The organism is Thiospirillum jenense (genome assembly GCF_014145225.1).
Taxonomy (GTDB): Bacteria; Pseudomonadota; Gammaproteobacteria; order Chromatiales; family Chromatiaceae; genus Thiospirillum; species Thiospirillum jenense.
The window spans coordinates 1-57,671 of record NZ_JABVCQ010000022.1; the positions used below are offsets into that span (position 1 = coordinate 1).

The 57,671-nt window shown below is 49.5% G+C and carries 46 protein-coding genes, 1 tRNA gene and 1 pseudogene (1 of these 48 running past the window's edge); 24 read left to right on the top strand and 24 right to left on the bottom strand.

The genetic code is table 11. From position 1 onward, the window contains the following. Positions 1-101: 101 nt before the first annotated feature. Positions 102-461: pseudogene (locus HUK38_RS10215) on the top strand (type I restriction enzyme endonuclease domain-containing protein); the annotation flags it as partial. 155 nt (positions 462-616) lie between these two features. Here the strand turns inward: HUK38_RS10215 and HUK38_RS10220 are convergent. Then, positions 617-2,791: a diguanylate cyclase domain-containing protein gene (locus HUK38_RS10220; protein ID WP_182584232.1), complete on the bottom strand. Its 2,175-nt coding sequence runs from the start codon at positions 2,789-2,791 to the stop codon at positions 617-619. 56 nt (positions 2,792-2,847) lie between these two features. Here HUK38_RS10220 and HUK38_RS10225 point away from each other — a divergent pair, with 56 nt between their 5' ends. Next, positions 2,848-3,438 carry an IS607 family transposase gene (locus HUK38_RS10225; RefSeq protein ID WP_182584233.1) on the top strand — a complete coding sequence of 197 codons (591 nt, stop codon included), beginning with the start codon at positions 2,848-2,850 and terminating at the stop codon, positions 3,436-3,438. 7 nt (positions 3,439-3,445) lie between these two features. Then, positions 3,446-4,483, top strand: coding sequence for an RNA-guided endonuclease InsQ/TnpB family protein (locus tag HUK38_RS10230; RefSeq protein ID WP_338065401.1), 1,038 nt, complete (start codon positions 3,446-3,448; stop codon positions 4,481-4,483). 44 nt (positions 4,484-4,527) lie between these two features. Here the strand turns inward: HUK38_RS10230 and HUK38_RS10235 are convergent, their stop codons facing one another. Next, a complete protein-coding gene (locus tag HUK38_RS10235) occupies positions 4,528-4,671 on the bottom strand; it encodes a hypothetical protein (RefSeq protein ID WP_182584234.1) in 144 nt (47 codons plus the stop codon). Between the two features lie 363 nt (positions 4,672-5,034). Between HUK38_RS10235 and HUK38_RS10240 the strand changes: the two genes are divergently transcribed. The 7 genes from HUK38_RS10240 to alr all read left to right on the top strand — a co-directional run bounded on the left by HUK38_RS10240 (position 5,035) and on the right by alr (position 12,388). After that, entirely contained in the window at positions 5,035-5,601 is a 567-nt protein-coding gene (locus HUK38_RS10240) for a YqgE/AlgH family protein (RefSeq protein ID WP_182584235.1), read from the top strand. A gap of 2 nt (positions 5,602-5,603) precedes the next feature. Then, the gene (gene ruvX, locus HUK38_RS10245) at positions 5,604-6,008 is read left to right on the top strand and encodes a Holliday junction resolvase RuvX (protein WP_182584236.1); all 405 of its coding nucleotides are present in this window, start codon (positions 5,604-5,606) and stop codon (positions 6,006-6,008) included. Then, a complete protein-coding gene (gene pyrR, locus HUK38_RS10250) occupies positions 6,001-6,534 on the top strand; it encodes a bifunctional pyr operon transcriptional regulator/uracil phosphoribosyltransferase PyrR (protein WP_182584272.1) in 534 nt (177 codons plus the stop codon). Before ruvX ends, pyrR begins: the two co-directional genes overlap by 8 nt. A 30-nt stretch (positions 6,535-6,564) precedes the next feature. Then, the gene (locus tag HUK38_RS10255) at positions 6,565-7,581 is read left to right on the top strand and encodes an aspartate carbamoyltransferase catalytic subunit (RefSeq protein WP_182584237.1); all 1,017 of its coding nucleotides are present in this window, start codon (positions 6,565-6,567) and stop codon (positions 7,579-7,581) included. After that, on the top strand, positions 7,565-8,884 hold the full coding sequence (locus tag HUK38_RS10260; RefSeq protein WP_420825169.1) for a dihydroorotase: 1,320 nt from the start codon (positions 7,565-7,567) through the stop codon (positions 8,882-8,884). Before HUK38_RS10255 ends, HUK38_RS10260 begins: the two co-directional genes overlap by 17 nt. Positions 8,885-8,973: 89 nt before the next feature. Continuing rightward, the gene (dnaB, locus tag HUK38_RS10265) at positions 8,974-11,259 is read left to right on the top strand and encodes a replicative DNA helicase (protein WP_338065402.1); all 2,286 of its coding nucleotides are present in this window, start codon (positions 8,974-8,976) and stop codon (positions 11,257-11,259) included. Further along, positions 11,255-12,388 (top strand): alanine racemase, encoded by a 1,134-nt coding sequence (gene alr, locus HUK38_RS10270; RefSeq protein WP_338065403.1) that lies wholly within the window; start codon positions 11,255-11,257, stop codon positions 12,386-12,388. The genes dnaB and alr overlap by 5 nt, the downstream gene beginning before the upstream one ends. 45 nt (positions 12,389-12,433) lie before the next feature. Here alr and rpoH read toward each other — a convergent pair whose 3' ends face one another. The 3 genes from rpoH to HUK38_RS10285 form a co-directional block, all read right to left on the bottom strand. Continuing rightward, positions 12,434-13,279, bottom strand: a complete 846-nt coding sequence (gene rpoH, locus HUK38_RS10275) for an RNA polymerase sigma factor RpoH (protein ID WP_182584240.1) — start codon at positions 13,277-13,279, stop codon at positions 12,434-12,436. 379 nt (positions 13,280-13,658) lie between these two features. Next, on the bottom strand, positions 13,659-15,122 hold the full coding sequence (gene ubiD, locus HUK38_RS10280) for a 4-hydroxy-3-polyprenylbenzoate decarboxylase (RefSeq protein ID WP_182584241.1): 1,464 nt from the start codon (positions 15,120-15,122) through the stop codon (positions 13,659-13,661). 52 nt (positions 15,123-15,174) lie between these two features. Next, positions 15,175-15,585 carry a helix-turn-helix domain-containing protein gene (locus HUK38_RS10285; RefSeq protein ID WP_182584242.1) on the bottom strand — a complete coding sequence of 137 codons (411 nt, stop codon included), beginning with the start codon at positions 15,583-15,585 and terminating at the stop codon, positions 15,175-15,177. A gap of 216 nt (positions 15,586-15,801) precedes the next feature. Here HUK38_RS10285 and HUK38_RS10290 point away from each other — a divergent pair, with 216 nt between their 5' ends. The 4 genes from HUK38_RS10290 to HUK38_RS10305 all read left to right on the top strand — a co-directional run bounded on the left by HUK38_RS10290 (position 15,802) and on the right by HUK38_RS10305 (position 17,798). Beyond that, positions 15,802-16,668, top strand: coding sequence for a hypothetical protein (locus HUK38_RS10290; protein ID WP_182584243.1), 867 nt, complete (start codon positions 15,802-15,804; stop codon positions 16,666-16,668). A gap of 55 nt (positions 16,669-16,723) precedes the next feature. After that, entirely contained in the window at positions 16,724-16,933 is a 210-nt protein-coding gene (locus tag HUK38_RS10295; RefSeq protein ID WP_182584244.1) for a SadB/YajI family lipoprotein, read from the top strand. A 135-nt stretch (positions 16,934-17,068) separates the two neighbouring features. Further along, on the top strand, positions 17,069-17,356 hold the full coding sequence (locus HUK38_RS10300) for a PASTA domain-containing protein (RefSeq protein WP_182584245.1): 288 nt from the start codon (positions 17,069-17,071) through the stop codon (positions 17,354-17,356). 76 nt (positions 17,357-17,432) lie between these two features. Further along, positions 17,433-17,798, top strand: a complete 366-nt coding sequence (locus tag HUK38_RS10305; protein ID WP_182584246.1) for a hypothetical protein — start codon at positions 17,433-17,435, stop codon at positions 17,796-17,798. 278 nt (positions 17,799-18,076) lie between these two features. On the opposite strand, the gene HUK38_RS10310 is transcribed toward HUK38_RS10305, so the two are convergent. From HUK38_RS10310 to carA, 8 genes are all read right to left on the bottom strand, one after another. Beyond that, positions 18,077-19,231: a tetratricopeptide repeat protein gene (locus HUK38_RS10310; RefSeq protein ID WP_182584247.1), complete on the bottom strand. Its 1,155-nt coding sequence runs from the start codon at positions 19,229-19,231 to the stop codon at positions 18,077-18,079. 201 nt (positions 19,232-19,432) lie between these two features. Next, positions 19,433-21,199, bottom strand: a complete 1,767-nt coding sequence (locus HUK38_RS10315; protein ID WP_238787585.1) for a class I SAM-dependent methyltransferase — start codon at positions 21,197-21,199, stop codon at positions 19,433-19,435. A gap of 2 nt (positions 21,200-21,201) precedes the next feature. Then, a complete protein-coding gene (locus HUK38_RS10320; protein ID WP_182584249.1) occupies positions 21,202-22,488 on the bottom strand; it encodes an ABC transporter ATP-binding protein in 1,287 nt (428 codons plus the stop codon). Positions 22,489-22,657: 169 nt separating this feature from the next. Continuing rightward, entirely contained in the window at positions 22,658-23,431 is a 774-nt protein-coding gene (locus HUK38_RS10325; protein ID WP_182584250.1) for an ABC transporter permease, read from the bottom strand. 501 nt (positions 23,432-23,932) lie between these two features. After that, the gene (locus tag HUK38_RS10330; protein WP_182584251.1) at positions 23,933-24,265 is read right to left on the bottom strand and encodes a DUF2845 domain-containing protein; all 333 of its coding nucleotides are present in this window, start codon (positions 24,263-24,265) and stop codon (positions 23,933-23,935) included. Positions 24,266-24,305: 40 nt separating this feature from the next. Beyond that, positions 24,306-24,782 carry a transcription elongation factor GreA gene (gene greA, locus HUK38_RS10335; protein WP_182584252.1) on the bottom strand — a complete coding sequence of 159 codons (477 nt, stop codon included), beginning with the start codon at positions 24,780-24,782 and terminating at the stop codon, positions 24,306-24,308. A 123-nt stretch (positions 24,783-24,905) separates the two neighbouring features. After that, entirely contained in the window at positions 24,906-28,112 is a 3,207-nt protein-coding gene (gene carB / locus HUK38_RS10340) for a carbamoyl-phosphate synthase large subunit (RefSeq protein WP_182584253.1), read from the bottom strand. Between the two features lie 2 nt (positions 28,113-28,114). Continuing rightward, positions 28,115-29,275 carry a glutamine-hydrolyzing carbamoyl-phosphate synthase small subunit gene (carA, locus tag HUK38_RS10345; protein WP_182584254.1) on the bottom strand — a complete coding sequence of 387 codons (1,161 nt, stop codon included), beginning with the start codon at positions 29,273-29,275 and terminating at the stop codon, positions 28,115-28,117. A gap of 374 nt (positions 29,276-29,649) precedes the next feature. On the opposite strand from carA, the gene HUK38_RS10350 reads away from it, so the two are divergent. Further along, positions 29,650-30,531 carry a polyprenyl synthetase family protein gene (locus HUK38_RS10350; RefSeq protein WP_182584274.1) on the top strand — a complete coding sequence of 294 codons (882 nt, stop codon included), beginning with the start codon at positions 29,650-29,652 and terminating at the stop codon, positions 30,529-30,531. Positions 30,532-30,611: 80 nt separating this feature from the next. Here HUK38_RS10350 and purU read toward each other — a convergent pair whose 3' ends face one another. The 3 genes from purU to HUK38_RS10365 all read right to left on the bottom strand — a co-directional run bounded on the left by purU (position 30,612) and on the right by HUK38_RS10365 (position 33,570). After that, a complete protein-coding gene (gene purU / locus HUK38_RS10355) occupies positions 30,612-31,466 on the bottom strand; it encodes a formyltetrahydrofolate deformylase (protein ID WP_182584275.1) in 855 nt (284 codons plus the stop codon). Between the two features lie 82 nt (positions 31,467-31,548). Then, positions 31,549-32,685, bottom strand: coding sequence for an EAL domain-containing protein (locus HUK38_RS10360; RefSeq protein ID WP_182584255.1), 1,137 nt, complete (start codon positions 32,683-32,685; stop codon positions 31,549-31,551). A 153-nt stretch (positions 32,686-32,838) separates the two neighbouring features. Continuing rightward, on the bottom strand, positions 32,839-33,570 hold the full coding sequence (locus HUK38_RS10365) for a flagellar brake protein (protein WP_182584256.1): 732 nt from the start codon (positions 33,568-33,570) through the stop codon (positions 32,839-32,841). A 372-nt stretch (positions 33,571-33,942) separates the two neighbouring features. Between HUK38_RS10365 and HUK38_RS10370 the strand changes: the two genes are divergently transcribed. From HUK38_RS10370 to yiaA, 6 genes are all read left to right on the top strand, one after another. Next, positions 33,943-35,559: a methyl-accepting chemotaxis protein gene (locus HUK38_RS10370; RefSeq protein WP_182584257.1), complete on the top strand. Its 1,617-nt coding sequence runs from the start codon at positions 33,943-33,945 to the stop codon at positions 35,557-35,559. A gap of 73 nt (positions 35,560-35,632) precedes the next feature. Continuing rightward, positions 35,633-39,325, top strand: coding sequence for an exodeoxyribonuclease V subunit gamma (gene recC, locus HUK38_RS10375; protein ID WP_202985545.1), 3,693 nt, complete (start codon positions 35,633-35,635; stop codon positions 39,323-39,325). Between the two features lie 110 nt (positions 39,326-39,435). Next, entirely contained in the window at positions 39,436-40,713 is a 1,278-nt protein-coding gene (gene hemA / locus HUK38_RS10380; RefSeq protein WP_182584277.1) for a glutamyl-tRNA reductase, read from the top strand. Then, on the top strand, positions 40,710-41,798 hold the full coding sequence (gene prfA / locus HUK38_RS10385) for a peptide chain release factor 1 (RefSeq protein ID WP_182584258.1): 1,089 nt from the start codon (positions 40,710-40,712) through the stop codon (positions 41,796-41,798). Before hemA ends, prfA begins: the two co-directional genes overlap by 4 nt. Further along, positions 41,799-43,001 (top strand): class I SAM-dependent rRNA methyltransferase, encoded by a 1,203-nt coding sequence (locus HUK38_RS10390; RefSeq protein WP_182584259.1) that lies wholly within the window; start codon positions 41,799-41,801, stop codon positions 42,999-43,001. It abuts the gene before it with no gap. A 27-nt stretch (positions 43,002-43,028) separates the two neighbouring features. Further along, entirely contained in the window at positions 43,029-43,466 is a 438-nt protein-coding gene (gene yiaA / locus HUK38_RS10395; protein WP_182584260.1) for an inner membrane protein YiaA, read from the top strand. A gap of 104 nt (positions 43,467-43,570) precedes the next feature. Here the strand turns inward: yiaA and HUK38_RS15680 are convergent, their stop codons facing one another. From HUK38_RS15680 to HUK38_RS10430, 7 genes are all read right to left on the bottom strand, one after another. Beyond that, complete coding sequence (locus HUK38_RS15680; protein WP_182584261.1) at positions 43,571-46,285, bottom strand: ATP-binding domain-containing protein; 2,715 nt, start codon at positions 46,283-46,285, stop codon at positions 43,571-43,573. 159 nt (positions 46,286-46,444) lie between these two features. Further along, positions 46,445-47,002, bottom strand: a complete 558-nt coding sequence (hslV, locus tag HUK38_RS10405) for an ATP-dependent protease subunit HslV (RefSeq protein ID WP_238787586.1) — start codon at positions 47,000-47,002, stop codon at positions 46,445-46,447. An 11-nt stretch (positions 47,003-47,013) separates the two neighbouring features. Next, positions 47,014-47,580, bottom strand: a complete 567-nt coding sequence (locus HUK38_RS10410) for a hypothetical protein (protein WP_182584263.1) — start codon at positions 47,578-47,580, stop codon at positions 47,014-47,016. A gap of 54 nt (positions 47,581-47,634) precedes the next feature. Then, on the bottom strand, positions 47,635-48,975 hold the full coding sequence (locus HUK38_RS10415; protein WP_182584264.1) for an HlyD family type I secretion periplasmic adaptor subunit: 1,341 nt from the start codon (positions 48,973-48,975) through the stop codon (positions 47,635-47,637). A 17-nt stretch (positions 48,976-48,992) separates the two neighbouring features. Next, positions 48,993-50,735 carry a type I secretion system permease/ATPase gene (locus HUK38_RS10420; protein WP_182584265.1) on the bottom strand — a complete coding sequence of 581 codons (1,743 nt, stop codon included), beginning with the start codon at positions 50,733-50,735 and terminating at the stop codon, positions 48,993-48,995. Between the two features lie 77 nt (positions 50,736-50,812). Next, positions 50,813-51,595 carry a SapC family protein gene (locus HUK38_RS10425; protein WP_182584266.1) on the bottom strand — a complete coding sequence of 261 codons (783 nt, stop codon included), beginning with the start codon at positions 51,593-51,595 and terminating at the stop codon, positions 50,813-50,815. Positions 51,596-51,800: 205 nt separating this feature from the next. Continuing rightward, a tRNA-Met gene (locus HUK38_RS10430) sits at positions 51,801-51,877 on the bottom strand. An 82-nt stretch (positions 51,878-51,959) separates the two neighbouring features. Between HUK38_RS10430 and HUK38_RS10435 the strand changes: the two genes are divergently transcribed. Together HUK38_RS10435 and HUK38_RS10440 are read left to right on the top strand one after the other, a co-directional pair. After that, the gene (locus HUK38_RS10435) at positions 51,960-52,616 is read left to right on the top strand and encodes a YceI family protein (protein WP_238787587.1); all 657 of its coding nucleotides are present in this window, start codon (positions 51,960-51,962) and stop codon (positions 52,614-52,616) included. A 5-nt stretch (positions 52,617-52,621) separates the two neighbouring features. Then, positions 52,622-53,437 (top strand): glycosyltransferase family 2 protein, encoded by an 816-nt coding sequence (locus HUK38_RS10440; protein WP_182584268.1) that lies wholly within the window; start codon positions 52,622-52,624, stop codon positions 53,435-53,437. 76 nt (positions 53,438-53,513) lie between these two features. Here HUK38_RS10440 and rpmE read toward each other — a convergent pair whose 3' ends face one another. After that, entirely contained in the window at positions 53,514-53,720 is a 207-nt protein-coding gene (rpmE, locus tag HUK38_RS10445; RefSeq protein WP_182584269.1) for a 50S ribosomal protein L31, read from the bottom strand. 361 nt (positions 53,721-54,081) lie between these two features. Between rpmE and prsT the strand changes: the two genes are divergently transcribed. Beyond that, positions 54,082-57,671: the 5' portion of an XrtA/PEP-CTERM system TPR-repeat protein PrsT gene (gene prsT, locus HUK38_RS10450; protein WP_182584270.1), read on the top strand. Its footprint extends 193 nt past the window's final position; the window shows 3,590 of its 3,783 coding nt (coding positions 1-3,590); it begins with the start codon at positions 54,082-54,084; the stop codon falls past the right edge of the window.

Here is a 57,671-nt window from a genome sequence, read left to right on the forward strand (position 1 = left end):
CATAACTTTGATTTGTATGACAAAATTCTCGGTGTTTGTGCTGGATTGTGGAATTTCAACCTAGCTAACTAGCTGATTTTGCTAGTTAGAACAACTCTAATAATGCATTGACGGCAATGCAAGTGATACAAGAATTGATTGCGCTCGCTAAAGACATTCGGGCAGCACGGCAACGTGGTCAAGAATACGGGTTGTCACACACTGAAATCGCTTTTTATGATGCTTTGGCCGAAAATAACAGTGCTTTACAGGCATTGGGAGATGCAAATTTGCGCGTGATTGCGTGTGAGTTATTAGCAGAATTGCAGAATAACATGAGTGTGGACTGGACGCAGCGGGAATCCATCCGCGCTCGCTTGCGTGTGTCAATTAGACGTATTTTACGCAAATATGGTTATCCGCCAGATTTACAAAATACAGCAATTAAAACTGTATTAGAACAGGCAGAAGCGATGTTTTAAGAAAAGCAACGATTAATTTGCTCGTTTCCATGCCATTAGAACAATTAAGCATTTAACAATTGAATGAACTGCGCAAATGAAATGCGCACCGCCAGTCATTTAACCGATTGATTCATCAAATAAAAGTGTATTCCAACGCTAGAGCATAAGACCGCTCAATCAAACTCCCCCGTCGGCTGAATCCGCCTTTGCACAATGCGGTCGGCGGGGTAGCGGTCATCCGGCGCATCGGCTGAACTGGCATTGACCACGACGCGATTACGCCCCCCTTCTTTCGCCGCATACATCGCCGTATCGGCACGGCGCAGCACATCCTCCGCGTCGGCGGCGTCATCAAACAGCGCCACGCCGATACTTGCCGAGCAGCGATGCTCGACCACTTCAGCAGCGGCGCGGGTGAGGTGATAAGTTTCCGCCAGCCGTGCCAGAATTTTGTGCGCGACGCAGTGAGCCTGATCGAGCGCCAGCGCCAAATCATCATCTAAATCAATGAGTAACACTACGAATTCGTCGCCACCAAAGCGGGCAACGGTGTCAGTACTGCGGACACATTTGCTGATCCGCTGGGCAACTTCAATCAGCAATAAGTCGCCAACATCGTGACCGTAGGTGTCATTTAACGGCTTGAATTTGTCAAGATCGAGGAACATCAACGCCCCATGTCCGCCATTGCGCCGCAGTGACGCGAACGTGTGGCGCAGGCGATCTTGCAGCAGACGGCGGTTGGGCAATTGGGTGAGCGGGTCAAAAAAGGCCAGTTGGCGGATTTCCTGTTCCAACCGCTGCCGTTCGCTGATGTCGTTGGCCAGTGACACGACTTCGGGCGGTTCACCCGGGCGCTCAGGCAGCCAGGCGTTAAACCATTCGCAGGTAATCACCCGCCCGTCGCGGGTCAAATTATCGTTGATACTACTTGGCAGGACGTTTTCATGGATCAGGCGGGCAAATTGTGCCGGGAGTCGCTGGCGATCCACCGGCGTCAGGATGAAATCAACAAACCGTTTGCCGAGTATCTCCTCTCGCGTCCAGCCAAACAGCGCCTCGGCTTGACGATTCCAGTCGGTGACAATGAACCCTTCGCGCCAGACAACGCCGGCGGAGGCGGAAGTTTGGAAAATGATGCGGTGGCGTTCTTCGCTGCGCGATGTTTCAACCAGGGCGAGGGCGAGACGGCGGTTGACGCGGTGAATGTAGAGGGCGACGCTGCCGATCACCAGTGACAGTCCCAAAATGGCGGCGAGGGTCGAGTACAGCCAGGTCAAATCAAGCGGGCGGTCGGGTTGATAAAAAAACTCGTCGAGTGAGCGGTCAAACTGCACCAGTCCAAAGCGCTCGTAGGTTTTGGCGATGTGCAGCCAGCGCCCGGGGTTGCTGTGACCAATGGCGATTAATTCGGGATTGACCAGCAAGCACAGGGCGTCCGCTTCGTAAATCAAATGCTCACGGCTCTTGTGTTGCGTGTTGTACCGCTCGCGGATCAGGTCAACAATTTCATGCGGATGTTCAAACGCATATTGCCAGCCGCGCATCGAGGCGGTGCGAAACGCGGCGGCGATCTCGGGGCGCTCGTCCACCAGCGCCCGGCGGGTGAATAGCACGTCACCGTAAAAATCCATGCCATACGTCAGCGGTTTAAGAACGGTGTAGGGGATGCCGCGCTGTTCTAAAACGAACGGTTCATTGGAAATATAGGCGTTGAGGGCAACGATGCGGTGGTTGAGAAAATCGTCCAGATGGCGCTTGTTTGAAACAATATGCAGTTTGTCGAGCGCGATGCCTTCATCAACAAACATCGCCTTGAGTTCGACATCCTGATCGCCACCCATCAGCGCGATCCGCCCGGCACCGTCACCTGCCAGATCAACCAGCCGTCGGTCGCGCCCATGCACGATCAGCACGTTGGGCGAATGTTGAAACACCGGCCCCAGCACCAACACCGGCTTGCCCTTGAGGTAGTCAATCACCAAACTGGAAACGCCGATGCCAAAATCGGCTTGCCCCGCCAGGACTGCCGCGAGCGGATCCGCACCCGGCCCGCCTTCTTTGAGCGTGACCTCTAAACCCGCCTCGCGGTAATACCCCTGATGCAGCGCGGCGTAGTAGCCGGCGAATTGGAATTGGTGCAACCAGCGCAGTTGCAGTGTCACTGGCGCCAGCGCCCAGGCGGGTTGACTGGTGTAGAGCAGCGCCCCGGCCAGCATGAACGCTAGAAAAAAGCGATGTTGTAGGCGTGTGGATTGCACCGGAACGTGGTGTGCGTCGTGCGCAGCAGGGCGTTGTGGTGTCATGGCAAAGCGTGATGATTTGGACGAGTGCGGCGGTTGAATCATAGTATCTAATAATCTATACTTTGCTCAACATTAGCCAGGAATATTTGTAACATGCGATGTCAACCTACGTTACCACGAGAGAAGCCGCCAAACGACTTGGATGTCACCCAGAAACGCTTAGAAGATGGGCAGATGCCGGCAAAATCCCGCACATTCGCACCAGTAGTGGACAACGGCGCTACGACGTTGACGCCTACCTTGGACAGCGAACAGAGCGCGTTGTCATTATCTATTGCCGCGTCTCTTCATTCAAACAGCGCGATGATCTCGACCGCCAAGTTCAATTCATGCGCGAGCGTTATCCCCACGCTGAAATCATTAAAGACATCGGCAGTGGACTCAATTTCAAAAGAAAAGGACTTAAAACCATTTTGGAACGCGCAATGCGCGGCGATTGCATCCAGCTTGTGGTTGCCCACCGTGACCGACTGGCAAGATTTGGCTATGAACTCATTCAACAAGTTATTGAGCACAACGGTGGAGAACTCGTGGTTCTCGACCAGTCTGCTCACTCGCCAGAGCATGAACTTACTAAAGACTTGCTCAATATCCTTCACGTCTTCTCATGTCGAATGCACGGACTTAGAAATTACAAAAAGCAAGTTAATCAGGCTCTCACCGACACGCAGTCAAAAAAAGATATTTAAGTATTGGATAACTGTTTCCCGTTATGTGTTTAATTGGACGATTGATTTTATTCGCTCGTGTCAAAACTGGACGCCCAATTGGATGGAGATTAAAAAATACGCTACGCAGTTATTGCCCAGTTGGACAAAAGAGTGTCCATTCCAAATTAAAGGAATTGCAATAAAGGATGCAACCACTGCGTTTTTTAAGGCAAAAGGCAAACCACAATTTCGTAGTCGGAAATCACCACAACAATCGTGCTTTATTCCCAAAACGGCAATTAAAATGTCGGGGATTTATCCTAAGATTTCTGGTAAAGGCTTGAAATTCAACGAGTCTTTACCAGAATCTTATTTAGATTCACGTTTGATTTGGAAAGCTGGCAAGTATTATCTTGCAATGCCATCGAAACCACCGCGTGTACCCAATGGCGATAACCAAGCCCGCGTGGTGGCGATTGACCCTGGCGTTCGCAATTTTGTCGCTTTCTATTCAGATGACACTTGTGGCTTTATTGGATCAGGTGATTTTTCGCGTATTCAGCGGTTGGCGTATCATTTAGATGACTTGATTTCCCGAATGACTAAAGCATCTAAACAGCGTCAACATAAAATGCGGATTGCTGCTGCACGAATGCGGGAAAAAATCAAACATCTCATTGACGAATTGCACCACAAAACTGCGCTTTTTTTAGTGAAAAACTTTGAATTGATTTTATTGCCAACGTTTGAAACGCAAGCAATGGTGAGTAAAGCGGGGCGTAGAATTCAATCAAAGTCAGTGCGCGCAATGCTCACTTTCGCGCATTATCGTTTTAAGCAATTTATTAAACATAAAGCGTTTGAATACGGTAAGCGGGTTGTGGATGTTAATGAAGCCTATACCAGTAAAACGCATCCAGAAACGGGTGAAGTTAAAAACATTGGTGGAGCAAAGTTGATTCGGCTCTTATCCGGTGCATGGGTTAAGCGTGATTTAGTTGGTGCGCGTAATATTTTATTGCGCGCTTTGGTAGATACACCCCAGTCTGCGGATTGGCAGTTAAACGTCTTTCAGCATTGTTGAGCGATGTTTAAGAAAAAAGTATCGGTTTTGATCGCACAAGACTGTTAGTCAGTGCGAAAATAGGATGATATTTGATGGCGGTTGACGCGGTGAATGTAGAGGGCGGCGCTGCCGATCACCAGTGACAGTCCCAAAATGGCGGCGAGGGTTGCCACATAGTATTCAATAAACTGTGCTTTGCTTAACATAGTTGAGGAATTCTCATCTACAGAGAACCACTTTGACAGTGCAGAAATCCGTCGTTATCCTAAGACTGGGTAGCATGTATTTTATGGCGATAATCAAGCGCGTGCTACTCAATCACGCTCTTTAACAAGTTCGAGTATGCGGTTGCCAGCACGAGTTGCTGGCGTAAAACTTGAAACGCATCAAAGAGTGACGCGCTGCAACTGCTGTTGCAGACTTGGTAGATACACCCCAGTCTTCGGACTGGCAGTTAAGCGTCTTTCAGCATTGTTGAGCGATGTTTAAAAAAAAGTATCGGTAGTTTGCACAGGTCAGCCGCCCGCCCCGGCGCCTCAGTCAGCCCGTCCCTTTTTGGAACTCATCAAATGCGCGTTGCGACCTCTCTCACCAACCAATTCCTCATCGCCATGCCCCGCTTGGAAGACCCGAATTTTTCGCGCACCGTCACCTACATTTGTGAACATAACGACCAGGGGGCGATGGGCATCATCATCAACCGCCCGATGGAAATCCGTTTAAGCGATGTTTTCGAGCAACTCGACATCGTCGCCACCTCGCCGGAACTGAACAATTCAGCCGTCTATTTGGGCGGGCCGGTGCAGACGGATCGCGGCTTCGTGCTGCATCCGACCAGCGCGCTGAGTTTCGATTCCACCTTGCACGTCACCCCCGAGTTATGCGTCACCACCTCCCGCGACGTGCTGGAAGCCATCGCCAGTGGCCGCGGGCCGCAGCAGTGTTTAGTGGCGCTGGGCTATGCCGGCTGGGCAAGCGGTCAATTGGAAGCCGAATTAACCACCGATGCGTGGCTGACGGGGCCGGCGAATGCCGAAACCCTGTTTGACCTCCCCGCCGAGCAGCGCTGGCAAGCCGCCGCGCAGTTACTCGGCGTTGATTTAAATCTTGTTGTCGGCCAAGTCGGCCACGCCTAAGCATGGCAACCGTGCTGGGATTTGATTTTGGCACCCGCAAAATCGGCGTCGCAGTTGGGCAAACGGTAACGCGCACCGCCACGCCGCTGACGACGGTGCATCACCAGCGCCAGCAGCCGCATTGGGTGGCACTGGAACGCCTGGTGCGCGAGTGGCAGCCGAGCGCCGCCGTGCTGGGATTGCCGTACAACATGGACGACACGGTCGCCGATTGGGCGGAACAGGTACACCGCTTCGCCCGCCAATTGCACGGGCGGTTTGGATTAACCGTGCATTTAATTGATGAACGCTTGACCACCCGTGAGGCGCGGGGGCAACTTGGGGCGGCGGCCGCTGATCCTGATGCAGTGGACGCCTTCGCGGCCAAACTCATTGTGGAGACGTGGCTCAATGACCAACATGACTGACGCGGTGAATCATTCCGTTTGGCAGGATGCGGCGGCCGTGACGGCGGCGCTGGCGACAATGGCGAGTGATTTGAAACAGCTCTGCGCCACTCGCGGCATTAATACGCCGTTAATGGTTGGTATTCACACCGGCGGCGTTTTAGTGGCCGAGCGATTACATCAGGCGCTGGCGCTGGCCGAGCCGCTCGGGCATTTGGATATTTCATTTTATCGTGATGATTTCACCCGCATTGGTTTACACCCGCAAGTGCGCCCGTCTTATTTACCGGTGCCAATTGATGATCGCGCCATTATTTTGGTGGATGATGTGTTGCAAACCGGCCGCACCTTGCGCGCCGCATTAAATGTTTTATTTGATTACGGCCGCCCCGCGTCGGTGTTATTAGCCATTCTCGTGGAACGCGACGGGCGGGAATTACCAATTGAACCCAACGTCGTCGGAATCCGTGCGCGGTTAGCGACGGGTGAACAAATTAAACTCACCGGCGCTGATCCGTTGGTGTTGACGAAACTCGTTGCTGAATAATAAAAACGTTTTAATACTGTCTAATGAACAATGACCTGCGCACCGCCCAATAATCCTAATACTGCTTTGCAATTAGATGCTCACGGCCGTTTACGGCATTTTTTAACCTTGGACGGTTTAAGCCGGGCGCATTTAATTGACATCCTCGACCGCGCCGAAGGGTTTTTAGGCATTGCCCGCCAAGCAATTAAAAAAGTCCCGCTGTGTCGCGGCAAGATCATTGCCAATTTATTTTTTGAAAATAGCACCCGCACCCGCACCACCTTTGAATTAGCCGCCAAACGTTTATCGGCGGACGTGTTGAATTTGAACGTCAACACCTCGGCGACGGCGAAAGGTGAAACGCTGCTCGACACGCTGCGCAATTTGGAAGCGATGCACGTTGACATGTTTGTCGTGCGTCATGCCGACAGCGGCGCGGCGCACTTCATCGCTCGTCACACCGCCGCGCACGTCAGCGTCATCAACGCCGGTGACGGGCGGCACTCGCATCCGACGCAAGGAATGCTCGACATGTTCACCATTCGGCAGCATAAAGGCGACTTTACGCGGTTAAAAGTCGCCATCGTCGGCGATGTGCTGCACTCGCGGGTGGCGCGCTCACAAATCACCGCGTTAACCACCCTCGGCGTCGAGGACGTGCGCATCATCGCCCCGCGCACCCTGATCCCCGCCCATGCCGAAGCCACCTTTGGCGTTACTGTTTATCACGACCTGCGCGCCGGGGTGCGCGACGTGGACGTGGTTATCATGTTACGGCTGCAACGCGAGCGCATGGACGGCGGCTTCATTCCCAGCGAGCAGGAATATTTTCGCCTGTTTGGCTTGACCGAAAAACGCCTCGCCACCGCTAAACCTGATGCCATCGTGATGCACCCGGGGCCGATCAATCGCGGCGTCGAAATGGACTCGCGAGTGGCCGACGGGCCGCGCTCGGTGATTTTGGAACAGGTCAGCAACGGCTTGGCCGTGCGCATGGCGATCATGTCGCTGTGCATCGGCGCGCATAATTTCAATATGAATCAACAGGATGCGGCAGATGAGTAAACCCGCCCCGCCGCGTTTGAGCATTCGTCACGGGCGTCTGATTGACCCACTGCACGCGGTGGACACGCACGCCGATGTGCATCTGGCCGACGGGCGGGTGGTGGCAATTGGTGCCGCCCCCGACGGTTTCCAGCCCGAGCGCGAATTGGACGCCAGCGGCTGTTTAGTCGTGCCGGGGTTAATTGATTTATGCGCTCGGCTGCGCGAACCCGGCTTGGAACGCAAAGCCACCATCCGCAGTGAAACCCAAGCGGCCGCGGCGAGCGGGATTACCAGTTTATGTTGCCCGCCCGACACCGATCCGGTGATTGACACGCCCGCCGTCGCGCAATTAATCCGCCAAACCGCGCAGCGTTACGGCTACGCCCGCGTGTTGCCGGCCGGCAGCTTGACGCACGGGTTGGCGGGAACGCAGTTGAGCGAAATGGCCGCGTTAAAACACGCCGGCTGCCCGGTACTCAGTCACGCCGACCGCCCGATTCGCAACACCCGCGTCCAGCGCCGCGCACTCGAATACGCCGCCACCTTCGGCATGACCTGCTTTTTGCACCCGTGCGATGCCGATTTAAGCGACGGCGGACTGGTACACGAGGGGCGGGTCAGCACTCGTTTAGGTTTGCCCGGCATTCCCGAAGCGGCGGAAACCGTCGCCGTCGCCCGTGATCTGGCATTGGCCGAACAGACCGGCGCACGGATTCATTTTCGCGGTTTGTCCACCGCCAGAGCGACGGCGATGTTGGCCGAAGCCCGCGCTCGCGGCGTGGCGGTCACGGCGGATGTCAGCGCGCATCAATTGTTTTTAACCGAAAATGACGTGGATCATTTCGCCGCCAATGCCTATGTTTTACCGCCGCTGCGCACTGAATCAGATCGTCAAGCATTACGCGCCGCCGTTGCACGAGGTGAAATCACCGCGATTTGTTCCGATCATCAACCGCATGAAGATGATGCCAAACAAGCGCCCTTCCCGCGTATTCAACCCGGCATTTCCGCATTAGAAACGCTCTTGCCATTAACCCTGCAATTAGTCACCGACGGCGTGTTATCATTAAATCAAGCCATTGCCATGTTGACCTGTCAACCCGCGGCCATTTTGAATAGCAAACGCGGTCATCTTGCGATTAACGCCCGCGCCGATGTGTGCGTGATTGATCCAAATAAAATCTGGATATTAAATGAACACACCATGCGCAGTCGTGGATTAAACACGCCGTTTTTAAATCAAGAATTGCGCGGTCAAGTGCAATGGACAATTCTCAATGGGCGGGTGGTGTTTGAGCAATCACCCGTTCAGTATTGTTGATTGCCACCGCCGCCACTCATTCACCCACCGCCATTCATTATTCACCCGCGCCTGTGCAATCGCTCGCATCAGTTCCCACCACCACGCGGGTGCCGCCTAATAATCTCAATGCAGAACAATCATTATTGGGCGCGCTCATGCTCAGTAATCAAACCTGGGAATTGATTGCCGATAAAGTCAGTGAACAGGATTTTTATCATTATAAACATCGCCTGATTTTTCGCGCCATTCAATTATTGGCAGATGAGAATCAACCCTGCGACATCATCACCCTCGCCGAAGCACTCGAAAAACACAAGTTATTAAACGAGAGCGGCGGTTTGCCGTATTTGGCAGAAATAGAAAGCAACACCGCTACTGCCGCCAATGCGATCTATTACGCGCACATCATTCGATTTAATTCTGTTCTGCGCCAGTTAATCCGCGTTGGCACTGAAATCACCGACCTGGCATTTGACACACAAGGGCGCAGCGAAGCCGAAATTCTGGATCACGCCGAATCCAAAGTCTTTCAAATTGCTGAACAATTACGCCGCGGCGGCGGATTCATCTCCATTAAACAACTGGTCACACAAGCCAGCCAACGGATTGATGATTTATACCATCAAGAAGGCGCTTTAACCGGCCTCCCCACTGGTTTTACTGATTTAGATGAAAAAACCTCGGGATTACAAAACTCCGAGTTAATTATTGTTGCCGGCCGCCCGTCAATGGGGAAATGTTTTGGTAAAGGGACGCCGATTTTAATGTATTCAGGTGACGTCAAAGCAGTAGAAAATATCCAAGTGGGTGACTTGTTAATGGGGAATGATTCGACCCCAAGACGGGTACTGTCTTTAGCGCGTGGCCAAGAAAAAATGTATTGGATTCGGCAAAACAAAGGACTAGATTATCGTGTCAATGAATCGCACATTTTAGCGTTAAAGCGGCGCCGTAACACGGGATCACATCAAACGGGAGACATGCTGAATATTGCATTAACAGATTATTTGCATTCAGCGCCCAAATTTCGCTCTCATTATAAAGGCTATAAGGTCGCTATTGAGTTTGCAGAACAACCCTTACCAATTGCGCCGTATTTTTTCGGTTTATGGTTAGGTGATGGCAGCAGTTCTTCGGTCAGTATTGCAACGACTGCTCAAGAAATCGTTGATTATTTACGCGAGTACGCGATTGCATCTGCTGAGTATTTATTGAGCGAATTAGGCGTTTTGCACAACAAACATATTCCGCAGCTATTTTTAGCTAATTCTAAACAGCATAGAGTGCAATTATTAGCCGGTTTAATTGACAGCGCTGGTGATTATTTGCCGCAATGCAACACCTATGAAATCACACAAAAAAATGCGCATTTAGCGAAACAAATCAAATGGCTGTGTGATAGTTTAGGTTTTAGAACGTCACTGGTTGCCAAACAAGCAACTATTCAATCTATTGATGACCGCACGACCGTCTATCGGGTGCGTTTCTCTGGCAATCTCGATACGATTCCGGTCAAAATCCCGCGCAAACAAGCAACTGCTTGGACATCTCATCGCACTTGGCAACAAACTGGTATTACCGTTGAATATGACAAGGTAGATAATTATTATGGCTTTGTTTGCGATGGCAATCGTTTATTTTTATTAGAAGATATGACGGTGGTACACAACACGAGTTTTGCAATGAACATGGCTGAACATGTTGCAATTAACACCAATAAAACCGTCGCCGTCTTTAGCATGGAAATGTCGGGCGAATCATTAGCGATGCGGCTATTATCATCGGTCGGCCGTATAGATCAACAACGGGTACGCAGCGGGCGGTTAATGGATGAAGATTGGCCGCGTTTAACCACTGCCATGGCCACGCTCTCTAATGCACCGCTCTATATTGATGATACCGGTGCGCTATCGCCAACTGAATTAAGAGCGCGAGTGCGGCGCTTGCAACGTGATTTGACCCGCGAAAACAAAGAATTGGGCATGATTGTCGTGGATTATATTCAATTGATGCAAACATCCACCCATAATGAAAACCGCGCCACTGAAATCTCACTCATTTCGCGCTCGATGAAAGCATTAGCCAAAGAATTACAGGTGCCCGTAGTGGCATTATCACAATTAAATCGCAGTTTAGAAAACCGCCCAAGTAAACGTCCAGTCATGTCGGATTTGCGCGAATCAGGGGCAATTGAACAGGACGCCGATCTGATTATTTTTATTTACCGTGATGAGGTGTATAATCCCGAAAGTCCCGATAAAGGTACGGCCGAAATCATTATTGGCAAACAACGCAATGGGCCAATTGGCACCGTCAAACTCGCCTTTTTAGGGCAATACACCCGCTTTGAAAACTTAGCAACCGAAGCCTATGGTGGCGAGCGTGGTTATTAATCAATATGCGCCGACGGCGCGAATTAACTTGGCGGCATTGCGGCATAATTTTAATCAAGTGCGATTACACGCCCCCGCCAGCCGTGTTTATTCGGTCATTAAAGCCAATGCCTATGGACATGATTTAGAAACGGTCGCGGCGGTATTAGCGGCGAATAAAACGGATGGTTTTGCGGTAGCGCGGCTGGATGAGGCGCTGCGCTTGCGTCACGCTGGCATCGCGCAGCCGATTTTGGTGCTGGAGGGTGCGAACGATGGCGAGGATGTAACTGTCGCTTATCAGCATCATCTGACATTAGTGGTACATCAGACGGAACAGTTTGATTTAATTGAACATTCTACCACTCCGTCGCACTACGCGCCGCTCAATGTGTGGCTAAAAGTGGACACAGGAATGCACCGTCTCGGTCTTGCCACCGCCCAAGTGCCTGAATTGCTTGACCGTCTCAATCGCCACCGTGACCGCGCTTGCCTGTGCGGCCTGCTCACCCACTTGGCAAATGCTGATGATCCCGACGACCCGCTGACAGCACGGCAATGTGCTGATTTAACAGCACTTTCCGTCAACGCCGCCCGCGATTTATCTCATCCACTGCCGCTGTGCATCGGCAATTCGGCCGGCATTTTGCGCCATCCCGCCGCCCGCACTAATTGGGTGCGCCCGGGCATCATGCTATACGGCGGCTCACCGTTATTAAATGAAACCGCCGCGCAGTGGCAATTACAACCGGTAATGACTCTCACTGCCCGTTTAATTGCACGGCATGAATTAAAACGCGGCGATGCGGTAGGGTATGGCGGCGAGTTTCATTGCCCCGAAGACATGCCCGTTGGCGTGGTGGCAATTGGATATGGCGATGGTTATCCGCGTCATGCGCCAACCGGGACGCCGGTTTTAATTAATAACCAGCGCGTCCAGTTAATTGGCCGCGTATCAATGGACATGATTACGATTGATTTACGCCAACAACCAAATGCAAAAATTGGTGATTCAGTTGTATTGTGGGGCGCGGGATTGCCAGTTGAAGAAGTGGCGGGGTGGGTTGGCAGTTCCAATTATGAGTTATTAACGCGATTGGCGCCACGAGTGCAATTAAACTATGACAGTTCCAGTGCGGTTAATAATTAACCGGCACCAGAACTTGGATTAAAAACGCGCAACTCCGGGTAGCATTTATGCCGCTTCTAATTGCGCTTTTAATTTCTGCAACGCTACCTTTTCAATTTGACGAATCCGTTCTGCCGACACGCCAAACTGCTCGGCTAATTCATGCAGCGTTTGCTTTTTCTCTGCTAACCACCGTGCCTGTAAAATCGTTTGACTGCGTTGATCGAGCGTCGCCAGCGCGGCAATTAAACGATCATGTTCCCAACTCTCACTATCGGCACGTTCTAATAACATGGATGGCTCTAATCGCATGTCGGGTAAATACGCAGACGGCGCACTAATCCCATTTTCTTCATCATCATCATAGCCATCAAATGCCAAATCATAATTAGCCAGGCGCGCTTCCATTTCTAATACGGTAGCGGGTTTTACGCCCAATTCCAGCGCGACATCTTCCACTTCTTGACGAGTGAACCAACCGAGGCGTTTTTTCGTACTGCGCAAATTAAAAAACAATTTGCGTTGGGCTTTGGTTGTCGCCACTTTGACAATACGCCAATTGCGTAAAATGTATTCGTGAATCTCAGCGCGAATCCAATGCACGGCAAATGACACTAAGCGCACACCGACATCGGGTTCAAAGCGCCGCACTGCTTTCATTAACCCAATACTGCCTTCTTGAATTAAATCAGGCAATGGCAATCCATAGCCAAGATAGCCGCGTGCAATACGAATGACAAAGCGTAGATGTGATAAAACTAATCGGCGAGCGGCTTCCATATCATTATGATCGCGCAATCGTATTGCCAGATCGCGCTCTTCTTCCAATGTCAGGATTGGAATTTGATACGCGCTGTTAATATAGGCATCAATCGTACCCGTTGAAAGCGTGGTGGCGAGAGCGTGATTCATAACGGCAATACTCCGAGTGGGAAATACCTAGTAAAAAGCTAGGTTAAAGTTTAACACTTGATAATCCGCATTGACAACACCCTGAATGCGGTTTTTTGCACTGACGAGATTAGCGGTTAAGTCACTGTTAAACAAACATTTTTGTTGCTTAATATGATAAAATAACTGCTGCAACACGGCGCAGATCGCAGCTTTGGCTCCGGTTGCTCTGGGTGGGCGGGCGCGGGAATCGCACTGGTTGGCGATTGATTGGTGAAGCGTGGCGGGCTAATCTAATTGATTAAAAACGCGCCACGTTCATAAAAACTGGGAATTGATTAACGTGATTTTGCTAATAAAACCACGCGCTTGAGTGATTAAAAACGTGCAGTTCGTACAATTAAATGCCAAGCTGTTGCCAAATGGTATCAATGCGCGCTTTAACGGCCGCTGTCATTTGAATAGGTTGCCCCCATTCGCGTTGACTTTCGCCCGGCCATTTATTCGTGGCATCAAACCCAACTTTAGACCCTAATCCTGATACGGGCGAAGCAAAGTCCAAATAATCAATTGGCGTATTGTCAATTAACACGGTATCACGCGCCGGGTCCATGCGCGTTGTCATTGCCCAAATGACATCCTTCCAATCACGGGCGTTAATATCATTGTCCACCACAATCACAAACTTGGTGTACATGAATTGGCGTAAAAATGACCAAATACCAAACATGACGCGCTTGGCATGACCGGGGTATTGTTTTTGAATACTGACCACTGCCAAGCGGTATGAACAACCCTCGGGCGGTAAATAAAAATCGGTGATCTCGGGGAATTGTTTTTGCAGAATTGGCACGAACACTTCATTTAATGCGACGCCGAGCATTGCGGGTTCATCGGGCGGGCGACCGGTATAGGTGCTATGATAAATTGGCTGCCGCCGCTGTGTCATGCGTTCAATGGTGAATACCGGAAACTGCTCGACTTCATTATAATAACCCGTATGATCGCCGAATGGACCCTCGGCCGCTGTGTCATTCGGGTATAGATACCCTTCTAAAATAATCTCAGCAGTGGCGGGTATTTGCAGATCACTGCCTAATGCGGTTGCGACTTCGGTGCGTTGACCGCGTAATAAACCGGCAAATGCGTATTCGGATAAACTGTCGGGAATGGGCGTCACTGCGGCTAATAACATGGCCGGGTCCGCACCAATGGCCACGCAAATAGGAAAGGGTTGGCCGGGATGTAATTGTTGAAAAGCGCGGTAATCTAATGCGCCGCCGCGATGCGCTAACCAGCGCATAATAACGCGGTTGCGGTCTAATACCTGCATTCGATAAATGCCGAGATTATGACGTGATTGATGCGGCCCGCGTGTAATGACTAATCCCCAAGTAATTAAACGTGCGACATCACCCGGCCAGCAGTGTTGAATCGGTAATGAATTGAGATCAACTGCATTGCCTTCAAAAACCTGTTCTTGACACGGCGGTTGTTTGCACAAGCGCGGCGCCATGTCTAATACTTTTTTGAAAATCGGTAATTGTTCCCACGCCGCTTTAATCCCTTTTGGCGGGTCGGGTTGTTTTAAGAAGGCTAATAATTGACCGATGTCGCGTAATGCACTCACCGATTCCGCGCCCATGCCTAATGCGACGCGCTGCGGGGTGCCGAATAAATTGCCTAATAATGGGATGCGAGAGCCTTTGGGATGTTCAAATAATAATGCCGGCCCATTGGCGCGTAACGTGCGATCGCAGCATTCGGTGATTTCTAAATACGGATCAATTTCAACGGTAATGCGTTTTAATTCGCCACGTTGTTCGAGTTGGGTAATGAAATCGCGCAGATCACGGTAGTGCATACGGTTTTGTTTTAATAGCGGGTTTAAGTAATAGATAAATAAGAATTGATTTTTATGAGTGTTGCACTGTCAGCGTTTTGAGTAATGCGTTTATTTCTTGTAGTTGCGCGATCTGTTGTTTGAGATAAGCAATTTCTTTGTCGCGTTCTTGTAATAATAACTGTGTTTTTTCTAATTCTTGGACACATTGAGTTTCGGTTAAAACGGCGCCACTACCAGTGATATGACTGTGGTGACACAATTCAATGATATTAAAAACATTGTTTTCATTTAAGTTAAAAAATTGCGCTAAGTCAATACCTAATGTTTCTGCAATCTTTTCTAATTGTTCAACTTTAATATCTGTTTCGCCACGTTCAATTTTGGCGTAACCCTTCGCTGAATAGCCAAGTTTTTCGCCCATTTTTTCCTGTGACCAACCACGCAAAGCCCGCATCACTTTGAGTTTTTCCTTTATTTGCATGAAATCCTCCAAAAAGTGGGGGGATTGGAGACTTTTTGGGTGTGTTTTCTTAGTTGAAACAACTGTATCTTGTTAATGCTTTGCAACATTTAGCCAGCAAAGTAGCTTTTTAGCTTAAATTGTTGTTGTCAAGTAACTGCAACTTAGCTGCATAATTTCTGATCTTTGCTATTAAAATTCTTTTACACTTTAGCTAATAACTAGAAGGAAACTGCTATGAAAAAGTACATCTTAACTACAATTATGGTCTTGCTCATGGTGAGCTTGGCTTACTTTTTTGGTGTGAGCGATTGGTTGGTTGCGCTCTTTGTGATAATCACAGCAGGTTTCGTCTATTTTAGCATGATTCGTCTGTATTCAGGCAACCGCAAAATGTTAGCTATGTATTCCCAACCCAATAGCATGTTGTATAATTTTTTGAGCCGTGATCGAACCTTTTTTATGCGTGTCACTGCATTTTTTTCGTCACTAATGTTGAGCAGTATTCTTGTGCTTTTAGTTAAAGGCATGGTTCTACAGCAAGGTTATGTGCCCTTTTTTGTTGTCATCGTTTTTTCTAGTTTTGTTCTGTATTCGTTTGTTAACAAGCCAATTTCATCACCACTTGTTAATGAAAACATCAACCAAGAAATTAGCTCTCATGGTAATGAATTAGTCCGTATTTTTTATGCAGCAATTGTTTTAAATATTGTTCTCGCTTTAGCCTTCAGTGCTCATGATACTTTCGAATTCAAAGTTTCAGATGTTAACTTCAACAACTTTACTGACAAAGCAGTTGAACAATCTTTTGAAAAGACTGACGCAAATCACTATAGCCGTGTCTTTATTAACGCCTATTTATTGATGGACTACGCCAAAATTGCTCTGGCAAAAGTGTTCGTGAACTTGATCGGGTTACAAAATAATTTTTACATTTTTTATTGTGTTATTCTAGCACTTAACCTTTTCAAAATGTTTGGATTTTCAGTCTCTTTTGTTTTACTGCAAAAAGGACTAGATGGGACAGCAACGCTTCTGGTGCCTACAGTAAAACAAGTTTTTAGTACGGTAGTTGTGTTTTTTTCTAATACCCGTTCTCAGTAAAAACACTTTATGTCTGTTAAAAATGATGAGAATAAATAGGAGCTTGATTAGGATTATGAAATCACGCATTGCTTTTTATCTTTTAACTGCTGCTTTAATACTTCCTGGGTGTGACCAATTGGCTCAGATTCAAGAACTTGAAAAGCAAATTGGAGAATTAAAGGCAGTTAATCAACAGTTAACGGAGAAAGTGGCTCAATACGAGAAAGAAATTGTAGAATTGCAGAATAAACATAAACGAAATGTTGAAACTTTGTTCAGGTGAGATTATTAAACTAATAAAAGGTAGTGTTCTGTTGCTTTAATAGTAGTGATTATTTGTTCTAGTTACTGCTGCTCAAGGTACTAATCAAAATGCGCTGTAAAAAACGCAATTTTCATTTCTGAACTAGGAGAAAATATGAAAAAACTACTTGTTCTTTTTTGCATAATGACATTGCCCGTCACCACAGTTAATAACGCATTGGCTGATGACACTGTTGTTGTGCCAAAGATTAATGGCGAATGCGGAGATGTTGACCAGTTGATTAAGCGCGCTGGATTAAGACCAAAGGCAATTGATATACATGGCCCAATTGATGAAGATGCAGGAGACATTGGTTGCGCTTATCGTCAACGTCCTAAAGCCGGTACCAGAGTGAAAAAAGGAAGTACTGTCACTTATCGCTCTTGGTGGGAGGCGGGTTAAGCATTATTATTTTTGGTAGGAAGGATGCTAGAGTGTGAAGGCGTCACCAACGCAAATTAAATAGGAATCCACACCAATGAATTATCTAAACGTTTTAAGCAAAACGCTCGCCGCTGCGATCTTAATGAACAACGCTGTCGTATTGACAGTCCAAGCAGATCAATCTTTTCGTGGTAAATGTCTTTTAGAAGTCAATCACACAAAATATCTGAATGGAACATGCAATATTTCAATGCAAAGTGATGGTAGTTTTTCAATTGGCACTTCTGAAAATGAACCAGTCACTTATTTTGCAATGGTGGACGTAACTGGAAAGAATATCGCCGAAGGGTTTTGGAATGCTGAAAAAGGCGGTGGTCATGCACACGATTCACTCGGCAATTTATCTAGGAAAGGCGCCTGCTGGCAAAACCAAACTGCAAAAGTCTGTGCGTGGAAATAATCAATTGAACGTATCAATCATGTTTTAATGCAACAAACCCTGCTGTATGCTGAACAGTCGCCCCAAGATAAATCAATCGCGGAACGACGCTCAGTTAAATATCTATCAGTGCTACTGTTATGACGGAAGCCCGCTTGTTATTTCAAATGTACGCGCTACATAGAGCATTTCAACTGAGCAATTAACCCTCGAAGTTCTGCCCCACGCTTTCATTAAGCAAATCATCAAGCAATCGCCAGCGATTAAATAGAAAGTTCGCGCCTCGATTATTGTGTGACTTAGTTGCGCGGAGAACTAGCAATTAAATTATGAAAGTTTGGACGTTGCCCACTGATAATCCAATCGTTGATTGCTCGATACATATCCGCAACTTCTGGATGTACGTCTTGTTCTTTTTCAATACGCTTTTGATAAATCGCAACGAGCTTTTCTTGATTGGGTGACCATTGATACTCTATCCACAGCGCCGCAACAGCCTCCTCTAATTGTCCATTAAGCGCGAACGCTTCGGCGAGCGGCGCCCATGTAGCGGAGCGACGTGGATTGATGACCAGCGTCAACGTCAATACAGTAATAGCATCTTTAGGCTGTTCATTCCGAACGAAGGCGTATCCCATATTAGCTGCAATTTCTACATCCAGCAGATTATGTGCAAGCCCTTCACGAAAAAAACTCACAGCAACGCCAAAGTCACCATTTTTCATTGCTGCTAAACCCTCATCATTTAATTTGCGGGCAGCCACTCGATTACCTGGTTTAGGTTTTTTCAAGCTATCGAATTGGATTGCAATATCTCTTACGTTTTCAAAGTTTTCATTTGCCGCTGCATTCAGATTCAATGTTAGGCATTGTTTTGCATCAAAGCATTCTAGCGACTGTGCAATTGTGGATGACGGTAGTGGATGCTGTTCAATAGGCTGGGTTTTAACTTCACTCTGAGCCTGCATTTTAGCTAATGCTTGCTGCTCACCATATTCTATTAAACGTCGTGCTTCGGCGTTGCGTTCAGCTTCAATTTGAGCTTGCAACTTGGCTAATTCCTGTTGTTGAGTCTGCATTTTAGCTAATGCTTGCTGCTCACCATATTCTATTAAACGTTGTGCTTCAGCATTGCGTTCAGCTTCAATCTGAGCTTGCAATTTTGCTAATGCTTCTTCTTGTTGAGCCTGCATTTTAGCTAATGCTTGCTGCGCACCATATTCTATTAAACGTTGTGCCTCAGCATTGCGTTCGGCTTCTGTCTGTTTTTGTTCTTCAAGCGTTTGTGTTTTGACATTTTCACTAACTTCTTGCGAATGCGTATTCGATTCATCTTGGTATCTGGAATACCAGACAAGGGCTTCTAATGCGCCGCCAACAAGTCCTACGCTAGTAGTAATAGTGGTTAATACAATAAACCATACACTTCTAAAAAAACTGGTTTCTGCACTCATATTATTTACCTTATCTAGGAAAGGCGCCTGTTGGCAAAATCAAATTGCAAAAGTCTGTGCGTAGAAATAATCAATTCGGCCTATCGCGCAGGTTTTGATGCAATAAACTCTGTTATTCAAAAATATGCAATAGGATGAGTCGAATTTTAATTAGCGAATTTTCGGGTTGCCTCACATTCTTAATCAAAAAACACATTGACATTACACCCGCGCCACCACCGCATAATCCCGCGCCCCGTGTAAATAACGATTAAATTGTTGCGTTAAAAGATCATCACCGGGCAAATGATGTTCCGGCAAATCGGGATTCAAATGCAGGATTTGCACATCTATAAAACCCGCCTGTTTTAATGCAAACTCTAATACCGCTGGCACAATCGGGCGTTGATGAGTTGGGTCAGTATAAAAATGACAAGCACCAACAGTGAGGTTCTCTGGATTGGGCGTTTCAATAATGACCAATCCACCGGGGATTAACACTCGGCGCATCTCATCTAATAATTGCAACACTTGCACAAAGGGCAGATGCTCGACCACATGCAATGCAGTCATTGCGCCGAGTGACTGCGCGGGTTGTTGATTCAAAACCACCATCATCTCTGCTTGCGTGACTATTAACCCACGTTGTTGTGCCAATGCAATTGCGTCTGCATTACTATCAATTCCACGCGCCGCGTAACCATGATTTTTTAATAACGCCAACCAATCACCGCGCCCGCAGCCAATGTCTAATAACGGCGTCTGCTCGTTAATTGGACTCGCCATTAAATAGGGCAAATACACTGCCAGCCGTTGTTGAATAACTTCTGAACTGCCGCGAAAATGATTTTCAAAAGACTGATACCAACTCGCCCAGCGTTGATCGGCCGTCGTATTATTATCATGCGTTAATGAAACTGCCGCCAGCTGCTCGGTCACTGTCTTCACCTGTTGACGCAATTGAGTTAATTCAGCTTCTAATGCAGTCAAGCGAGTGGTGTGGGCGGTATGACTGGCAATTAATCCATGATGAATCTGCGGTAAACGCCATAATGCGTGTAAATAAGCAACTAAAGAAGACAGAACAGGTAACTGCCGCAAGGTGGCTAATAATCGCCGTAAATATGCACTGATAAACGTCATTGCAGGCATTGGCGGCGTTATGATTTGTGAGTCTGGCAACCCATTTAATACGGCAATGACTTTAGTCGCATCAATTGGTTGACGCGCTGCAATAGCGAATAACGACGGCGCATCACGCCAGCCGCTTTTGCCAAAGGAACGCGCTAAACTACCGGCAGGTGTTTGATGATCGCCCGCCCATAATAAAACGTGTGGAAATGCCTGTTGCAATTGCCGTTTTAATACACGCGGCGATTGTTCATTGATGTGCATCTGTTGTTCATAGGCACTGCGCGGTTGAATAGGTAAATCGCAACCATTTAATGCCGCGTGACGCCGCCGGCGCGGATAACCATAGCGGTAATACCATAAATTGGGAAAGGTATGCGCAATAAAAATGCCGTCATGTTTCAAATGACGGCGAATTAACTTGTATAATTGTTCGACTTCACTAACTGCTAAATGTTCAATTAAATCTGACGCCAAAACGATGTCATAACGCCCACGATAAACTTTAGGATTGGTCACAGACGCGCAATGAAACCGCACCCGTTTTAATAATTGCGGTTCATCTTTAAAACAGGCCGCCGCCAATTCTAATGCCGCTGCCGAATAATCAACCGCATCAACCCTATCGCCGCGTGCAGCAAAAAAATGTGCCATTTCACCGCGCCCGCAACCTAAATCAAGAATACGCAATTGATGAGATCGCTGGTGATAATTTGCCAAACGCGCCATGCAATCTAAACGCGGATCAAGTTCTTTACCACCGGAAGCGCAATACACTTCAAACCCACCGCAATCTTCTAAATAATAATGCGCGGTATAAGCATCGCGGATGTTTTCGCTATTAATGGTTGCCATCATACTCATTCATTTGGCAATATGGGCAATTCAGGTGTGCAAATTGTCACGCTGGGGTGCATATTAAAATACCCGTCATAACGAATGGCAGTTGTATTAGTTTCAATTTTGAGCATGGTTAAATCGTGTGAAAAAAACAGGATTTCACTAAAGCTACCCGTGCCATAGGGGCGATTACCAACACCGACTGTAATTGAATAATCACCGGCAATTAAGTTGACCGTAAACTGCCAAATAACTTGTACCGTTTCTCCCGCTACCAGCGCCGGTGGGTGCTGCCCCATGCAATAAGTATTGGTTTCAAAAACAGATTGTCCTAACCGATTGCGAATACCAATGCCATAATGCGGTTGATCTAAATCACGCAATGTTTGAATATGCGCAACGATGCGCAATGGTTCTTCACTGGTTAAATGCTGTATTAACTGATCAGCCGCGTTGTACAATTCAAGTTTTAATAAACGCACCTCGCCCGTACCCACCAATGGTGATTCAACAACAATTGATTGCGCGGGTTGAGTGTCAATGACCTCAGGCGGTTTATTAATGGCAACTGGCAAATCACCATGATGACTGCGGCTTAAAAACATGGCGTGATAATGATCCACCACTGCTTTCGGTGAACCGCGATCAATCACACAACCATTTTCTAATAACAACGCCTCATCACATAGCGTTTTAACCGCATTCATATCATGGGAAACAAATAGAATACTGCCGCCATTAGCACGGAATTCTTGAATACGCCGCATACATTTTTGTTGAAAATAGGCATCGCCAACTGACAGCGCTTCATCCACGACAAAACACACCGGATCGGCATGAATGGCGATAGCAAATGCCAATCGCATCACCATACCCGAAGAATAGGTTTTTAAGGGTTCTTCAATAAATGATCCCAGTTCGGCAAACGCAATAATGGCCGTGCGCCGTGCCTGTATTTGTTCCTGAGTCATGCCTAATAACATCGCATTGGCGCGAATATTGTCTAACCCAGTTAAATCCATGTTGAATCCGGTACCTAATTCTAATAACCCGGTAATGCGTCCAGAAATCTGCACGTCACCTGTATCTGGCAATAGCACACCGGTCAATATCTTTAATAAAGTGGATTTACCTGCGCCATTTTGACCAATAATCCCTAGTGTTTGGCCATCGGTAATTTGAAATGACACATCATGCAACGCACAATGCACACTGTGATAATTGCGGCGTAAAATCAATTCTTTTAGCCGATCAGAGGGTTTCCGATATAGGCGAAAAGTTTTGCTGATATGATCAGCGCGAATCATGCGGCATGTCCTAAGATAAATTGGCTCAATTGCAATACAACAAGAAAATATAGGGTTGATAATGCAATTAAAATGAGTGTGCTGCGTGAACCGTTAATCCGCCACAACACCCATTTTGCGATTAAAAGCATTACCACAGTTAGCCCGGTTGTTATCAGAAAAAAATACATCATAAAAAATCTCGAATATCCTTTTCTAACCATTTGAGTAGAAACCACGCACCAAGCAAGACTGCATGGGCAATTATAACTAGGCGTGATAATGCGTTAATATCTGGTAAATGATGGTGAACAAAAATGTCACGATATGCCGCAATAAACCAATTGGCGGGATTGATGTAATCTTGCAATTGTTGCAACCATTCGGGTGCGACCGCCGGCACCCAGACTAATGGTGTTAACCAGAACCAAAATGTTAATACGATTGTGACCAATTCTTTCACATCGCGCAAAAATACGTTTAATACTCCAAATAACAAACCTAATCCAAAAGCAAAGATTTGCTGTAAAATAAAAATGAGTGGTACAAATAAAAGCCATGCGCCAGGTAATTGGTTTGTGGCAGCTAAAAACCCAAGAAATAGGGTGAATGCAATAGCAAAGGTCACGGTTTCTGAAATAACAACATACACTGGCAAATAGGCAAGCGTTAAACGAATTTTATTTAATAAGTGTCGTTTTTCTAAAAACACTGTTGAGCAACGTGTGATTGTGTTGGTAAAGGCTATCCAGGGTAATAACCCACTCACAAGATAAATGGGGTAATCATAATTCCCGCCGCTGCCGCCGGGTAATTTGGCACTCATCACATTAGCGAAAATCACTGTAAAGATAAAAATCATCACTAATGGATGAATGAATGCCCACAAGGCACCAAGTGCTGACCCCGAATAACGATCAACGAAATCTTGTCGGGTAAAATCAAATAATAACGAAATATTCATGCTGTTTTATTTGGCATAGTAGGGAATAAAAGTGTAGCGACTTTGGCACAGTGGCGTGTTGCGGGTGATATGTTTTGATATTCTAAATACTTTTGCGTGGGAAAATCGAGGCGCAGCAGTATCATTTTGGCAACTGATTAAACACAGCACAACGCCGTAATCGTCGGTTTTTTGGATTTAATGTCATTATCTAATCTGATATAAATCAAACAGTTAGCCTGATATTGATGGTGTCCGATTGTCCATTGCTAAAATTAAAGAAACAATTTTGTTTTTACCCCTTGACAAGTCTATCGGTATTTTAGAAAATGGTTATGTACTGAAGATCACTGCGATCTTTGGTGCACTCCTCCATCCTCCTTTGGTGGTAATTTTTTAAGCGCGGCACTGCCGCGCTTTTTTTATGAGCAAAACCGCAATCTGTTGGAACAAACATCGCTGTGATGTTTAACAAAGCCGTCTTATTATAATTAATAAAACAGCTGCTTTGTATAGTCATCCTCAATAACCATATCCGTCAGATTCAATCTCCGTCACGACGCCGCCGCGTATAGTGATGTGCATCAAAAAACGTTGTGAACCGAAATTATACGTCCAAATTTCATACGGTTCATTAACGTATTCCACGATATGTTCATCACGAAAACGATCATAGGTGCGTATTGGTATTCGCTCATTAAACCGCCCAATCTGAAGCGGTTGTCCGCAATACTGAATGAGCCGACTACTGGAATCACCAATATCGACTAAATGATTAGCGCAGCGCAAACCATACGCACTGAGACTATTCGCCATTAATCCCAGTGCTATTAAAAACATGCTTATTTGACGCATGAGCAGCCGCAACGTTATTTAGCGTTGAACATTGACAACATTAAACATAGCGTATTGCTAAAATCTCAAATTCACGCGAACCACCTGGGGCAGCGACAACCACAATGTCATCCTGTTGTTTGCCAATCAATGCGCGAGCAATTGGCGAACTGATTGAAATGCGTCCCTGTTTAATATCAGCTTCATCATCACCAACAATTAAAAAAGTGTGTTCTTCATTGGTTTCGGTTTCAAGCACATTCACCGTTGCACCAAATACCACTTTGCCATTCGCCGCCAATTTAGTGACATCAATCACCTCAGCGTGCGCCAACTTTGATTCCAATTCTTGAATGCGTCCTTCAACAAAACTTTGCTGCTCTCGTGCCGCATGATATTCAGCATTTTCTTTCAAATCACCATGCGCTCGTGCTTCAGAAATTGCTTCAATAATTCGGGGACGTTCGATACGTTTGAGCCGTTCTAATTCGGCGCGTAATTGCTCTGCGCCCCGTACTGTTAAAGGAACTTTATTCATTAAAGTGTAGTCCTATTAAATTAACTATCCTACCATGACGCGCTTTTTTCAATACCCAAATACAAACAACGCGGACTGGCAGTAAGTTGTGGCCGCTATTTTATGATTTGTATCAACAATAAATTAATACAAATCTTGCAAACGGTTAATTGCTAATATCCCTGCTTGCTTGAGTGCCAAACAGGTTGCTTCGGCGCCGGCAATTGTTGTGGTATAGCTCACTTTACGTTGTAATGCAACGCGCCGTATTTCGGCTGAATCGGCAATGGCTTGCGCACCTTCAGTCGTATTCACGACAAAACTAATCTCATTATTTTTAATCATGTCAACGATGTGCGGGCGCCCTTCTTTGACTTTATTCACGCGCTCGCATTCAATACCCGCAGCGCGTATGACGAATGCACTGCCGTGTGTGGCATACAGCCGAAATCCCAGTGCAATCAATTCGTGTGCTACTTGAATTAAACGGGTTTTATCTGCTTCACGCACACTCAATAATGCTTTACCGGGACGCGGTAATCGTGTTCCTGCGCCCTCGACGGCTTTACCAAAGGCTTCACCGAAAGTTTCGCCAATGCCCATGACTTCGCCGGTGGATTTCATTTCCGGTCCCAATACCGTATCTACGCCCGGAAATTTAATAAATGGGAAGACCGCTTCTTTTACAAAAAACCGTTTAGGGTGTATTGTCTGTTGCAAGTTTTGCATTGCTAAACTGCATCCAACCATACACCGTGCGCCGACCTTTGCTAATGGAACTCCAATTGCTTTAGAGACAAATGGAATAGTCCGCGAAGCGCGTGGATTGACTTCTAAAATATAAATATCGTCGCCTTTGAGTGCAAATTGTGCATTCATTAAACCGCGCACACCTAATGCCAATGCCAATTGAGTCATTTGTTGACGGAGGCGGTTTTGAATAGCATCAGATAGCGTGTAAGGCGGCAGTGAACAGGCCGAATCACCCGAATGAACGCCAGCTTGTTCAATGTGTTCCATCACACCGCCAATTAACACCTGTTCTCCATCGCACACGGCATCAACATCAATTTCAATTGCGGCATCTAAAAAGCGATCTAATAATACTGGTGCGTCATTTGAAACACTAACCGCCGTGCGAATATAGCGCCGTAATTCCTGTTCATCATACACCAATTCCATTGCGCGGCCACCCAATACATACGATGGGCGCACCACTAATGGATAACCAATTGCCGCCGCAGCCGCTAATGCTTCAGCCTCACTGCGCGCCGTTGCATTCGGTGGTTGACGCAAATTCAATTGGTGAATCAATTGCTGAAACCGCTCCCGATCTTCCGCTAAATCAATCGCATCTGGTGACGTGCCAATAATTGGAACGCCCGCTGCTTCTAATGCGCGGGCGAGTTTTAATGGCGTCTGTCCACCGTATTGAACAATCACCCCATAGGGCTGTTCAATTGCCACGATTTCAAGCACATTTTCCAGGGTTAATGGTTCAAAATAAAGCCGATCCGAGGTGTCATAATCGGTTGAGACGGTTTCGGGATTGCAATTAACCATAATGGTTTCATAGCCATCATCGCGCAATGCAAACGCGGCATGAACGCAGCAATAATCAAACTCAATTCCCTGCCCAATACGATTTGGCCCGCCGCCCAATACCATCACTTTTTTCGCAGTAGTGGGGGCGGCTTCGCATTCTTCTTCATAGGTTGAATACAAATACGCGGTACTCGCGGCGAATTCAGCAGCGCAGGTATCAACCCGTTTGAATACCGGGCGAATACCGAGCGCATGGCGATGAGTGCGGATTTCCTGTTCAGAAATGCCAATTAAACTGGCAAGGCGCCGATCCGAAAATCCTTTACGTTTTAATGCGTATAATCGCGCCGCATTCAGGGCAGAAAAGCCCTGAACTTTAATCTCATGTTCAATAGCAACTAATTCTTCAATCTGCGCAATAAACCAGGGATCAATACCGGACAATTCCTGAATTTCTTCGGGCGTAATGCCAGCGCGCAAGCCGTCAGCCAAATACAATAATCGCTCACCACTGGGCTGGGCGATTTCATTACGCAAATAACTAATTGATTCCGGTGCCGCCAAATTTAATACGTTGGTTAAACCATCTTTATCCGTTTCTAAACTACACAGCGCTTTTTGTAATGATTCCTGGAAGGTGCGGCCAATTGCCATCACTTCGCCAACTGATTTCATTTGCGTGGTTAACCGCGCATCGGCCAGCGGGAATTTTTCAAAGGCAAACCGCGGGATTTTAGTGACGACATAATCAATTGTTGGTTCAAATGAAGCGGGCGTGGCGCCGCCGGTAATTTCATTTAATAATTCATCCAACGTATAGCCAACCGCCAATTTAGCCGCGACCTTCGCAATTGGAAAACCGGTTGCTTTGGATGCCAATGCTGATGAACGTGACACACGCGGATTCATTTCAATTACAATCATCCGCCCATCGGCTGGGTTAATGGCAAATTGCACATTAGAACCGCCGGTATCCACGCCAATTTCACGCAATACGCGAATAGACGCATCGCGCATCAATTGATATTCTTTATCCGTCAAAGTCTGCGCCGGGGCGACGGTAATTGAATCGCCGGTATGCACACCCATTGGATCGAAGTTTTCAATCGAGCAGACGATGATGCAATTATCTTTAGAATCGCGCACCACCTCCATTTCAAATTCTTTCCAACCCAACACCGATTCTTCAATTAACAATTCTTTGGTCGGTGATAAATCTAATCCGCGCCGGCAAATCTCTTCAAACTCTTCGGCATTATAGGCAATGCCACCGCCGCTGCCGCCGAGTGTAAATGACGGGCGAATAATGGACGGGAAGCCAATTTGCGGTTGAACTTGAATCGCTTCTTCTAAACTATGCGCCACCGCCGAGCGCGGCACGTCTAATCCAATGCGCCGCATTGCTTGGCGAAATAAATCCCGATCTTCGGCTTTATCAATTGCCGTGCGCGAGGCGCCGATCAATTCGACTTGATAGCGCTCTAATACGCCTTCGCGGGCTAAATCTAATGCACAATTTAATGCTGTTTGGCCGCCCATTGTGGGCAAAATGGCATCGGGGCGCTCGCGTTCAATAATGCGTTCAACCACGCGCCAATTGACCGGTTCAATATAGGTGGCATCGGCCATTTCGGGATCGGTCATAATAGTCGCGGGGTTGCTATTGACTAATATGACGCGAAACCCTTCTGCGCGTAATGCTTTGCAGGCTTGGGCGCCGGAGTAATCAAACTCGCAGGCTTGACCAATGACAATTGGGCCGGCGCCAATAATTAAAATGCTGTGTAAATCGCTCCGTTTAGGCATGGTCAATCCTGATTGGCAAGTGGTTGCCGCTGCCGCATCATGGCGACAAATGCAGTGAATAAAGGGGCGACATCATGCGGCCCCGGGCTGGCTTCGGGGTGGCCTTGAAAACTAAACGCCGGGTAATCACGGTGGCGAATGCCCTGTAATGAACCATCAAATAACGAGCGATGCGTAGCCAATACGGTGGCGGGTAAACTGGATTCATCAACCGCAAAACCGTGATTCTGGCTGCTAATCATCACGGCGCCATTTTCTAATGAAACAACGGGATGATTGGCGCCGTGATGCCCAAATTTCATTTTAATCGTTTGGGCGCCGCAGGCTAATCCGAGTAATTGATGACCGAGGCAAATACCGAATACGGGAATGCCGCTGGTTAATAATGATTGAATGGCGTGAATAGCGTAATCACACGGGGCGGGATCGCCGGGGCCGTTGCTTAAAAAGATGCCGTCGGGTTGATAATTCAATACCTCGGCGGCGGAGGTGCGGGCGGGGACGACGGTGACGCGGCAGCCGTGATCCACCAATTGGCGCAAAATGGCGCGTTTGATGCCAAAATCGTAGGCGACAACGTGCAAATTGAGCTGTGGATCGGTGAATTCCAGCGCGGCCGGGTCGCCAGTTGCCAGTGACCAACTGCCCTGCGTCCAGGTATAAGGCATTGATGTTGTGGCAATTTGTGCCAAGTCCATGCCTTTTAAGCCGGGAAATGCGCGGGCGGCCTCAAGCGCGGCAGTTTCATCTAACTGCATTCCCGCCTGCAAACAGCCGTTTTGTGCGCCTTTTTCGCGCAATAATCGCGTTAAACGGCGGGTATCTACTTCGCTGATGGCGACCACGTTTTGCGCGATTAAATACTCGGGCAAGGACTGCCGACTGCGCCAGTTGCTGTGAACGGCGGGTAAATCGCGCACAATCAAGCCCGCCGCCTGCACTTGGGATGATTCGGCGTCCTCGGGCGTGACGCCGGTGTTGCCAATGTGCGGGTAGGTGAGGGTGACTAATTGGCGTAAATACGACGGGTCGGTGAGGATTTCTTGATAGCCGGTCATGGCGGTATTAAAAACCACTTCGCCGACGCGCTCACCCGTTGCGCCAATGGCGACCCCGCGAAAGATCGCGCCGTCTTCTAATACTAAAACCGCTGGTGTCGTCAAAGGGTTTCTCCAAAGCAAGCAAAAGCGGCAAACGTCTGATTGACTGTGGCGTTTGCAGTACCGAATAAAATGGGTGATTCACGCAACACGTTAATTAACGATGGGATCGGCACCGAGCCGTGAAAATGGTAATGGATACAGGTGTTGCTGTCTATCACCGATCACCGGCCACGCAATTTGACGGATTAAAACGTGATGATGCGGCGTGCTTGCGTATTATTTTAACAACAGTTGCAACCGGCTGACAGTGACCGAGCGCGGCGCGGTGATCTGTGATTAAACGCCTGAATTCTATTAAACTACCGCGCACTCCGGCGACGCTCACACCGTCTGCACTGATTTCGTTACTTTTCACACTTGGGGAAATACCGCTGATGGATGATGTCACGACGCGCATTGAAACCGCTTTAGAAACTGCCCTGCGCACCGCCACCGGCGCCGGCGATTGTCCACCGCAACTGGCGGCGGCGGTGCGTCATGCCGTCTTCCCCGGGGGAGGACGAGTCCGCCCGCGCCTGTGTTTAGCCGTCGCTGCCGCCTGTGGTGACGATGCGCCCGCCATTAGCACTGCTGCGGCCGTGTCGCTCGAATTGCTGCACTGCGCCTCGCTGGTTCACGACGATCTGCCGTGTTTTGACAACGCCGCCACGCGACGCGGGCAGCCGTCGGTGCATTACGCCTTTGGTGAACGACTGGCCGTCCTCGTGGGCGACGGGTTAATCACGCTGGCATTTGAACAACTGGCGCATCACACCCAGTCACACCCCGAGCGGTTGGTGGCGCTGACCAAAATTGTCGGGCGCTCAGTCGGGATCAGTCACGGCATCGTGGCCGGTCAAGCGTGGGAATGTGAACCGCGGGTCGAATTGACCGATTATCACCGCCAAAAAACGGCGGCGTTATTTGCCGCCGCGACCGAAGCGGGGGCGGCGGCGGCGGGGCAACCATCGCAATTGTGGTACACGTTGGGCGAGCAGTTGGGCTTGGCGTATCAGGTCGCCGACGACATTCGTGATGTGGCGTCCACCCCCGAGGCGATTGGCAAACCGATTGGGCAGGATGTGGCGCACCAGCGGCCGAGTGCCACCACTGATTTGGGGTTGGATGGGGCGATGGCGCGCTTAAAAACGCTGGTTGAAACCGCCAGCGCCAGTATTCCGCATTGCCCGGGTGCTGACCGCTTGCGTCAATTGATTCAACATGAAATGCGGCGCTTATTACCCGCCGAGCTGGCGCAGTGGGTGATTACTGAATAGAGTTGTATTAAAAATTGATTGCCGCAATTCAATTGATCGTTCCCACGCAGCAGCGCGGGAACGTGAATGACAGCACTTAATTAAGCAAACACAATCGTTTTATTATCATGCACGAGTACGCGGTCTTCTAAATGATAACGCAAGCCGCGTGCTAACACCATTTTCTCCACATCCCGCCCCAAGCGCACCATCTCCTCGGCGGTATTGTGATGATTCACCCGCACCACATCCTGTTCAATAATTGGTCCGGCATCTAATTCACTGGTGACATAATGACAAGTGGCGCCAATCAATTTAACCCCGCGTTCTGAGGCTTGATGATACGGCCGCGCCCCGATAAATGACGGCAAAAAACTGTGATGAATGTTAATAATACTGGCCGGATAACGCTGGCACAATTCGGCGGGTAAAATCTGCATATAACGCGCTAATACAATTGTATCAGCACGGGCGCTGGCAATAGCGTCACTGACCGCCACGAAATGCGCTTCTTTATCAGTAGAATCAACGGGTAAATGAAAATAAGGAATGCCGTGCCATTCAACATAACGGCGCAAATCATCGTGATTTGATAAAACACAGGGAATATCAAACTGCAATTCACCGCTGCGCCACCGGTACAGTAAATCCGATAAACAATGCGCTTGTTTACTCGCCATTAACACCACGCGCCGATTCATGCCACTGTCGGTAATGTACCATTGCATTCCAAAGCGCATTGCAATTGGTTCAAACCGTGTTCTGAATTCGGCAGGCGGGAATGGTAATGACTGCGCCCGCACGACATAACGCATAAAAAACCATTGGCTACCGGGGTCGGTATAATGATGGGCTTCAGTAATCCACCCGCCATGTTGGGCAATGAACGCACTGACGGCTGCGACTATTCCAACCTCATCGGGGCAGGAAATCACGAGGCGGTAACTGCGTTCCATAACGGGTAAATGATGCGGCGGAGTTAATTCGTGGCGGTGCTGCGACGCCATAGGTATTTTCAATGATTCACACGGTATTTGGTTAAACGAAATTAGGGGCGGGTTTGCCAAAATAATAGCCTTGAAAATAATCAAAACCCAATTCACGGCAGACTTCTACTTCTTCTTTAATTTCGGTGCCTTCGGCCAGACTTTTAATCCCAAGATCACGCGCCATATTCACCAATGTTGCAATGACTTGCCGTGATTTAGGTGGTCGCTCGTGAATGTTACGAATTAAAGCAATATCGAATTTCAAAACATCTGGTGGTACTTCGATCAATTCCAGGAGGCGGGCTTGACCGGCGCCAAAATCATCATAGGCTAATCCGATATTTAAATCTTTTAATAGGTCGCGGACTTGCCGCATAGTTTTAATATCGGTCACGGCCGCTTCATGTACTTCCATTGTCATGGCTAAATCAGGGGCTAATGCGCGTAACTTGGGCAAGTCGTGGCTTAAAAACTTAATCTTTGTTTCTTCGGGTACCGTATTGAAAAACACCTGTTGTCCGGCGGGTAGGACGCGGGCTTGGGCAATACCAATATCTCGAAAAAGGGTAGATAATTCGATTTGTCGGCCAAGTGAAGCGGCAATTTCAAATAGAGGGCCGGGGCTGGGTGGTAAGCCTTCAAAATTACCGCGACCTAATAATTCATAGCCAAATACACTGTCATCTTGGCTGCGAATTAACGGTTGAAAATAGGCCAGGACAGCGCGCTTTTCTAATAAATCATCAAAGCTGCGATGCGATGTAAAAAACCCAAACCCGGGAATGGCGGCGGCAATAACCGTGTCCTGTTGATTATGGCGCGTACTGGGTGAGGCTTGCTGTTCATTTTGACGGCAGGCAATGCGAAATTCTTGCGAACCGAAATGCAGCACGTCACCGCTTTTTAATTGTTGATCGCCATGAACGCGTTGGCGATTGACGTAAGTGCCATTGGTGCTGCCAAATTCACGCACCACTAATGTTTGCTCATCTGGGCTAAAGATTTCGGCATGTTGGCGTGAAATATCTGGCGAGGCTAAACATAAATCACATTCTTCGCGCCGCCCAATACAGAATGGTAAATGACTTAAATGAACTAACCAGGTTTTGCCGTCTGGACTACGTCCTTCAAGATACCAAGCACCTTCTGATAAAGCGGCGGTCATCTGTTGTGCCGTGACACTCATGGATAGTTTGCTCCTGTTGCGGGTCAGTGTAGTGCATTTTATTTGACATGACCCCGGCGATTTTAATGATAAAAACGATTAAGTGGCATTCACTCATGTCGGGCGGATGTTGTATTAATCATCAAGGATACCCAATTCAAGCACAGAATTTGTTTACAGCAAGTTATCTTCATCCATTCGAATAGCCCGCTGAACATCCAAGACGGCGCGAGCAATGGTAAGGGCGTCTGACGGACTTACCACTGAAAACTCCATGCCAATCACAGATTCATGGTCATTGATCGGGCGGTTATTGCGCACTTCGGCATCTAAAATGATGTTTAGATGATCTTCAATGACAATATGACCTTCAAAAATAATGGTGCCCACCGGCATTAGCGCCGCTAAAGATTGATTCAAAATAATTCCAATACCGGTGGCGGAAATGTTGTCTATTCTCCCAAAAAATGCAATGTCGGTATCAAGATTGGGATTGGAGGCGCGACCACGCATACTCGCGGGGGTGCGTGTTGGTAAACCAACCCGAAACGCATTGCGCCGTTGTAATTGAAACAATTCAGCTGGATAGGGAATTTCATAATAGCGATCTAGCCCTTCTTCAATGACTTGTAAATCATCACATTCAAACCAGGTGTAGAGTGAACCAATCGCGCCGCGTACTTGAATACAGCGGGCAGTTTCAATTGTTCTAGCAATGGATTTTGGTAGCGTATCCACTAATAGATACCGCGCATCGGGATCGTTCGCAACAATTGCAGTTTCGCCGCGCACATCGCCAGATAACGTTAATAACGTGAATTTACCGCGACTTTGAAAATGGCGGGTGAGAATCTTGGCAATAGCGCGAGGCGTGTCAATTTTAGTGATTTGCTCTTCTGCTTGCATAAAGTTATATCAAAAAACGCGCTGGCGGTGTCGGGTTGGTGGTAAGCGATACGCAGGTAAAAGGCGCGGCGGTGTCAATCTTTGACATGTTTGGACACGGTGATTGCGCGTATCTGCCCTACCACCGCCGTTGGGTGTATCACTTTAACATTATCGGTTGTCGAACGAAAAACTGCCGCTGACCATGATAACTGCGAGCGAGCGCTTCAAAGCGGCGGTGTGGCGTTCGCAGCAGCAATCGGCTTTATAATCACCCGTCTTGTCAAAATCGCTAATCAACCCGATAAAATACTCCCGAACACAACAACACTGCAGCGGTCTGTCATTGGCGGCACCAACGCAATTTGACCGGGTGATTATTCGAGGTAGGTTATGCTATTAACCATTGGACGTAAATTAGGTTTGGCATTTGCCATTGCATTGCTATTTGTGATTGGCGTTGGCATTGTCGGCTGGTTCGGAATTGAACGCATCGTGACGGCACAGTTATTAGCCCGCCATCATTTTGAACAGGCATTATTTCAAGCGCACAAGGAGGTGGATCATTTGGTCTGGATTAATCACCTGGGCAATGCGTTGTTATTAGGTGAGCGGTTTGACGGCGCACTTGATCCGCTCAAGTGCGATTTTGGCCGCTGGTATCAACAATTTGCTGAAAGTAGCGATTTACCCAACGCCTCGCCGGACTTCCGCCGCACTTTCGCTGCCATCGAAGCGCCACACCGCCGCTTGCACGAGTCAGCCAAACAAGTCCTAACAACGTTGCAGGCGGGCGATCATGCGCAGGCGGTGGCGTTTTACCGCACCGATACACTGCCGGCTTTGGAGCAGGTGCGCGATTTGCTGGCGGAACTGAGCCGCATTTTACAAGCCGAGCAAAACCAAGTCTTAACCGATGCCGGTCAGGTCGCCAACGTCGCCCGCTGGTCACTGGTGATCGGCACCCTGATCGCTTTTTTGATGGCAATAGGCGTGGGCGCGGGCTTAAAACGTGCCATTGTGCTGCCGGTCAACGCCGCCACCGAGCGGTTGCAAGCGATTGCCAGCGGTGACGGTGACTTGACCCAGCGCTTGATCTCGGGCGTACCAGACGAATTCGGTGCACTGGCGCAGGCATTCAATCACTTTGCCGACCGCATCCACGCGCTGGTCAAGCAGGTGACGGGCGCCTCCAATCAACTTTCGACGGCGGCCGAGGAATTATCCGCCAGCAGTACGCACACTCGTCAACAAGTCCGCGAGCGCCAAGCCGAAATTGCGCAGGTGGCGCAGGCGATGGCGCAGATGGCGGCGAGTGTGCAGCAGGTGGCGCATCATGCGGCCGCGGCGGCGCAGGCGACGGCGGGATCGGATGTGGCGGCTAAATCCGGTGGCGAAGAGATCGTGCGCGTGATTACGGCAATTGAATCATTAGCAAAACAGGTGGAAAGCACCGCCGATTTAATTGGTAAATTATCATTAGATAGTGATGAAATCGGCAATGTGTTGGATGTCATTCGCGGCATTGCCGAGCAGACCAATTTATTAGCGTTGAATGCGGCAATTGAAGCGGCGCGAGCGGGTGAACAGGGGCGGGGATTTGCGGTGGTGGCGGATGAAGTGCGCACATTAGCAAGTCGTACGCAAACCTCAACCGTTGAAGTGCGGCAAATTATTGAACGCTTGCAATCACGCGCCGCCAGTGCGGTGCAGGCAATGGAACAGGGGCGCGGTCAAGCGCGTGATGCGGTGAATAAAGCCAGTCAAGCGGGTGATTCATTACGCGCTATTATGGGCGCAGTTGGATCAATGAGTGGCATGACGGCGGAAATTGCCAGCGCGGCTGAACAACAATCATCCGTTGCCGTACAAATCAATCAAAACGTTTTGAATATTGATCGCGGTGTGGAACAAATCGCGCAAAGTTCTGATGAAATTGCCGCCGCCAGCGGTGAATTAGCACGGCTGGCAGGTGATTTACAAAATCGCGTCGGGCGCTTCCGTGTTTAATGCGGTTTTTTTAGTAACGACCGTTTATCCAGCGCTATTAAATCACGATCAATCAACTCATTGACAATTCATCATGCAAGACTTGACCACCGGCTTCATGTTAATTCAAAGCAACCGCCTGGAAAACCTGCGGTGGCTAATGATTGAATGGCTAAAACGTCACCCGCTGGCGCCATTAGAAAATGACGTGATTCTTGTGCAAAGCAACGGCATTGCGCAATGGTTAAAACTGGCATTGGCCGCTCGGCCGCGTGATGATGATAGCGGTGGGTGTGGCATTGCCGCCGCATTAAAACTGCAATTACCCGCGCAATTCATTTGGCACGCCTATCGCGCCGTACTCGGTGCATTAGATACGCTCTCGCCGTTTGATAAAACGCCATTAACTTGGCGACTGTATCATTTATTAACTGACCTGCCGGCATTACAACAGCGTTTAATGGCGACCGCGACCGACATCGCGCCCCTGACCAGTTTTATTCATCATCACACGGCGGATGACACAGCGCGGCGGCGCTATCAATTAGCCGAACGCTTGGCGGATTTATACGATCAATATCAAATCTATCGTGCCGATTGGTTAGATCATTGGCAGCGCGGCGAAGATGTCATTATTCTGGCGAATGGCACTCGGCAGCCGCTGGGCAATGAACACCGCTGGCAACCGCTATTGTGGCGCTGTTTAATTGATGAGATTAATAATGATCCGCAATTGGAATTGCCGCCGAATGCCCCGCCGTGCCATCGCTTTAGTCGTGCGCAAATTCACACCGCGTTTATTCAACAAATCAAGCAATACACGCCCGCGACTCGCCCAATGGATTTGCCGCGCCGTGTCATAGTCTTTGGTTTATCATCATTGCCGCGTCAAACGCTCGAAGTCTTGCACGCGATTAAACAGTTAACCCAAGTTTTGTTATTTGTCCACAATCCCAGTCAGCATTATTGGGGCGATATTATCGAAGGGCGGGATTTATTCCGTTTTCATTATCGCCGTATTCAAGCGCGCAAGGTGCCGGTGGAGATTAACGAAAATGAATTACACCTGCACGGTCAGCCATTACTCGCGGCGTGGGGTAAACAAGGGCGGGATTACATTCGGTTATTAGATGAATACGATCAACCCGATGAATACCGCCCGCAATTTAATGCAGATGATTTGAAAATTGATTGGTTTGAATCGCCCGGGCAAGCGTGTTTATTACACCAATTGCAAGATGATATTTTGCAATTGCGTCCATTGCACGAGCGGCAGGCGTTGAATAGCACGGTTGATCCGGCCACCGATCACAGCCTCCAGTTTTTAATTGCGCACAGCCCGCAGCGCGAAATTGAAATTCTGCACGATCAATTATTGGCGACCTTTGAAGAGTACGCCAATTCCGCCGCGCAATCATCTAATCAAACTAATCCAGCGCCGAATGCAACGGCAATGAACCCGCTGCACCCGCGTGATATTTTGGTGATGGTGCCGAATATTGAAATCTACGCGCCGCATATTGAAGCGGTATTCGGGCGATTTGCATTTGATGATCCGCGTTATTTGCCGTTTCATATTACCGATCAAACCCAGCGCCACCGCAATCCATTATTAATTGCATTAGAAAGTTTATTAAAATTACCGCAGTCGCGCTTTGCCGTGAGTGAATTATTCGATTTGCTCGACATCCCCGCCGTGCGCGAGCGATTTGCGATAACTGACAATGACTTACCGCGTCTGCATCAATGGATTGACGGCGCGAATATCCGCTGGGGCTTGAATGCCGCGCAGCGCCAGCAGGTCAGCCTTGATCCCAACGCCCGCCGCGCCGCTGATTTGGCCGGGCAGCACACCTGGGAATTTGGCTTAAATCGCCTGTTGCTGGGCATGGCGGTGGGCGATCAGGGCGCGTGGCAGGGCATCGAGCCGTACCCGTCCATCGGTGGATTGGAGGCGGCGTTGCTGGGGCATTTGGCGCAACTGCTTGATACGTTGGAGAATTATTGGACGCTGTTGCAGCAACCCGCCACGCCAGCCGAGTGGGCGGCGCGGCTGACGCAGTTGGTGGACGACTGCTTTGTTGCCACGAGCGATGCGGACGAGACGGCGCTGCGGCGGGTGCAGCAGGCGCTGACCGATTGGTTGGAACAGTGTCAACTCGGCGGCAGTCACGCCGATCAAATGCCGGTGACGGTGGTGCGCGAGGCGCTGTTGTCGGCGCTGGATGAGCCGACCTTGAGCCAGCGGTTTTTAGCCGGCGCGGTCAATTTTGCAACGTTGATGCCGATGCGGGCGATTCCGTTCCGCCAAATCTGGTTACTCGGCATGAACGATGGCGACTACCCGCGCAAGCGGCCGCCGCTCGATTTCGATTTGATGGCGCAGGCGTATCGCCCGGGGGATCGGTCACGGCGGGAGGATGACCGCTATTTGTTTTTAGAGGCGCTGCTGTCGGCCCGCGAGCGGCTGGTTATCAGTTGGGTCGGGCGCGACATCCGCGATAACAGCGAGCGCCCGCCGTCGGTACTGGTGGGGCAACTGCGCGATCATTTAGCGGCCGGCTGGCGCTTGGTGACTGATCCCGTCCCGTTTACGCCCGACAGTCCGCGGCCGCCGAGTGCCGCGTTACTGGAGGCGCTAACCACCGTTCACCCGTTGCAGCCGTTCAGTCGCCAGTATTTTGATCCGCACCGCCCACCGCCGTTGTTCACCTACACGCATGAGTGGCGGCAAATTCACGCCCCGTCTCCGCCGATCACCGCGCCGGCGGCCGCGATTCAGTTTCCGCCCTGGCATCCGTCACACACCGTGACGTTCCGCCAATTGATCGAGTTTTTGCGCTGCCCGCCGAGTGCGCTGGTCACGCAGCGGTTGCAAATTGCCAAGCCCGAGGAGATGAGAGCGGTGCGCGATGTCGAGCCGTTTGAAATTGACGGGCTGGCGAATTGGCAAATGCAGGATGATGTGTTGACCAGTTTGTTCACGCACCAGCGCGAGTGGACACCTGAGCAATTTGACCAGCAGTTGCAACGGAGTATCATCAAGTTCCAAGCGCAGGGGCGGTTATTGGCGGGTAGTCAGGGGTTGCTCGACAGCGAGCGCGTGGTGGCGGATTTGCCTAAGTTGTATCAAACCTGGCGGCAGGCGGTGCAGACTTGGCCGCAGCCGCTGCCCTCGCGCACGATTCGACTGGTGGTGGAGTTGCCAATCATGGCCGAGGGCAGCGCGCCGGTGGTGGTGCTGGAGGATAGTTTGACGGGGCTGTATGACGGTAAGCACGGCGTCGGGCAGATTCTGTTAAATGCTAGTCATCTGGTGAAAAATAAGCAGTATCGCTGGCGTCACGCGGTGCGGCCGTGGTTGCTGCATTTGGCCGCGCAGCTGGGTGGTGAGCCGGTGACGACGCAGTTGTTGACGCCGGCGGGTGAGAAGCGGTTTGAACCACTGCCGGCGGACGCGGCGGCGGCGCAGTTGCAGGCGGTGTTGGCTGACTGGTGGACGGGAATGCACGAGCCGCTGCCGGTGACGGTCAACAGTGCGATGGGCTGGTTGCGCGCTGGTGATACGCCGCCACTGCCGATCACGCCGACGGCGGATGTTGAATTGTTCGCCGCAACTCAGGCGTGGAAATGGGCGAGTAGTGGTTTTGACGCCGACGCAAAAACTGACTCGTATCTGGTGCGCTGCTATCCTAATTGGTTGGGTCTGTGGTCAGATGGCCACTTTGCAACCTGGGCAGCGCGGTTGTATGCGCCGCTGTTGCGGTATTTTCCTGATTCCACCTGAGCGCTGAATTGAACGTTCTTAACGCCGGCGCGTGGGAACAATCAAAAACTTTAACTGACAATTCACTTCACCAATCCACTCCACAACCAACCCAACGATCTTTTGCGCGTATGACGCTACTCACACTTGGCTTAAATCACAAAACCGCCCCGGTTGACATCCGCGAACGTCTGGCATTCGGCCCGACGGTGATAGTCGCGGCGCTGCGCAGTTTGCTTGAACAAACACCAGCCGACGAGGCAGTCATCCTCTCCACCTGCAATCGCACCGAGCTGTACTGCTCGCTGACCGACAGTCACGCCGAGAGCGTGGTGCGCGACTGGCTGGCGCGGTTTCACGGCGTGGACCCGCAAATGGTCGCGCCGCATTTGTACGTTCATCAGGAACGCGCCGCGGTGCATCACCTGCTGCGCGTGGCCAGCGGGCTGGACTCGATGGTACTGGGCGAGCCGCAAATCTTGGGGCAGGTCAAGGCGGCGTTTCAAACTGCCAGCGACAGCGCCACGACGGGACGCTTGCTCGGGCGGCTGTTTCAACACTGTTTCGCCGTCGCCAAACAGGTGCGCACCGACACCGCGATTGGCAACAGCCCCGTGTCCGTCGCCTTCGCCGCCGTCAGTTTAGCGCGGCAGATTTTTAGCGATCTGAGTTCGCAAACGGCGCTGCTGATCGGCGCGGGTGAGACGATTGAACTGGCGGCGCGGCATCTGCACCAGCACGGCATTGGGCGGATCATCGTCGCCAATCGCACCGTTGAACGTGCGCACCTCGTGGCGGAACAATTCGGGGGTTACGCCATCTCGTTGACTGAACTCAGTAATCACCTGCCCGACGCGGACATCGTGGTCTCGTCCACCGCCAGTCCGCTGCCGATTTTGGGCAAGGGCGCAGTCGAGCGGGCGTTAAAAATCCGCAAACATCGCCCGATGTTCATGGTTGACATCGCCGTGCCGCGTGACATCGAACCCGAGGTCGCGCAATTGGACGACGTGTATTTGTACACGGTGGATGATTTGCAGGGCGTGGTGGAAGAAGGGATGCGCTCGCGTCATCAAGCCGCGCAACAGGCGTTAGAAATCATCGAGTTACACACCGACGAGTTCATGGGCTGGCTGCGCTCGCTGGACGCGGTGACGTTAATTCAGGATTACCGCACCCGCTCTGAGTCCATCCGCGACGAGGTGCTGGAGCGGGCGTTAAAACAATTGTCTGCGGGTAAACCAGCCGCGGAAGTGCTGGGGCAATTGGCGCACACCCTGACCAATAAATTGCTGCATACCCCGAGTGTGCGCTTGCGTCGCGCCGGGCGGGAAGGTCAAGCCGAGTTGCTCGAAGCCGCCAATGAATTATTCCAACTCGGTCAAGACCTTGAGCGCAGTAGCCGATGAACCCGTCTATTCGCGGCAAACTTGAACGTCTGGCCGACCGCTTTGCCGACATCACCGCCCTGCTGGCTGAACCGGAGGTGCAGGGCAATCAAAATCAATACCGCGATCTGAGTCGGGAGTACGCGCAACTGGAGCCGGTGGTGCAGTGTTACCAGCAATATTTGACGCTGGAACAGAGTACGACCGCAGCCGAGGCGCTGTTGGCGGATCCCGAATTGGCGGACTTGGCGCGGGATGAATTGGCCGAGGCCGAGCGCCAGCGTGAGTTGCTCGAACCGGAACTCAAACGCCTGCTGCTGCCACCGGATCCGAATGACCAGCGCAACATTTTTTTGGAAGTGCGCGCTGGCACTGGCGGGGCGGAGGCGGCGTTGTTTGCGGCTGATCTGGCGCGGATGTATTTGCGCTTTGCCGAGCAGCAAGGGTGGCGGCACGAGTTGATGAGCGCCAGCGACGGCGAGTTGGGCGGGTACAAGGAAATCGTGCTGCGTATCAGTGGGCAGGCGGTGTATTCGCAGTTGAAATTTGAAGCGGGTACGCACCGCGTCCAGCGCGTGCCAGAAACGGAGGCGCAGGGGCGGGTGCATACGTCCGCGTGCACGGTGGCGATTTTGCCCGAGGTCGAAGCGGTGGAGGAAATTCCGATTGCAGCCAGTGATTTGCGCGTGGATACCTACCGCGCCTCGGGGGCGGGCGGGCAGCACATCAATAAAACGGATTCCGCCGTGCGCTTGACGCACTTGCCGACCGGCGTGGTGGTGGAGTGTCAGGATGAGCGCTCGCAGCATAAAAATCGGGCGCGGGCGATGTCGCTGCTGCAAGCGCGGTTGCTCGCGGCGGCGCAGTCAGCTCAGGCGGCCGAGCAGAGTCAATCGCGGCGATTGCAGGTCGGCAGTGGTGATCGCTCTGAACGGATTCGGACGTATAATTTCCCGCAGAATCGTTTAACCGATCACCGCATCAATTTAACGCTGTACAAATTGGATGAGATCATGCTGGGTCATTTATTGCAGGTGATTGAACCGCTGCGCCAAGAAGATCAGGCCGATCAATTAACCGCGCTCATGTCTGCCGAGTCTTATTAAATGCAACATTCCGCCGCGCCATTGCGATTAAAAAAAGATCAAGAGCGCCGGTTATTAGCCGGTCATTGCTGGGTGTATAGCAATGAAGTCGATACCGCCGCCACGCCTTTGTCAGGTTTTGAACCGGGGCAGACGGCGGAAATCATCAGCGCGCAGGGGCGGTGGTTAGCGCACGGCTACGTCAATCCCAACGCGCTGATCTGCGCCCGCGTGGTCAGTGATCAGCGCGCCCACCCGTTCAATTCCGCGCTGGTGCTGGCGCGGTTACACGCCGCGCTGGCGTTGCGCAACCGCTTGTATTCCCAACCATTTTATCGGCTGGTGTACGGCGAAAGTGACGGGTTGCCGGGACTGGTGGTGGATCGCTACGGTGATCTGCTGGCAGTGCAACTTGGCACGGCGGGCATGGAGCGCGAGCGCGACTGGATTTTGACCGCGCTGGAGCAGGTTATCCGCCCGCGTCACATCGTGTTGCGCAACGATGCCTCCTGCCGCGCTATCGAATGCCTGCCGCAGACCATCGAGTGGGTGCTGGGCAGTGACCCGGGCAGTGTTGAATTGACCGAAGGCGCGGTGCGCTATCAAGTGCTACCCAGTAGCGGGCAAAAGACGGGTTGGTTTTACGATCAAGCTGACAATCGCCGCTATTTGACGCGATTTGGCACGGCGGCGCGGGTGTTAGACGTGTTTTGCTACCTCGGCGCGTGGGGATTGCAGGCCGCGGCGAATGGCGCAAAACAGGTGATTTGCGTGGACAGTTCCGCCGCCGCGCTGGGGCAGGTCGAACAAATTGCACAGGACAATGGGGTTGCTGATCGGGTGGCAGTGCAGCGCGGCGATGCGTTTGATGTTTTGCGGCAATTGCGCGATCACCATGCGCAATTCGATTTGGTCATTCTTGATCCGCCGGCGCTTATTAAACGGCGTAAAGATGAACACGAAGGATTGCAAGCCTATCAACGGTTAAATCAATTAGGGTTGCAATTGGTAGCACCGGGCGGGTTATTAGTCAGCTCTTCCTGTTCTTATCATTTAAGCCGCATGGAATTTGTGCGCACTGTGCAACACGCGGCGCGGCGGGCACATTGCACCGTTCAATTATTGCACAGCGCCGGTCAGTCGCCCGATCATCCGATTCACCCGGCGATGCCCGAGACGGATTATTTGAAAACATTGGTATTTAGCGTTGTGCCGGGGCATTGATATTAAATCAACTCAAGGTGGCGTCAAATGAATCCACAACTCCAACGTCCGACCAGCGCCTTTATTGGCACATCGTGGGCGGCGCTGTTCATTGGCGCGGTTGTTTATTTGATTGGACTATGGAATGCCACGATGCCGCTCAATGAAAAGGGCTATTATTTTGTGCTGCTGATGTATGGATTATTTGCCGCTGTTTCATTACAAAAATCGGTGCGCGACCGCTTGGAAGGCATTGCCGTCACCAGTTTATATTACGGTTTGTGCTGGTTATCACTCGGCATGTCTATTCTATTACTTGCCGTCGGCCTTTGGAATGCCGCCCTCAATGCCAGTGAAAAAGGCTTTTATGCAATGGCATTTTTGTTGAGTTTATTTGGTGCAATTGCCGTGCAAAAGAATGTGCGCGATCTGGCGCTCTTTGATGCGGCTGCACCAAATAAACACGATGTGGTTAATGAAGATTAAAGCAGAAGTGACGCAGTTTAGATTCTAACAGATTGATTTTTCAAGGAAGAGTGCGTTCCCACATTAGAACGCGGGAACGATCAACAGCGTGACTCCTGTAGGTTTTATATGTCAGTCCAATTAGAGATAAACAGGTGACGCAATGCGGTAAGAGACTTTGGCAATAAATGATCGCAAGTAATTCCCAAATACGTTGCAGCGCGTGTCGTACCCACATATAAATACTTATCAAAGAGTTTTGACTGCAAAGATGCAAGACGATCAATACCAACAAAAAAGACCGCTTCAAACTCAAGCCCTTTAATATATTGAACATCGAATACTCGAACGTCCGTATCTTGCCCTCTGGTCTGACCTTTTGGACAGGCAATAGCTCTAATATTGACTTCCTCTAATACGCTATTTAAATCACGCGCAACTGTTTCAACTTCTTGTTCATCACAAACAAGCACCGCAATAGAAGGTAATTTTTTAACCAGTTTTTCAATTTCTTGGATGCGTGATGCTAACCACTTTATCACTGAGTTATTGATAGTATTTTCCAGTAGTACAGGCGAAACACAATCATTATTCACATCTTTAGGCAGCACTACATCCTGATCTTTTCCATCAAAGGCCAAAACAATTGATCGGGCTAATTGATTAAGCTGACTGCTGTGCCGATACGCGATTTTAATTTTTTTAATGTCAATTTTTCTGTTGGTATTAGAAAAAATCCAGTGCATCTCATCCTCAGATTGTGTACCCCAAGTGGTTAGGCGTTGATTAAAATCACCGCAAGCGAAAAAAGATTGTATCTGTGGACTTGAAAGATGCGCCATACAAGCAAGTTGTATTGGAGAAAAATCGGTCGCTTCATCAACAAAAACCTGATGACGATAAATATCTCGCATTTTTTTTAAGTATGAAAACGCCGTTCGGTCAATATGCTTATCAATATTGAAATCCCTTTGTCGTATAAAAAATTGATGAGCGCTCTTAAATATTGTCAGTAAGATCACATCCAATTCTAATGAATGCAAATCCGTTGAATTAAAACCACTCTTAAAATACCATTTGCCTTCCTGTTGCCGCTGCCGGCGAAAGGCATGATATTTTTTAGCTATATTAGACAGGATTGGATTTAGAAAACGTCGCGCACTTGATTGTATAATTAAGTTATTTCCTACAACCTGATAGGTTTTTTCACTCAACCCACGATTACCTAGCCATTGAATAATTTTAGCGTTACGACTCTCTTTTCTCAAAGGACTTTGACTAACTAAAGCCTTTGCTTGTGCTTTCACTGCTTTTTTATAATCATTAAAGGCCTGTTTTTGCACATTAGCAGATTGCTGTAATTCTTCTTCGTCAATATCCTGATCGTCGCTGTCATCTTGATCATCACTGCTAGATAAGTGTTTAAGACTATCAATAAATACTGCTAATTCATTCAAAAAATTTCCATTGTGAAATTGTAATTCAGCCACGACATTTATTATTTTTTTATTTATATCTTTTCTGATGTCGTCTAAATGTTTTTGAATGAGCTGCCCTTCTAAAACAACTGTCACCCAACTATTTGGTGACATTTGATGCTTTACGGATTTAAGTGTTGATAATAATCGTTGTCCAACACCAGCAACTTTTTTATCAGAACTATTCGCCAATTTTTCAGCAGACAAATACAACTCGTCAAAAACAGTTACACGTTGCCATTCATAAAAATCTTCAAACCAACCAATCAAATTATCCAGCGCGGTATCGGTTAAAATAGCAACCGATTCTTTTAATACATATCCATCACCATTAAAACTGGATGTTTTTAAGATATTAAACTTATTTCTTGCCAAGTCTGATCTATAGTTATCCCAAGTTTTGACATGAGTATCCGGTGCTGGAACACGCTCCCGATTAAATGCTTCTTTAAGATACTGTTTTAACAACTCAGTAGGCGTGAACATCAACCAATTTTGGGCGTACGGAATTTCTGTTTTCACAGAATCAACAATAGTTTTCTCATCTTCGTCAAGATATTCTTCATCAACTTTTTGACTAAGCCGCCGAATTAAAGTCGTTGTCTTACCTGTACCAGGCGAACCAAGAATTAATAACCGTTCATCGAGTGGCAATCGAAAAATTTCATCCTGATATTGATCGAGAATGGGCTGATCACGCAATTCCATTTTGTCAATAATGCTACGCCGAACGCCCTCAAAAATATTTTGCCTCAGCTGGTCTTCATCAGATAATCTTTCAATATCTTCTATTGCTTTATCTTCTAATGATTTAGAAGATTCGATCAGTTTTCTTAACGATTCTACGGTATAGCAGCCCCGTTCACCAAAATTTTCACCATAGGCTTTTGTATTTTTTGAATCCCAGTTTTTGTTTTCTAAAACAGGGTCGAAAATAAATTTTTCAATAATTTCAAGTGTATTATTTCCAACATCATGCTCATCACCGACTGCTAAAGATGCCAAACGTCCTATTGGAGATTGATAACTGGCGCAGTTTGAATCTTTTACAAATGGTGGAACGCCCCGACAAATATAATAAGTTTTTCGCTCTCCGTTTTCGTTCACTCCAGTCACGCGAGCAAAAACTGGTTTATCGGCTAAACAACTATAGTTGGCTTGATTGACTGCACTGATATTTGCGAGGTTGTTAACCGCATTTGAATTTGTCAACGTATTATTATGAACAAATGCTGTTTCATAATCGGATGAACGTGATTGTTTTAGTTTATCTTGACAACTATCTGCGATAGTCTTAAAAACGGTAAGCGATTCGGTAGCAACCTGTTTTAGTGCGTGTGTTGTTTTTGTGTGCAAGTCCATATAATGCTCCGTTAACATATATGATCGGCACTGATATACTAATCATCTATTGTAGTAAGTGCAATACACTGACTAAAAAAACTATGCAAAAAAACACTGTCAAATCGGACTTTAATCCCTTTACAGATCATTATGATCTCAACGATAAATCAGCACGCTTTATTCCCCGCGCAATTCCTCAATCACCCGTTGATGATTGGTATACACACAAATATCAGCGGCAATTGCTAATGAACGCTCGACAATTTGACGCGCATCCAATTCGGTATTTTCCATTAACGCCCGCGCTGCTGCATGAGCAAATGAACCGCCCGAGCCAATTGCCATAATGCCCTGTTCGGGTTCAATCACATCACCATTCCCCGACAGAATTAACGACGCATTCAAATCCGCCACACACAACATCGCTTCTAATCGCCGCAACATGCGATCTGTGCGCCAATCTTTTGCTAATTCCACTGCCGAGCGCACCAAATGCCCTTGATGCTTTTCTAATTGCGCTTCAAAGCGTTCAAATAATGTAAACGCATCCGCCGTCGCACCCGCAAATCCCGCCAATACCCGTTCTTTGTATAAACGGCGTACTTTGCGTGCATTGCCTTTGACAATAGTTTGACCTAATGAAACCTGCCCATCGCCACCAATGACAACGTGCTGGGCGCGGCGGACGGATAAAATGGTGGTGCCATGCAGTGCAATTGATGATGAAGGCATCATAACCTCGCAAGTTAATTAATAAGATAAGGGGGTGGGCGGGTGATAAACCACGCTGTCTCAATGACGATATTCCAATTCGCCACCTCGGCATAATGGCGCAGCAATTCTAATAAACAATGCAATTCAGGGCGTTGCAGTGTTAATATCAACACTTCATCGCTTGCCGTGTGAAAATGCAAATGAAACGCCGTCGCTTCTATTTGCACTTGCAAACTGCTAATTAATGGTATAGAGGGATTATTCGGGGCGGGAGATGATTGCGTAGTCATTGCCGACGCCGCGGGTGTTGTGATTGACGGCGGTGGATTGAAATGGCGATTAGTTGTGACCGCGCTCAGATGTTCTAATAACACCACATCCGCCCGCGCTTCGGTCGGTGCCCGCATTGCTAATGCACTCGAATCCATTAACAAGGTGGCAAAAGCGTTAATTAACCGTTCAGTTAAACGGCGGGTGAGCGCCACCGTGCGCAATTGACCGTGCGGCGCATGAGCCATTAATAACAGACGGTCTTCAACTTGATCGAAATAACAACTGAGCTGTTGCGTAATAAACCGGTTTTCAATCCTCGGCGTCATAACCACTGCACTCACGCATTCATCCTAATCAGTATTGAATGGGGAAATAACGCCCTATTCTTCGGTGAATGCAACCGCAAACCGATCCATGAGCGGCCGAATGAGATAATCAAGAAACGTGCGCTCGCCCGTTTTAATCATCACCTCAACGGGCATTCCCGCTTGTAATGTCCGCCCGCGCAATTTATCCATGCCAACGGCTGTCACACGAATCCGCGCTAAATAATAAGGAACGCCGGTTTGTTGATTCATTAAACGGTCAGCAGAAACAGTTAATACCTTGCCTGTAATGACCGGCGTGGTGCGGGTATTAAACGCACTCATGCGCAAATCGGCTTCTAATCCCGGCTCGACACGATCAATATCAACCGGCTGCACCTGCGCCTCAACAATTAAATCTTCATCATTCGGCACGATGTCAAGAATCTTATCGCCCGGGCGAATAACACCGCCAATGGTGTGCTGTCCCATGCCAACAATACTACCCGGCACTGGCGCATAAATTTCAGTGCGCGCTAACGTTTTTTCTAATGCCCGAATGCGCTCGCGTAAATCGGCTAATTTGGTTTCCACATCGCGCAAATCCGTCGCTACTTCACTCTCCAACCGCCGGTCCAATTGATTGATTTGCAATTGCGTTTCGCTAATTTGCACCCGCGCTGCGGCAATTGAGGCTTGATGTTCAGCCCGCTCACCTTCTAATTCCGCCACCAGCCGCTCCCATTCGCGCAACCGGCTTTTATCACCCAGACCTTTTTTAAATAAGTCTTTCAGCCCGGTGATCTCTTCTTGATACAATTTAATTCGCGTTAATTTGCTATCCGCCTGCGCTTTTAATCCGAGTATTTGCTCATTTAATTGCTCGGCGCGTTGCTGCAAAACCGCCTTTTCACCCGCCAATGCTTTACGCCGTGATTCAAATAACCGTTGCTCACCAATCATTGAATCAGCAATGCGCGGGTCATCTTTAACCGCTAATAATTCGGGGGCAAAAGCAATCTTGGTTAATTCATCCCGCTCGGCAATTAACCGCGCCTCACGCGCTAATAATGATAAATACTGCGAGCGCACGATTTCTAATTGCGAACTCGCCTCGGTATTATCCATGCGCAATAATAATTGACCAGAGGTGACATGATCGCCCTCGCGCACCAAAATCTCGCTGACAATGCCGCCCTCGAAATGTTGCACGGTTTTGCGCGCCGATTCGACCGCCACCACGCCGGGCGCAATCGCGGCGCTATCTAATGGTGCGACGGCCGCCCAAAATGTGAACCCGCCGAAACCGAAAAACAGCACCAGCAAACCGCCGATCCAAATGGATTTGTCGTTCGTCGGCACTTCAAGACTGGGTTCGGGCGCACTGATGCGGCGCGGAGTGATGTCAATATCCATAAAAAATACTCGAAAAATCAGTTAGTTGCCGTTGCTTGTAACGCTGGACGAGCCACCGCCGCCGGGCGGGCAAACTGCGGCAACACCTGCTCGCGGGTGCCAAACGCCTCGACCTGCCCCTCGCGCAGCACCACAATTTTGTCCACGCTATTGAGAATGCTTAACCGATGCGTGATGAGCAACACCGTCGAACCGTCGTTTTTTAACTGCGTCACCGCCCGCACCAGCGCCGCCTCGCCCTGATCGTCCAAATTGGAATTCGGCTCGTCCAGCACCACCAGCACCGGCCGACCGTACATTGCCCGCGCTAAACCAATGCGCTGCCGCTGCCCACCCGACAGCACCGCGCCGCCCACCCCAATCGGCGTGTCGTACCCTTTGGGCAACCGTAAAATCATTTCATGCACCTGCGCCCGTTGCGCGGCCGCCACAACCTGATCGGCGTCAATTTCACCAAAACGGGCGATATTTTCGCTGACCGTGCCGTCAAATAACTCGATGTCCTGTGGTAAATAACCGACATACGGCCCGAGTTCGTCCCGATTCCACTGGCTGATGTCCGCCCCGCTGAGGCGCACCTTGCCCGACGCGATTGGCCAAACGCCGAGCAGCACCCGCGCCAACGTGGATTTGCCCGCCGCGCTGGGGCCGACGATGCCGACAATTTCGCCGGCGTTCACGTCAAATCGCACCCCGCGCAACACCGGAACATTGGAGCCGGGCGGGGCGGCCACGACATTTTCCACGCTCAATTGCCCAGTCGGTGGCGGCAACCGCATACTGCGCGGGCGGGCGGGGACGGCGTATAATAAATCTTGCAAGCGTTTATACGCTGAACGGGCGGATAAAAATCCTTTCCAACTGCCAATTAACAAATCCACCGGGGCTAATGCGCGACCGAGAATAATTGACCCCGCAATCATCATGCCCGGGGTAATAACTTGTTGAATTGCCAATAATGCACCCAGCCCTAATACTAATGATTGCAACGTCACGCGCAGGCTTTTACTTAAACTACTCAGCGCGCCGGCGCGATCACTCGCCAATGCTTGCAAAATGAGTAATTGTTTATGCCGCGTCAACCAGCGGTGGCGGACATTTTCTAACATGCCCATTGCCTCCAACGCCTCGGCATTGCGCAAATTACCATTCAAATAATTCCGCCCGCTAATTGCCAAGTTATTGGCTTCTGCTAATGGTTTGCGGGTGGAAAAGTCCGTGAAAAATGCAACGATGCTTAATAGTACCGCGCTGCCAATTGCCAACCAACCCAACCAGGGATGAATAAAAAATAACACCGCAACGTAAATGGGAATCCAGGGCGCATCAAAAAAACCGAATAATGCGTTGCCCGTTAAGAATTGGCGTAAATTGGTTAAATCTTCAATGGGTTGCCCGCCGGGGCCGCGGCCGCGTAAATTGGCTTCAAACATGGCATTAAATAAGCGCGTATTTAACAACATGTCTAATCGGGCGCTGACGCGAACTAAAATCCGCGCCCGCAGCATTTCCAATGTACCCATGATGACAAATAACCCGACGACCAATAAAGTGAGCATTAACAGGGTCGTTTCGCTATTACTGGCCAAGACCCGATCATACACTTGCAACATGTAGATAGACGGGACGAGCATTAACAGGTTAATAAATAAACTGAAGAATGCCGCGACTAAAAAAGACGTGCGACTCAGTTTAAGTGCTAATTGCAATTCATCATCAGGACGATTGCGGGCGGCAGCGTGTGATGGTAAATGAAACATAAATCGCCTATTGTGAAAAAAAGCGGTGGCGGGTGAATGACTGTTGGCAAAACATGATGTTTGGTTCAATCAACGCGCTAATCAAAATGCAGCAACCCGTCGTCGGGGAAGGTGAATAGTTCTTTGGATTTTTGTAATAATTGCGCCTGCGCTCGCGCTTGTGCCGCGGCCATTTCGCCGAGCATGGATAAATGCTGCATGGATAATAACTGGCAATAAACAATCGGTAAACCACCCGCCGCCCGTACTGCGGTTAATACCTCAAGCGGGGCATTGTTAAATGCCGCCTCATCCACGCGATATAATCCAGTTAATTGCCGTTCACCCGCCGCGCCCTGATCTATTTTAATTGGCCAGGGTTGTAATAACTGATGATTAGCGAGGGTCGCCATTGCGGTGATGGTTAATTGCCGGTTGTGTTCCAATTGGCGCAAAAACTCCATGAGTTGCGCGACACTCGGGGCGATTTGACCGTCAGCAGTGAAAAACGGTTCGCCATCAACCTCTTGCACCAATTCACTGTTGTCATCCACGCACAGCGCCAATTTATCATTACCAAGACTGGCTAAACGAAACGGATGACCGCGTAATACGGCGGGAATATAACGCCCGAGCCAGCGTCCGTCTGGGGCAATGAACAAATTCTGCCCGGCATTAAAACCCAGCACCGCAACGGGTGTATAGGCGCCCGCTTCATCTTGAATAAACGCAATGGGAAATGCCATCACGGATTTGGCCAATTCAGCGGCGACGAGCGGTAATACAGCGGATGATTGGGCGAAATGATAACTGGTAAAACGCCGCCAGAGTTTATTGGCGTGGCGATCAAATGACACGGGGGTAAATTGCGGTTGAGACATGGTATTCACTTGCTGCGGTGGCGTAATAAAAAACGTGACACGGCGCGATCACGGCATGACGCGCATATCATATCAGTTTGAAATAACAGTGAATGATCGCACCTGCGGCATGGTAAAACAACAGGGACGGGTGCGAAATGCGCAGCTTGACGGTGGGGATGGCACATTTGGGTATGCAAAATCACCGCAAATGTGCAGAGTAAGCTGGTGGCTACGGCTAGACTTGAACTAGCGACATCGGCATTATGAGTGCCGCGCTCTAACCAACTGAGCTACGTAGCCAATAAGCGCACAATTTAGCTAATTAGCCTCACAACGTCAAGTACCAAATGCGCGGCCCTTTAATTCCGGCGCACTGGCGCCTATGTTGACCACTATCACGATTCATTTCACGACGTTATCAATCAACACCACCGAGGAGCTTGACCGCATGAGTAATTTAACCCGCAGTTTTATTTTAATGACCGCCACACTGCTAACCACATCAGCTTGGGCGGATTGGTCATTAGATGCCGCCCGTTCGCAATTGAATTTTATTTCAATTAAATCGCAGAATTTGGCGGACGTGCATCAATTCGCACAATTAAACGGGCAGTTGACAACCGCCGGCGCCCTCACCATTCGCATTCCATTAGCCAGTTTAACCACTGATAATGCGGTGCGCGATCAGCGCCTGCGTGATATTTTGTTTGAAACGGCACAGTTTCAAGACGCGACCTTAACCGCGCAATTAGACACCGCCGCGCTGGATGCGCTCAAGGTCGGTGAGATGGTTGAATTAACCAGCGCGGCCACCTTGTCATTACATGGCGTGAATCAGGCAATTAAAGTGACAGTGACGGTGGCCAAATTGAATGCAACGACCTTATTTGTGGCGAATAAAAAACCGGTGATTTTAGACGCGGCGCAATTCAATTTTACCGCCGCGCTAGAGCAATTGCGCGAATTGGCCGGGCTGCCGGTGATTAGCCGCGCCGTTCCCGTGAACTTTCATTTAACCTTCGTGCAACCCGCGCCGTAATAATAATGATTGCCCCCGCCGGGACCGCTGCCGTTATCATTCCCGCATTTAATGAAGCCGCCAGCATCGGTCACGTCGTGCGCGCAGTTTGCCAGCAAGCCGGCGTGACGGCGGTGATCGTGGTGGACGACGGTTCAGGGGACGACACCGCTCGCCGGGTGCGCGAGTTGGTCGCAGAATATCCGCAAATTCAATTACTTACTCACCCGATCAATCGCGGCAAGGGCTTTGCGCTCGCCACCGGCATTGCGCAGGCACTGGCGAGCGGGGCGGCGTGGGTTGTCACATTTGACGCCGATAATCAGCACGATGCCGCCGATATTCCGCGTCTGCTGCGGGCTGCCGAGCGCACCGCGCCGCAGTCACCATTCCCGCTCATCATCGCCGTCCGCCAGCGCGCAGATGGCAACCAATCGCCACCGTTGCGGCGTTTTGCCAACCATTTTGCCGATTTTTGGGTTTCGTGGGCGTGTGGACAGGCGATCACCGACACGCAGTCGGGGTTGCGGCTGTATTCGGCGGCGCTGCTTCAGCAGTTGCCGACAAAACCGCAATGTAATCAAGGGTTTAGGTATGAGACTGAATTGTTGATTGACGCGGTGACGGCCGGGGCGGCGGTGTATCGAGTTGATGTTGCCAATCGTTATCAACACGCGGCGCGTCCCAGTCATTACCGTCCCTGGCATGATACCTGGAGCATCACGCGGCTGGTCGCTATTCGCCTGCTGCGGCGCGGGTTATATCCGTTGGGTTTAATGCGTGTATTGCAAGCGGGGGTATTGCAATTGATTAGAAGGCGCGGGCGGGGGAATGATCTTTAATGAACGTGGCTATTATAAACAGCGCATGTTCCCACGTTGGCGCGTGGGAACGATTATTAACGCGACGGGGTTTCAATTAACCCCGCGCATATTTACGCCGGAAGCGATCTACTCGTCCACCGGTATCAACAATCTTTTGTTTGCCGGTGTAAAAGGGATGACAGGCCGAGCAGACTTCAATATGCAGCTCCGGTTTTTTTAATGTCGAACGGGTGGTAAAGTTATTGCCACAGCTACACAGCACTTTGACATCGTGATATTCGGGATGAATGGCAGATTTCATTAGAGATAGACCTTCAAATCAAGCAGGTTAGTTCAATGAGTTTAATGCGGGAGCGCTAGGTTATGCTGCACTCAACATTTGTCAAGTCAAATGTTTAACTTGGCAAATAGCCAGCAATGCAATCAAAACCGCAGGGGCTTTGCAGTATGATTGTCACTGGTCGCGGGGTTACAAACCAACACACCAGTCCTGCAAAATCCGGTGCAATCTACGACAAATAATTAAGCCTGTCAAAGCCATTGCCACCGTTTGCACAGCAAATTCGAGTTATCACCCGTTCTTTAGTATAACTAGCGACATATTTGACCTGACTGTCTCATGTTTCGTTTTAAATGATTCGTGTTTAGGAGTGACTTGATTTATGCCATCGCACCATCGCGCCCGTCGTTTGATTTTTACCACACTCGCCCTGACCGGCAGTTTGCTAACCACCAGTTGCAGTAGCAGCGAATCCGCCGCCGAGGCCTTTGCCAAAGGGCAGACTGCGATTAACGAGCAAGCCTGGCGCACCGCGGTGATTGAATTGAAAAATGCGCTGGCTGCCACCGAACCGCAATTGGATACCGCCAGTGCCGCCCGCGCACGGGCGCTACTTGGTCAGGCGTTGATGCGGTTGGGCAATGCGGTGGGCGCCGAGCAGGAATTGACTCGCGCTCAACAAGCCGGGGCGGCATTCACCGATTATCAACCCTGGTTGGCGCAGGCGTGGCTGCAAACCGACAAACTCGATCAGATTGTGGCGCTCACTATCCCCGCCGATTTAGCCGCCCCGATTGCCGCGGAATTGTTGGCTATTCAAGCGACGGCGGAATTTTTACGCGGTCACGCCGCCGATGCGGATGCCAAGATCGCGGCCGCTCGCGGGCGGGATCCGCAGGGCATTTTCCCGCAATTGGCACAGGCGCGCATGTTACTTGCCCGCGCTGATACCGACGGAGCGCGCACGCTTGCCCAGCAGGTGTTGACGCAAAAAGCTGATTCGCTGGATGCGCTGAGTTTGTTGGGTGACATCGAGCGAACGGCTAATCAATTGGCGGCGGCCGAAGCCGCCTACAGTCAGGCGCTGACCAAACTGCCGACGCTGGCGCAGGTGCGGCTTAATCGGACATTGATCCGCATTCAACTGCGCCAGTTTGACGCGGCGCGTGAAGATATTGCCGCGCTGCGTGACCAGTTGGACAAGAACCCGCAGGTGGATTACGCCGAGGGAGTGCTGTTTTACGCTGAGAAAAATTACACTCAAGCGATTGAAAAATTTGACATTGTGTTGGGCAGCAATCCCGATTTCACCCCGGCATTATTTTTCCTCGGTGCCAGTCACTTGGCGGAAGGTCAGATTGAACTGGCGCGGCTGAATTTGCAGCGGTTTGTCGCCGCCCGCCCGGATGATGTCAACGGGTTGCGCTTGCTGAGTACCGCCGCGTTGCAGGGCGGCGATGCGGTGGAAGCCGAGCGCGTGGCACGCGAATTACTCAAACAATCGCCCGACGACACGGTGGCGCTGGATTTGTTGGCGAATGCGCTGGCCAGTCAGGGTAAAACGGCGGAAAGTTTGGATTATTTGCGGCAGGTTAAAAATCAAGCGCCCGATTCAGCCCAAGCCAGTGCGCGGTTGGGGACGGTGTTATTGGCGCAGGGCGATACTGAAGCGGGCTTGCGCGAATTAAAAACTGCATTGCAACAAGAGCCGACGTTGGCGGGCGCGGCGGAGCAATTGATTGCCGGGTATTTGCGCAGCAAAAAACCGCAACAGGCGTTGGCGGAGGCTGTCGCTTGGACGCAACGTGAGCCAACGTCAGCGCGGGCGCAGGTGATTTTGGGGGCGGTGTACGCCGCGCAGCGCCAGTGGACGGAGGCGACAGCGGCGTATCAGCAGGCACTCAAACTCGATGCCAGTGATTTATCGGCGATTAACGGCTTAACGTTAATTGCATTGGAGAATAAAGATGTTGCCCGCGCTCAACAGATTTTGCGCGATGGTTTAATTGCACGTCCCGATCACCCGGGGTTATTAATTGCGTTGGCTAAATTGGCTATCATCAATAAAGATAATCAACAAGCACTGCAATTGTTACAACAAGCGGTGGATAAAAATCCCGATGCTTTAGAAGCAAAATTATATTTAGCCGCGTATTATTTGCAACAAAATGCGCTGGATAAGGTAAATGAACTCATTGCGCCGCTCTTAAAAGCACAACCTAAACAGGCGGCGATATTGGAATTGGCCGCGGAAGCGGCGCTGACGGGTAATGATTTCGCCGCTGCTCGCGCCCATTTAGAATCGCTGCGGCAACAACGCCCGAAAGATGCGCGGGTTTTAACGGCGCTGGCGCGGGCTGAAGCGGGGGTCGGTAATATCACGGCGGCGAAAGTGCAATTGCAAGCGGCAATTGAAGTTAATCCGAAATTTGCGCCGGCATTAGCCGCGCAAGCGCGATTAGCACTGGCGGATACCAATCCGGCGGCGGCGAATGAACCATTAAACGCGGCAGCGGCTGTATTGGGTGAAAATCACCCCGATATTCTTTTAATGACCGCGCAACAAGCGCAGCGTCAAGGTCGTCCGGATACCGCCATTGCCGCATTCAAAAAGGCATTAGATGTCAGCAATATCAAAACGAATTTCGATCAAGATGATAAACAGTGGTATTTGGTTGAACAATTGGTTTTGGGATTTATGCGCTTGGGTGATAAAGCGACGGCATTGCGCGCTGGTCAAGCATTAGAACAGTTTCAACCCGATTCAGCACGGGTGCAAACGCTATTGGGTTTATTGTATTTGAATAATACAAAAATGCCCGAGGCGGAACGGGCGTTTAATCAGGCCTTGACTATTGAACCTGGCGCAATTGCCGCCACCAGTGGTTTAGCAACGCTGGCGTTATACGCTAAGAATCCGCAATTAGCACAGGCACAATATGAAAAGAGTTTGGCATTGCATCCAGGTCATGCCGCGTTATTAAGTGGATTAGCCAGCGTTGCATTAGCGCAGAATGATAAAGTGTCGGCTAAACAGTATTTGGAAACGGCGGTCGAACGCAATCCGCAGCAATTAGAACCGGCGCTGCAATTGGCCGCATTTCATTTGCAACAGAATGAACCACAAGCCGCATTAAGTGTTTTATTACCGCGCAGTGATATGCAAGCAAATAACCGCATTTTTCTCGGTTTATTAGCGCAGGCACATGCGGTTGCCCGTGATTTCACTGCCGCCTATAACACATTGGAACAATTGGCTAAATTGATGCCGAATGATGCAAAAGTTTGGTTAGCACAAGCCGATACGCTATTAAACTTGAATCGAATAGATCAAGCGGAATCCGCATTACAACAGGCGATTAAATTGAATGCAGATGCGGCGCCGGCGTTGTTAATGCGAGCGCGAATTGCTCTAGCGCGACGGGATGTCAAAGGATTAAAAACTAGTTTGGCAGAACTTAAACGCCTGCCAGCGGCGGAGACCAAAGTAGTAGCGAATGACATTGGGTTGTTGGAAGCTAAATTAGCGGAATTAACGGGTGATTGGCAAGCCGCTATTGTGCATTATAAAACTTTATTAGAACAATCACCTAATGCTATCAACGTAATGCGCTTGAGCTACGCACAAACGCAAGCAAAACAAATCACTGCGTCTGAAACCACGCTGCAAGACTGGTTAGATATACATCCGCAAGATAGCGCGGTACGTTTTACATTAGGTCAGCACTATCTAGTTAATCAGCGTGAATCAGATGCAATTGAGCAATTCACACTTGGATTAGCCAATGATACAAATAACGCGGTGGCCTTAAATAATCTTGCATGGTTATTGCGAGAACGTCAGCCGCAAAAAGCATTAGAATATGCGCGAATGGCTCATAAACAAGCGCCTCAGTTATTAGAAGTTAAGGACACCTTGTCAATTGTTTTAATGCTACAAGATCAATTAGATGAGGCACGTCAATTAAATCG

Bases quoted from the DNA above. Each gene is read 5' to 3' on its own strand.
- HUK38_RS10220 (WP_182584232.1), bottom strand. From the start codon at position 2,791: ATGATTCAACCGCCGCACTCGTCCAAATCATCACGCTTTGCCATGACA.
- HUK38_RS10225 (WP_182584233.1), top strand. From the start codon at position 2,848: ATGTCAACCTACGTTACCACGAGAGAAGCCGCCAAACGACTTGGATGT.
- HUK38_RS10235 (WP_182584234.1), bottom strand. From the start codon at position 4,671: ATGTTAAGCAAAGCACAGTTTATTGAATACTATGTGGCAACCCTCGCC.
- HUK38_RS10240 (WP_182584235.1), top strand. From the start codon at position 5,035: ATGCGCGTTGCGACCTCTCTCACCAACCAATTCCTCATCGCCATGCCC.
- ruvX (WP_182584236.1), top strand. From the start codon at position 5,604: ATGGCAACCGTGCTGGGATTTGATTTTGGCACCCGCAAAATCGGCGTC.
- pyrR (WP_182584272.1), top strand. From the start codon at position 6,001: ATGACTGACGCGGTGAATCATTCCGTTTGGCAGGATGCGGCGGCCGTG.
- HUK38_RS10255 (WP_182584237.1), top strand. From the start codon at position 6,565: ATGACCTGCGCACCGCCCAATAATCCTAATACTGCTTTGCAATTAGAT.
- HUK38_RS10260 (WP_420825169.1), top strand. From the start codon at position 7,565: ATGCGGCAGATGAGTAAACCCGCCCCGCCGCGTTTGAGCATTCGTCAC.
- rpoH (WP_182584240.1), bottom strand. From the start codon at position 13,279: ATGAATCACGCTCTCGCCACCACGCTTTCAACGGGTACGATTGATGCC.
- ubiD (WP_182584241.1), bottom strand. From the start codon at position 15,122: ATGCACTACCGTGATCTGCGCGATTTCATTACCCAACTCGAACAACGT.
- HUK38_RS10285 (WP_182584242.1), bottom strand. From the start codon at position 15,585: ATGCAAATAAAGGAAAAACTCAAAGTGATGCGGGCTTTGCGTGGTTGG.
- HUK38_RS10290 (WP_182584243.1), top strand. From the start codon at position 15,802: ATGAAAAAGTACATCTTAACTACAATTATGGTCTTGCTCATGGTGAGC.
- HUK38_RS10295 (WP_182584244.1), top strand. From the start codon at position 16,724: ATGAAATCACGCATTGCTTTTTATCTTTTAACTGCTGCTTTAATACTT.
- HUK38_RS10300 (WP_182584245.1), top strand. From the start codon at position 17,069: ATGAAAAAACTACTTGTTCTTTTTTGCATAATGACATTGCCCGTCACC.
- HUK38_RS10305 (WP_182584246.1), top strand. From the start codon at position 17,433: ATGAATTATCTAAACGTTTTAAGCAAAACGCTCGCCGCTGCGATCTTA.
- HUK38_RS10310 (WP_182584247.1), bottom strand. From the start codon at position 19,231: ATGAGTGCAGAAACCAGTTTTTTTAGAAGTGTATGGTTTATTGTATTA.
- HUK38_RS10315 (WP_238787585.1), bottom strand. From the start codon at position 21,199: ATGATGGCAACCATTAATAGCGAAAACATCCGCGATGCTTATACCGCG.
- HUK38_RS10320 (WP_182584249.1), bottom strand. From the start codon at position 22,488: ATGATTCGCGCTGATCATATCAGCAAAACTTTTCGCCTATATCGGAAA.
- HUK38_RS10325 (WP_182584250.1), bottom strand. From the start codon at position 23,431: ATGAATATTTCGTTATTATTTGATTTTACCCGACAAGATTTCGTTGAT.
- HUK38_RS10330 (WP_182584251.1), bottom strand. From the start codon at position 24,265: ATGCGTCAAATAAGCATGTTTTTAATAGCACTGGGATTAATGGCGAAT.
- greA (WP_182584252.1), bottom strand. From the start codon at position 24,782: ATGAATAAAGTTCCTTTAACAGTACGGGGCGCAGAGCAATTACGCGCC.
- carB (WP_182584253.1), bottom strand. From the start codon at position 28,112: ATGCCTAAACGGAGCGATTTACACAGCATTTTAATTATTGGCGCCGGC.
- HUK38_RS10350 (WP_182584274.1), top strand. From the start codon at position 29,650: ATGGATGATGTCACGACGCGCATTGAAACCGCTTTAGAAACTGCCCTG.
- purU (WP_182584275.1), bottom strand. From the start codon at position 31,466: ATGGAACGCAGTTACCGCCTCGTGATTTCCTGCCCCGATGAGGTTGGA.
- HUK38_RS10360 (WP_182584255.1), bottom strand. From the start codon at position 32,685: ATGAGTGTCACGGCACAACAGATGACCGCCGCTTTATCAGAAGGTGCT.
- HUK38_RS10365 (WP_182584256.1), bottom strand. From the start codon at position 33,570: ATGCAAGCAGAAGAGCAAATCACTAAAATTGACACGCCTCGCGCTATT.
- HUK38_RS10370 (WP_182584257.1), top strand. From the start codon at position 33,943: ATGCTATTAACCATTGGACGTAAATTAGGTTTGGCATTTGCCATTGCA.
- recC (WP_202985545.1), top strand. From the start codon at position 35,633: ATGCAAGACTTGACCACCGGCTTCATGTTAATTCAAAGCAACCGCCTG.
- hemA (WP_182584277.1), top strand. From the start codon at position 39,436: ATGACGCTACTCACACTTGGCTTAAATCACAAAACCGCCCCGGTTGAC.
- prfA (WP_182584258.1), top strand. From the start codon at position 40,710: ATGAACCCGTCTATTCGCGGCAAACTTGAACGTCTGGCCGACCGCTTT.
- HUK38_RS10390 (WP_182584259.1), top strand. From the start codon at position 41,799: ATGCAACATTCCGCCGCGCCATTGCGATTAAAAAAAGATCAAGAGCGC.
- yiaA (WP_182584260.1), top strand. From the start codon at position 43,029: ATGAATCCACAACTCCAACGTCCGACCAGCGCCTTTATTGGCACATCG.
- HUK38_RS15680 (WP_182584261.1), bottom strand. From the start codon at position 46,285: ATGGACTTGCACACAAAAACAACACACGCACTAAAACAGGTTGCTACC.
- hslV (WP_238787586.1), bottom strand. From the start codon at position 47,002: ATGATGCCTTCATCATCAATTGCACTGCATGGCACCACCATTTTATCC.
- HUK38_RS10410 (WP_182584263.1), bottom strand. From the start codon at position 47,580: ATGACGCCGAGGATTGAAAACCGGTTTATTACGCAACAGCTCAGTTGT.
- HUK38_RS10415 (WP_182584264.1), bottom strand. From the start codon at position 48,975: ATGGATATTGACATCACTCCGCGCCGCATCAGTGCGCCCGAACCCAGT.
- HUK38_RS10420 (WP_182584265.1), bottom strand. From the start codon at position 50,735: ATGTTTCATTTACCATCACACGCTGCCGCCCGCAATCGTCCTGATGAT.
- HUK38_RS10425 (WP_182584266.1), bottom strand. From the start codon at position 51,595: ATGTCTCAACCGCAATTTACCCCCGTGTCATTTGATCGCCACGCCAAT.
- HUK38_RS10435 (WP_238787587.1), top strand. From the start codon at position 51,960: ATGTTGACCACTATCACGATTCATTTCACGACGTTATCAATCAACACC.
- HUK38_RS10440 (WP_182584268.1), top strand. From the start codon at position 52,622: ATGATTGCCCCCGCCGGGACCGCTGCCGTTATCATTCCCGCATTTAAT.
- rpmE (WP_182584269.1), bottom strand. From the start codon at position 53,720: ATGAAATCTGCCATTCATCCCGAATATCACGATGTCAAAGTGCTGTGT.